The sequence below is a fragment of the Clostridium subterminale genome (genome assembly GCF_039521425.1).
Lineage (GTDB): Bacteria > Bacillota > Clostridia > Clostridiales > Clostridiaceae > Clostridium_J > Clostridium_J subterminale.
The window spans coordinates 57,672-115,342 of sequence record NZ_BAAACI010000008.1; the positions used below are offsets into that span (position 1 = coordinate 57,672).

The window sequence follows — 57,671 nt, forward strand, 5'->3', positions numbered from 1 at the left end:
ACTGTTTTAGGAGTTAAAATACTTTCCTCATTGTGTGGACCTAAGGAGTTATTATTGCTATATACCTGATCTGAGCTAAAATATATCAATTTACTATTAGAATTTTTACATCCCTTTGCTACATTTATGGTTCCTTTAACATTTACGTCATAAGATGACTCTGGATTTCTTTCACAAATTCCAGTATCTGATATTGCAGCAGAATGTATTACATAATCTGGATTATGATTTTCTACAATTTTAATAGTTTTCTCTTCATCAGTTATATCTAATTCATTTCTTCCAAGTGCTACAATATTATACTTATCCCTATAGTATTCTATAAACCTTGAAGCAAAAAATCCCTCTGATCCTGTAATTAATATTTTATCCATTTTTATCCCCCACTCAATCAAAATAACATTCTTATATTAATAATTCTAATTTGATATTTTTCATGATTTTTACACTTATTTTAATATCTTAAACAATTTTTTAATCAATATAAATATTATATCATTTCATTGAAATTCTTTCCAAGCTTATTCCATTTCTTCATGTTTTACTTATAACACTTCTACAATTGCTTTAAAATATATTAATAGTTCCTGAATTTTTTCTTTCAATGTATATAATCTATTTATTAATTCTAAATATATTGTATAATATTACATATATTATATTTATTGAAGGAGTGATATTATGAATGAAATTTCATATAGTAAAAGCGAAAATAATTTTATAAATAAGACCTTATTATATATGGCCATTGGATTAATTATTACCTTCGCTGTAGGTTACTTTATTTCTACTAATGTTTCTATGATGATGTTAATCTATAGTAATTCTGCTTTCATATTTGGTATTATTATTATAGAATTATCTTTAGTAGTTTTGTTAAGCAGAAAAATTAATAAACTATCTGTTCAAGCTGCTTTTGCAATGTTTATAACCTATTCCATAGTAAACGGCCTTACGTTTGGTGCTATATTCACTATCTACAGTCTTGAGTCTATCATAAGTATTTTTGTGGTAGCTTCTGCTATGTTTTTTTGTTGTAGTATGATAGGTATGACCTCCAAAAAGGACTTATCAATGGTAGGTAGAATTGCAATAATGGGGGTTGTTGGAATATTATTTGCTAGCTTATTTAATATTTTTATAGGTTCTGATCAGCTCTCTATGCTAGTTAATTATATTGGTATTGCAGTTTTCTGTGCATTAACCGCCTATGATATGCAAAAGGTTAAATTAATACATGAACAAAATTATGGTTACGATGCTGCTACTACAAATAAGTTTGCTATAATCGCAGCTTTAGAATTATATTTAGATTTCATTAACTTATTTGTATACTTGATACGCCTTTTAGGTAAAAAGAAATAAAATTTAAAGAGTCCAACTTACATTCTAGATGTAAGTTGGACTCTTTAATATTTCTTCTGCCATTGTTTTATCTTCTATCATCATGTGCTGAAAAATCCAATCTTGTATACTATCCTTAATTTTCTTTAATTCCTCACAAGGATTTTCCTTTAATACTGATAGATCAATATTCATAATCACCTTTTTTAACTCCTCATGGGATTTTATATGTTCTTCATAATTAGAGTAATTAGCTTTTTTCATTATTTTCTCTTCTTCATAAAAACTATAAGAAATATAATCTCTAAGCTCACATATTATATCAATAAGAATTTTAGAATCTACTGTAGCACACTTTGTTATCAATAATTGTTCTATGTTACGAGCAATTTTAAAAAGTTCTTTATGCTGTTGATCAATTCTCTCAATATTGGTATTTAAATCATCTTGCCAGTCAAATTTAAAGTCAAACATTCCATATACCTTCTTTTTATTTTATAAATATATAATATTTTATTATAAAAAAAACACTTTATCAACGCAAATAATTTCTTATATAGGAAAAATATGTGATTGAAATTCGTAAAATTTAAAATAAAAACTAGTAATTCCATATTCATTTTTTATTATGCTAATTCTACTTTAATTCCGTTGACCATTTTTGAGAAGACCTAAACTAAAAATGGATATATTTATTATTTTCTTTCATCTTTTCAAACTAACCTTTCATAAAATAAATTACATACTAAGATTTATTTTTTGAAATAAACCCTATGCAATAGACACTTCCAAAGCGCTAAGCTATAGGGTTCATTTTAATCTTAATATTTAACAACTTTACTTTTTACTCTTTAATTAATGTATAAGTATTTAATTCACCTTCAGGGGTACCATTAAAATAGCTAGTTCCATTAATATCATATCTAATTGCATAGGTTATACCACCGCCGCCGTCTTTTATTCCTTTTATTTTAACTTCACCTACTGCTGGAACAATAATTTCCTTTGGTTTATGTCTAATCATAAATGCTTCCCCTAATGGAGCATCGTCTACAAGTACTTGTACATAGTCGCCATCCTCACCGGCGTAATCCCAAACCCAAATTTTAGTATCATTTGCATTAGATTTATGTGTAATAGTATAATCCTGTGCTTGAGCATTTTCATCCTTTGATAAGAGAACAGTTCCTGCTGAAATAGCTGTGGACACTCTATTTTTAAGGGCATTTTTAGCTGATTCTGAAGTATCTATTTTTGATATTCCTTCAGAAATAAGGAAACAGATTCCAAAAGAAATACATATCAATCCAAAAACCTTTAACGGCTTATCTTTTCTTTTTTGCTCAACTTTTTTATTAAATTCATCATTATTTTCTTCAATTACATTTATTTTTTCACATTCACTATCACCTTGAGCCTCACTATACTGATTTTCAGGAATATTTAATTGTTCACTTATATTCTCATTTGTATTCATAAAATCTTTCTTAATCTTATCATTACTTTTTTTAAAACTATTTTGTTTATTACTCATAAATTTACCTCTCATTAATGGTTTTTGCTGGCTTTGTCTTGAAATAAATGCACATTGCTAATCTACAAATAACTACTTGTAATATCATCAAAATAAAAAATACAGTATGACGAGTATCATTTTGTGTTTGATAACCAAAATTTAATATTAGAAGTCCAATACAAAGAATTATTAGATTAACATAGAATATTTTTACAAATGAATATAACCATGGTAATACTCTATACATCTTCCTTAGTGGTGGTACAAGAAGAGATACTCCAGTAAAAAGCCCACACATACCTATAAATAAACCTGCTGTATTTTGACCAGCAAACCCTGAACTTCTAACTGTACTAACATCCGTTAAAAAAAATATTGGCATAAACGTTAGCATTAGTAAAATTAAACACATAGGAAAAATAAAATAAATAGTAGCAATTATATATCCTAGTAAATTTTTTAATTTTTTCATCTCATCACAACCTTTCTATATCAGAATCAATTATTGTAATTAAATCCGCTTTTGTTAAATCCATATCCGTACTTAACCTCATTGCTTGGTTATTCACTGCCTTTTCATACAAGTTACGTACATAGCGTCCATTTCCAAACTGTGCTTCAAGTCTTACTATGTCAAATATATCTTTAAGTTTATCTTTAGCTAACGAATCAATTTCATATCCTTTACTCTTAAACAACATTCCAGATATTTCTATTAGCTCGTCTGTAGAGTAATCTTCAAATTTTATTATATTAGGAAATCTTGATTTTAATCCAGCATTTACATTAAGAAATTCATCCATGTCATCACTATATCCTGCTAATATGATAACTATTCTATCTCTATAATCATCCATTAGTTTTACTAATGTATCTATTGCTTCTTTTCCAAAATCATTAGTTCCACCCTGTGAAAGTGAATAAGCTTCGTCAATGAACAGTACACCGTCCATAGCTTCCATGACTTTTTCCTTAGTTTTTATTGCTGTTTGTCCAACATATCCTGCAACAAGTCCAGACCTATCTGTTTCTATTAACTTATTTGTTTTAATGACACCTATATTATATAAAACATCTGCTACTGTTCTTGCAACCATTGTTTTTCCTGTTCCAGGGTTACCCTTGAATATCATATGCAGCGTCTGCGTATTATCTGCTGCAAGCCCAAGTTTTTTGCGTTCTCTTTGTACTCTAAGTCTTGCATTTAAACTACGTATATACTCCTTAACTTCTTCAAGTCCTATAATTTTAGATAATTCACTTTCTAAATCAAAGTTAACTATTGATTTATCTTTAGGTTGTATATCTTCACTTATAATCATATTCATTTCATTTACAAGTATATCATTCATTGCAATTCTTGCTGATTGCTTTCTCATTATATCTTCAATATAATTCCTTACCATACGTCCATTGCCAGAATGTTCATTAGACTGTTTCTGCAATGAAATAACTTCCTCCTTGAGGAATTCACCAGCTCCATCTCCTAGCCTAAAACCTGTATCTTTAATCATCTTTAAAGCTATTTTAAATAACTCATCTGCTGAATAATCTGGAAAATTTATATTAAGTGGAAATCTAGATTGAAGTCCAGAATTAGTTTTTAAAAACTCTTCCATCTCTTTCTTGTATCCAGCAAGAATAACAATTATTTCTCCTCTATAATCTTCTATGAGTTTAACGAGAGTATCTATTGATTCCTTTCCAAAACCACTGTTATCATTTGCTAATGCATAGGCTTCGTCAATAAATAAGATACCCCCTAAAGCAGATCTAAATACCTCTCCAGTTTTCTTAGCTGTTTGTCCTGCATATTCTGCCACTAATCCACTACGATCAGTTTCTATTAAATGTCCTGATTTTAACAAGCCCATCTCTTTAAACATATCGGCAACAAGTCTTGCTATTGTTGTCTTTCCAGTACCTGGATTCCCGCTAAAAATCATGTTTAAAGCTTGTGATGTATCTACAATCATTCCTGCTTTTCTACGTTTTTCTTGTGCGATTAATAACTTATATTGAGTTCTCACAAACTCTTTAACATTCTCAAGTCCAATAACCTTAGAAAGACTTTCCTCTAAATCAAACTTACCTACTTCTTCAAATTTAAAATCTTCGTAACATAATAAGTCCATTGGTGCGTTAGTATCTACTATTAATCTCTTAGATTGATTAAGTATAGCCTTTTCTATTACATTTCTAGCAAGACGACCATTTCCACTATCATTTTTGCCCTTAATTTGATTTTTTTCAAATAGTTTTATGAGTTGCTCTTTACAATCTTCTGAAACCTTATATCCTTTAGATTTTGCTGTAATAAATGAAATTTCATACATTTCTTCTGGTGTGTAGTCTTCAAAATTAATTAAATTTGGAAAACGTGACTTTAAACCTGAATTAGTTTTTAAAAACTCTTCCATTTCTTCTTTATATCCAGCCAAGATAACGACTAAATCCTCTCTGTTGTCCTCAATTCCTTTAACTAATGTATCTATGGCTTCAAGTCCAAAGGTGTCATGTTTATCTCTACAAAGAGCATAAGCTTCATCAATAAATAAAACTCCTCCCAAAGAAGATTTTATAATATCATTGGTTAATTTAGCTGTCTGTCCAACATATTGACCTACAAGATCAGCTCTAGTAACTTCTCTTAATTGACCTTGCGATAATATTCCAAGGGCTTTTAGATATTTAGCAACTATCCGTGCAATTGTAGTTTTACCTGTTCCAGGATTTCCTGTAAATATCATATGCATTGAAATATTAGTAGCCTTAAACCCAGCATTTTCTCGTAATCTTTGAATTTTCAAATTATCTTCAAGCCCAAAAATATACTGCTTTACAGATTCAATCCCTACTATACCTTCTAATTCTTTTTTAACATCATCAATACCAGATACATTCTTTTGAGGCATAATATCAATTAACTTTATAAACTCATCATCAATTTGCACCATTAATTCACTATTATTAACTGATAAAAATACATTATTATCTTCAATAGTATTTTTTAATTTAAATTCTGCTAATGGCTTATATATATTAGAATCAACAAAATCTCTCATACTACTTATTCCAGATACAACTTTGTAATTTGATATGATTAGTTCAGAAATAGCATCTTCATAGCTTATATTCATTGAAAGATTTTTACTGCATTTTATCTTTAAATCTTCAATTAGTATCAATGATATCTTTCTAAGTTCCTCATAATTAAAATTCTTAGTATGAAGTATGTCTCCTATGCAATTCATAAATTTTGTTCCAAAAATATTCAACATATCATTTTCTGATTTCTCTGATACAAAAATAAAATACTTATTATTTGAACTTATCTCACTTATTGAATTTTGTAAAAGCATTCCATTTGATTCAACAAGATTGTTATTTTGAAATACATATCTTGAACTAAGGGTATATTTACCAGTGGTTGTTAATAATTCTATTGCATCAATAATACTAGAATGACACTTATCACAATTATCAAACATTACAATATCAGATTCGCCATATAAACATTTATATAAGTCAGATAAAAATACTTCATAATCCGAAGTTGTAGCATACAAAGAAAGGTCTATTTTTAAAATATTATTGCTACTAATAATTCTCCTCTGTTTAAGCATATCTGCAATACAAGATATGCTACTATGTTTTCCTGTACTTTTATTTCCAAGAATAATAATAGCATTCTTAGGTTTTAAGTTGTCATATCCTGTTATAAATGGACGCTTAAATGCAGTACAGAGATTATCCAGATAATCTGTTTGTCCTACAATTAAGGTTCCAATTTCTTCTCTAATACTACTAAATACATCTACTATATCATCAGTCTTCACTTTGGAAGTGTCCTTATGTTGATATGTTGCTACATTTCCACTCTGTGATTCATCTAATTTATTAACTGGATTCTGTTTAGTAGTTTTATTCATCTCTCTGAAATTATTTTTAGAATAATTATTACCCTCACTATATACCTGTTCCATATTTTGAATTTTCTTTTCCTTATTACTTTTATTTGGCATTGCTATAAATCCGTGTTCCTTTACAGTTTCAACTATCTGTAACTCTGGAAAAAGAAAACCGATTATATCTTTTCTGTTGAATTTCACTTCTTTATACCCCCATATTTACTTTTTATAGTCTTTAAATATCTAGTTTTAAAATTTTATGCTCTATCTTTTAAAATTTAATTGTATATTTTCACAAAGAGTATACCTTTTCTCAATATTCAAAACATATTGTTGCAGCATACTGCTTTACTAATATACTTTCATAAAATTAACACACTATTTTAATCCTATATAATTATATGTACCACATTAATTATAGTTTCTAAAAATATCCTTTGTCAAATAATTATAAATTAGGTTATCCACCTTACACATACAAAAATATTACATTAAAAAGTGATATTCCTTCAAATTTATTATCTGCAAGAATATCACTCTTTTTATATATGAAATTTCTATATAGTATTACTTTGAAAAGTCTATATTATAAACTAATGAAATACATTTCCGCCAAGTCTCCAAAGGCTGATACCATAGCCTTTTTCCTTTATAACTTGCATCCAAGAGTTTAGTGCGTTTTTATCTGCATACCACACCTCATGTTCAATCCCATCCTCATCAGTGTAGTTGAACACTATGCATTGGCTTTTATTGTCTCTTTCCTCTTTTGCTTTATATTCTTTTACTAAATCTTTAGCTTCCATTTCAGATAAGGAAGTTACCTTTCCATCTGAAGCCCAATTAAATCCACCTGTAGCAATGGCAAAATTTTTACTTCCTGGTACTCTTTCCATCTTATCCATTAATTCTTTTATGAACTGAGGATTAGCTTTTTCTCCCGGTTCACTAAATCCTCCATGAAGGTTGTAACACATCATAACATAGGTAGGCCCCTCTATAAACTCTAGATTATCAAATGGTACATTAGGCTCCAATATAACTCTTAATTTTAGCCTACTCCCATCACATTCATTATATAGATATTTAATAAACAATAGGTAATTATTCCATAATTCCATATCATCCTTAATTTGTTCATAGTCTATTTCTATTCCATTAAAACCATATTTGGATGCCAAATTTATAATATCCTTAACATGTTTACTTCTTAAAGTAGAATCTGTGAGCAATGATTTTAAAAGTTCCTTATCCTTTAGTGATGAAGTTCCATTGCTATTTATTTTATCATTAACAATAGTAAGGTATTTAGTATAATCCTCATCCTTTGTTCTATTATAGTAATCTACTAATTGCTGCGGCATTATCAGTTCATTGTTAGAATCAAAATAAGCTGCAAAGTAGGAAACTTCCTTTAACTGCTTATCTAAAAACTTAACCTCTCCCTGAACATCTAAATCCCAATAAGTAGCCCATGCTGATAAGTTATCTATATTCTCATCAAATATCTTTTTATCCTCAATTACAACTGTTTCTCTATCATCTTCCTCATTGCTATTTCCCAAGGAATTTTTTTCTTTTGAACATCCATATAGAAACATACTTATTATTAAAGTCAAAGTAATAATAATCCAAGTATTCTTTGCTCTTTTATTCATTTGACACCTCTATAATCTATAAATATTTAATAAACCAGTCTATAATATTTTCAGTAAAATTTCTAAGTGAATAAATTATACTATCAATACCCTTTAGTGAACTATCATACAATTCATTATCATTAACATCAGTTATCCTAAATTTTTTAAATACACCATCATATACATCATCTGCAATATTCCTTTGGCTATAACCATATTCTCCCCATGCAGACTCTAAATAAACACTTCCTTGGTTCTCATTAGTTACAACTAAATCTTTAACCACATTAATACCATCAATGTCTAAACTAATTTTATCATTAACTAATGTTATATCAATCTTTTTGCTTCCTTCATCCCTTATATCAAATTTTTCTTCTTTATTTTCACTTAAGTCTAGTGAGAATATGATATTAGAACTACCTTTTGAATTTTCGATAATACTTATTACATTATTCATAATCCGAACGCATATGCTATCACTTTGGTCTTCATTAGAGCGTAAATAAATACCTTGAGAACCTATGATATTTCCATTTAATATTGTTGATATTTTAATATCCTTATAATTATCACTATTTAACAGTTCAAGGGTACCCTTACCTTCTGATAAAGATGTTAATATAATAGTATCATCCTTAAATTCAGCTTTTCCTGATACCTCTTTAAATTTACTTGCTTTTTCTTCATCTCCAACTACAAATTCAATGTCTTGCTTCGTATCATCCAAAATTCTCATTAACAAATGATTAGTTGACCAATAGGACTGTGGTTGAATTCTAGTTAAGTCATAGATTGAATTATCTTTTGAATTTAGCGAGTAACCTTCTCTATTAAAATTCATATTAAATAACTCTTTAATCCATTTTTCATTTATTTCGCTAACCTTATCATTAGTACCAAATTGACCTGTATTAGAATGCATTAAAGCATATAATTTAGGTACCTGCCTAAGTTCTTCAGTATACACTTTAGATAAAGCCTCATAGTCACCATCTATACGTTGTTTCATTTCTTCATAGGACTCTACCGGAATATTATACTCATCTCTAATATAATCCATTAAATAATGATTATAATCTCTCTGGATATTTGAAGCTGATTCTGCAAACTCAACTGAATTTAAATTACCTAAGTAATTTGAATCTTTATCAAATACATTTATGTATTCAAGCCTATATCCATTTGTGCCCAATTCCCAGTAAGAGCTCTCTACTAACTCTAATAAATCCTTAGAACTTAAAAATTTTGAGTCTTCCTTTGCAAACTTATCCGCATATGTTAGCATGGTTGCCTTTAAATTATATTCTTCTATAATTTTCTGAGAAAATATTGCCGTATCTCTTCTTCCATCTTCAAATAGCAAAAATAAAGATTTAGGTGGTAATGCCTTACCTTTTAAATAATAATCCATTACATCCTTTTGCGTAATTGTTACATATCCGTTATCTTTTAATGCTTTAAGATGTTCATCCAATCTTTTAGTACTTATTAAGGTATCACTTCCTGTACGATCCACACCAAAATATGATACTGTAGTGAACCCGCTATCTTGATTATTACTTAGCTTAGATGAATTGTAAGGCTCATATACAGAGAATGAAAATAAAGCTTTTATAATAGCTATTAACAATATAATTAAAATAATTCCTTGTAATATACCTCTTGCTATCTTAATCCTATCTTTCTTTTTAGGAGAAAAAGTATTACTTTTCACTATTTTTCCCTCCTCTTTTCTTAAGCTTACTGGAAGTAGCTCTCTGCTCCCTCTTCTTTTGAGCTTTTATATCGCTAGGAGTCATTCGCGTACCCCATGTAGATTTCCAAAAGGTTACCCATGCAATAGGCATCTGCCACAATAATACTGCCTCATAATAAATGCAAAATACCATACCAAAAACCCATGTTGTACTTTTTCTAAGAAACATTTGAGCAAAACTCATCATTAAAGCCATCATCAATATTCCTACTAAGAAGGTTGTTGGAAATATTTTATGGATAATGGGAACATAAATTAAGTTATATGTAACAACTATTGGAGCTACAATAGGAACTACTACCCCCATATAAAAGAAAACCGCCATAAAGGGCTCTTTTTTCCACATAAATTTACCTGCAATTATTGATTCTCTTAGCCATGAACGTTTCCACCTCATTTGTTGCTTAAGAAATACTTTATACTTATTAGGTACAATAGTAGAACAAATTGCAGCATCTTGATAACTTGTTCGATGACCTTTTAACACAAAATTAGTCATAGCACGGTCATCTCCAAAAGTTGCCTTCTGTCCTAAGAATCTTTGATTTAACCATGCATCCATATTGTCTAGAATTATTTGTTTTTTATAACAAGCTAATGGTCCTGATAAACAGGTGACAGCATCAAAATATGATTCTGCTGCCTTCATAATTCTAAAGGCTATGTAATAACGCACTGATTGCATCTTTGTTAATACATTAGTGTATGTATTTGCCACATCAGTTCTTCCTGATACTCCTCCCATTTTAGGATCTTTAAAGGGCTGAACTAAATTTCTTATAGCAAAGGGATCTAAAAAGCTATCTGAATCAACAAATACAACTAATTCATGTTTAGCTTCTTTAACTCCTCTGCTAAGAGCATCCCTTTTACCTAGATTTTCCTCCTGCACAAAATATTTCAATCTATATTTTGTATCAAATCTCTCTGCCTCATTACTTAATTTATCAATGGTTTCTTTAATTTTTTCTACAGACCTATCATTAGAACAATCATCTACCACTATAACTTCTAATTTATCAATGGGATAATCTTGATTAATGCAGCTTAAAATTGTTCTTTCAATCCATTCCTCTTCATTAAAGCATGGAATAATAATGGTTACACCTGGTGTATAATCAACATCTATGGGCATAGGCTTATATAACATTCCAAATAAATATCTACTAAGCAAAAATACTGCTGCAATTATACTATACAGATATATCCATTTATTAAATCTGAAATATATAATACTCTCCGCACGCATTAATATAATAAATAATGTAATAAATAACAAAAGGAAACTAGAAGTAACAAGTACATATCTGTCTTTTTTTCTACTAGAATACTCTGATAAGGTCTCTGCAAATTCTATTCCACAAATAATTTTTCCTTCTGATGTTATAGAATCCCTAACCTTTTCACCTTTAATTTTAACCTTCATTTCATAACCCTCAGGCATAGATCCAGGTAATATTTTAAATTTTAACTTTATTTCCTTAGCATTACTTATTGTATTTAATTGTACTTCATCTTTTAATTCTAATAAAAGCCCTGTAGTAGAAATATCTAAAGATTTTACTATAAACTTATTATTCCCCTTACTACTTCTACAGGTGACTTCCACATCCGTTTTCATAACATATCTTATTCCAGCATTCCTACTCATTATAAAGGCACTAGGATCTTCTTTATGTTCATCTAATACCTGATATCCTCTACGATCAATATTGTTTCTGATTTCTTCTTTATCAGGAACATTTGACAATAGTCGTCTATCTTTACGGGGATTTAAAAGGACATCGTAGGTTTCATCTTTTTTTATTTTTTTCATATAATCTCTAACCTCATTTGTAAAACTCCTCATAATGTTATAAAAATTATTTTTCTAAATAATCGCTTAGCTTTGCAATTTTATACTTTGTTCCATACACTCCATTCTCATTATTAGTTAAGAAAATATCTAAAGCTTCTGCCGTATAATAACTTTGATTATTCATGTGCATTACTATAATATTTCCTCTACCTTTAATTAAATTTTCTTCTAGTGAATCAACAATTTCTTGTGAAGAACTACTTTCATAATCATGAGTTGAAATATTTCCATTAATAGAATATTTAAATCCACTTTCAAATACCTGTGCTAGTCCTTCCTTTTTTACAAGTAAAGTTGGTGGTCTAAAATATGGTCTTAATGAATTTAAATCGCCTATAACATTAGCCATAACATCATATGATTTAACTAGAGAAATATCCAACTCATTCTTGTTTGCATCTAAAGTTTCATGATTATAATTATGACTTCCAATATCATGACCATTAAATGCAATGGTTCTAAGTAAATTAGGATTAGCATTAGATACATCACTATTAGTATCAATATACTTTGATATTACAAAAAAGCTTCCCTTTACTTCATGTTTATTGAGTACATCTAATATCTCATTAACAATAGGATCTCCTCCCCAATCATCAAATGTAAAGAAAATCACATCTTCACCATTGGTATCAATAGTTCCTGTTTTATCCATCAACATCTGTTCTTCTTCACTTAAATCACTTAAATCTACATATTTATTTCCAATATAATTAGTTTTCATTATAGATAAGGCATCTTCATAAGCTCTTCTCATTAATGAGTTAGTATTATCCCTCTGCATCCTATATCTCCCTAATTGGGAAACTGACTCCATAGTATTTTGTAATTCACTTAAAGTCACAACAGAATAATTCAAGGGCTTTTCAACTAAATTATAGGATTGTGTTGCTTTATTATATTTATTAGCATGTCCATTTTTTACATAATTTTCGGTAATTAATTCAATAATATTTGCTACAGTAGTACTCTCTTCGAATAAATTTGAATCTAGTCTAAAATAAACAATCTCACCTTTTCTTAATGACATATAGGTATTTACATTAAGGTAATCCCTTACAATTTCTTCAGCATTCATGTTTTTGTATTTATGATTAATAGGAGATTTAGAATAAGTAAATAATTCATAACCCTTAATATCATCAATTTTATTAATAACAGATAAAGCTTCTTGAACCTCAGCATCTACGTAGCCATATCCAGGCATATATGCTTTTGTGTCTACACCTATCTTCCTTAATAATTTATCTACTTCATATATTTCTTTACAAATTTCTTCTGTAGATTTGTCTAATAAACTTGAACTAGTAGTTATTCCTCCATTGCCAATTTCATGGCCTTTCTTTAATATGGTAGCAATTCTCTCTGGGTATTTTTCTATTTCATCCTTAGTAACAAAGAAAGTTCCTTTAGCATTTATTTTATCTAAAGATGTTAAAACTGAATTTAATACAGCTTCATCACTTAATCCTCTAAAGGTATAAGATAAAGCTTTATTAGTAGTATAAAACTCTGAAATATTAGGAGCAAGACTACCATTGTTTTTTTCTATTAACTCCTTAAAATTTACTAAATCTAAAGGATTCTTTTCTTCACTATTTCCTTGTGAACTATTATTTTCTTCTTTATAACTTTCATCTATATAAAGCTCATCTTTATTTGATATATTTTCAGGTGATGAAGTTTCACTATTACTTTTCATACCTACTAAGTCATTCACTTGTACAACTGACATTTCCTGCTCATCTATGGCCTTCAATAACCATTCTACAATTTTAACAACAGTTATTTCTTCTTTTTCATCCATAGTAGATTCATCTATACCTGCCTCTTTATCTATAGCTGGCTTTTCATCTTCTTTTTCTGTTTCATATTCAAAATCATCAAGAACACCATTAAGTTTAATAGAAATAATTGTACCATTATCTAATTTATTTACATAATTCTGAACCTGTCCATAATCCTTAAAACTTTGATAGCTAATATAATGATCACTATGAACTACATACTTATTACCGGAAGCATAGGCTGCAGATAGCACTTCATCAGTATATGTAGTAGACTTACATTTTAATAAAATTGGCTTTTCATTAGTTATAGTTTCTAACACCTTATTAGCACGGCAAAAATCAGTGATTAATTCTTTCTGCGATAGCCTTTCCATATGCTTAGTATCTGAAAGAGTTTCACTTCCTATTTCATGACCAGCTTTTTTAATATTTTTTACTGTGGTAGGGTCTTCTCCTGCTTTAACACCGGGTATAAAAAAATTTGCCTTTATATCATACTCATTCAATAGCTCTACTATTTTCCCCATAGTAGTAGCATCACTCATCCCCTCAAAGGATAAAGCTACTATATTAGATGAAGTTTTTGCATTTGTTATAATCTCAGCTTTTTTACTACTACTAAATAAATTTAATGCATTCTTTATTTCTTCTGATGCATCATACTTATTTTTCTCATTTATAATCATATCTTCAGTACCATTATTCTTTATGCAACTCTTATATGTAAAGACAGCTAACCCTATAGTAATGGCTATAACTATTGTGATACTAATCCACTTTTTCTTCATATTTTCTCTTCTCCATTTATTTAAGACTTTATTAATATTTTAACTTTAAGAATAACTCATTTCAATAAACAATAATTATCGATTATTGAAATGATATACAATTATACCACAATATTTTATTTAAAATCAATATATTATAATTCATAATATAAACTAAAAACTGTTGAATATCACATTGATTATTCAACAGTTTTCTTTAAGTTATTCAATTATTTATATATATAATTGAGTATTGATATATCATTATTTAACATTTTCTAAAAACTTAGATTCATTAGCAAGCATAAAAATCTTAATTACTATCCAAGCACATAACATACTTACTTGTATAATTCATATTCTAATATAATAGTAAACCTTGAGAAATATATAAGTGGTAGACCTTTAACTTAAAAAGTCTACCACTGTTTTATTTTAGTATGTCAATTGTATTTGCACTAGCAGCCTTATTGGCAGGAATTATACTAGATACTATACCTATAAATATAGAAATTCCTATAGCTACAGATGCAGTAAATAGACTTGGTATTATTGCCATATGCATAAAATAAGATATAATGTTAGCAATTATTATACCTAGTACATATCCTATTATTCCACCAGTGACAGTAATAACAACTCCTTCTACTAAAAACTCTCTCTTTATATCTTTTCTTCTGGCTCCTATTGATCTCTTGATTCCAATTTCTAAAGTTCTCTCAGAAACAGAAGTATAAACCATGTTCATAACTCCTATTCCCGCAATAAATAATGATATTCCTGCAACTCCAGCAATAAATAAGGTTAATGTATTTAATACTGAACCCATCATTTTTATTATTCCGCTAGTATCCATAACACTATATTTACCTTCAGACTTTTTAGAACCTACATCATTAAGAGTATTTTCTATCTTCTTAGTAGCGTCCTTTACATCTGCTCCATTACCTAATGCTATACTTAACCCTTGAATTACATCACTAGGCGGAAAAAACTTATTATAAGTATTTTCAGGAATTTGAATATCTGGTGAAAAGCTAAAGCTAAATTCCTCTTCTTCATCAGATTCTATAATACCTACAATTTCAAAGTTAATACCCTTTAATGTTGCAATGCCTCCAATTAAATCTTCCTTTTTGTCAAACTTATCTTTAAGTACACTTTCTTTTACTACCATAGTTCTTGTAGAATTTTCATTATCCTTCTCACTTAAATTTCTGCCTATTATTTTAGGAGAATCAGTCTTTTCTACCTTCGAAGCCATACCTTTAATTGTAGCTCCCCTCACCTGTAAATCTACATATTCACCCTGCTCATTGCTTGAATATATATATTCTACAGATTCAACTCCTTGTAGTACCTCTACTGATTTTTTATCATTATTATTAAAACCACTACTCGCCATATTAGCATGCTCCATATCTGATGGCATAAACGCTGCATTTAATATAACTTTTCCTTCATTCTCACCGGTGAAATCTTTTATAGTTTTATTTTTATATCCCTCTCCTAGCGCAACTATAGTAATAACTGCTGCTATTCCTATTATTATACCTACCATTGTTAAAAAAGATCTTTTTCTATTTCTCATAAGATTTCTTAAAGCAGAAAAAATTAGAACACTAAGTTTCATCTAAAATTCTCCTTCCTTAAGCTCACCATCGAAGATAGACATTACTCGATTAGCTTGTCTTGCTACATTAATATCATGGGTAATTAAAATTATAGTAATGCCTTCATTATTAAGCTCCTTAAACATCCCCATTATTTCTTTAGATGTATGACTATCTAACGCTCCTGTAGGCTCATCTGCAATTATTATATCTGGATTATTTATTAATGCTCTAGCAATAGATACCCTTTGTTGCTGTCCTCCTGATAATTCAGTAGGATACTTATTAATCTTACTCTCAAGATTAACTTTTTTTAACAGTTCTACAACTCGTTTCTTTGTTTCCTTAACTCTATGACCCCTATAAAGCATTGGTATCTCAATATTCTCTTTTATAGAAAGTCTTTTTATAAGATTAAAATCTTGAAATACAAATCCTATCTTTTCATTTCTAAATTTACTTAGAGCATCATCTGAAAAAGAACTTATTTCCTTATCTAAAAATGTATAGCTTCCAGCAAATTTTTTATCTAATAAACCTAATATTTTCATAAGAGTTGATTTACCTGAACCTGATGGTCCCATTATTGCTAAGAACTCACCCTTATCTATTTTTAAATTAACATTTTTTAATGCCTGAAGAGTCTCATCTCCAGTAACATAAAACTTATTTATGTCTTTTAATTCAATCATAGTTACTTACTCCCTTCTAATACCTCAGAAGGATTTTTAATCAACCTATCTCCTACTCCTATAGCTCCATCTAATAAATAATAAGTATCATCTTCAAAAATCGTATTTATCTCTATATCTTCATAGGAATCTGCCTTTTCCTTAAGTACATGTATCTTTGAGTCTTCTTCATACACATAATCTTTAGGTATTTCTATTCCTTTATAATTACACCTAACCTCTAGACTAAACCCTATTCTAATATCCTTCTCTGGTTTTATGTAAAAGTTATACCCTGTTGTGGTTCTTTCAGGCCCTTCTATAGGTAGCTCATCGATTTCAGTTATAGTACCTTTCACATATTCTCCACTACTAATAACCTTTAACATTACACTATCATCTACTTTTATATTTTTTACGTCAAATTCAGAAACTTCTGCTTTAACTAAAGGCTCCTTAGATATTATCCTCATATACACTTTAGTAGGATCATCTATACCTTTATTATCTATTTTTACTACTCCATCTATTTCTGCAACTATATCCTTTTCCATTTTTTTCTTCAAAATATCTCTTTCAGTTACTGCTGACTTATTACTTTCCTCATAAGTAGTTATTTCAGTATCTAATCCACTAGATTGACCTTTTAATGCCTCTATTTGTTGAGATATCCCTATCTGTTTACTTTCAAGCCCATCTTTCATTTTCATTAATTCATTATATTTCTCTTGATTAGCTTTTTCCTCTGATGTACTAAGCTTAGATATATCACTCTGAATTTTATTTAACTCACCATTGGTAGTATTTAAATCTGCTTGTAGCTGACTAATACTTGTACTAATTTTATTCTTATCTTTATTGACCCTAGAAGTTTTATCACTATTAGCAGTTATTTGTCTATCATATTGCGCTATTTGATCTTCAACTGCAGTGTTATGATAAGAAAATAGTACATCTCCTACTTTTACCTCTTGTCCATCTTCAACTTTAATATCTTTTAATTCGCCTTGTGACTTATCAACTAGAATTTTTTGTTCATTACTTATAGCACTAACACCATTAAATTTTAGTGTCTCCTGACCTTGAATCTCATAGCTTTCTTCTCTAGTAATTACAGATTCTTCTTTAGGCACTCTAAGTTTTATAATAATAATTACTGCTACCAGTATTATAAATAACGATATTCCCGCAGCAATAAGGATACCCTTTTTCTTTTTAGAAAGATTTAAGTTCGTCTTCAAATTCTTCACTCCTTGTCCTATTTTAAAATAAATGGGGCTTTCGCAAAATACATTACTAATCTTATATAAAATATTGAAGATGCACTTTAATATTATTGTTAGCAAATGCCATTTAGATAAGTAAGAATCTAAATCTTGGATTTAGTTATTCGAACTTAGTTCTTCTAATTTATTAGAAGAACCTCCATGAATATTTTATTACTTAGTATTTATGAATGGTAAAATCGTAAGCAACACAACTTATTTGGATATATACGAGTTGTTGTGTTGTAGATTTTACTTGAATAAATGCTTTAGTAAATCAATATTCAGAAACAGCTGAGCGTTAATAATATAAGTGCTTATTCAATATTTATTTAGATTATCTTATTTTGCGACGCCCCGTTTATCATACATTGATTTTATACATTCATTGAATTTTCTACTTCTTCGTTATATTTTATTTTTTTTAGTAAACTAAATACTATTAAATATGCTATTACAATACCTATTATTCCACCAATTATTGAACCAATTACTACTGGTACCCCCATACTATAATCCATCATAATTAAACTTATTAAAAAGTTAACAGGATAGTAAACTGCTAAGGCATATATAGCAATCTTTTTCCACATGAAAATTCCTATAGTTATAATAATTATTATTATTGCAGATATAATTGAATATACTATCATACCACTGCTAAGCGCAACCTCCGGAACTATTTGAGCCATTGACTTATTGGTGAATGCAGTTATTATTGAACTCACTCCTCCAATAATGTAAATAACTAATACTAATGTGGTCCAAAATCCTCTTGTCTTTTTTTCCATTTTATTATTCCCCCTTATATAATTTATAATAATTACTAATACAATTTTACCATAAATTTAAATTATTTTATATATATTGCTTAAAATTACTTTTTTAAAACCTAAAAATATATTGATCATTATTATATTACTAATTTATATATAATCTCTAAAATAACTATCCCTTTAATAGCTAAATCAACCCTAAATATACTCCATCCCTTCTTTGGCAAATATATAGTAGTATTTCATTATGTCTTCTTTAGGAACATTCCCTTTTATATATTTTGGTATTGTCTTCACGTTTAAATGATTTTGAATTTGGTCATAATAAAATTGAGCAATTACATAATTTTTGATTATTTCATCAGAACCGTCTGTTGAATAGTCATCCATAAGTAAAATTTCTATATTGGGATAATTTTGATTTATAAAAGAATCTACACATTTTGATAAGTATTGCCTACCATTATAATTTGTTATCCTATAGTGATTAATGGTTGCTCAATTCTTGCTTTTTTTTATTTCATATAGACCTATAAATAATGACTTTAGTTTTTCTATTTGATCCTGAAATTCAAAACCACTCTTAATAAAATAACTATATTCTTGTGAATTATATTTACTATCAGTTATCATCTCAACTGCATCATTTATTGTATTCCAAACTAAATACTGAGGATATATTTCTTTTGCACCGACAAAATTATGGATTATGGGTTTTATTCCTTTTACCATAGCTTGCATAATACTGATGTTTTGCGATTCCAAAATACTTGTACATAATATATAATTTTTATCTTCTAGCCACTTATCTAGGTTGTCCTGCCACCCCTCATAAACTACATTATCTTCTAATCGAAATTCTTTTATCATTTGATTAAAATACAAAATATCTCTAGCATCTTGAAATTTACCAGCAATAAATAATTTATATTGGTTATTTTTATCATATATAGCTTTAAAAGTATGAAACAATAGCATAGGTCCTTTCTTATAGTTTATATACCCTACATACGCAATATTAAATCCAGGTTTTCTATCTTGAAAAGTCCATTTAGAAATATCTATACCATTAGGAATTACTATTGTCTTTTCTTTATCTATATTAAAATTATTAATAGTAAAATTCCTTATATGTTCTGCTACAAATATGATTTTATTAACATTTTCCCAGTAAACATTACATGGATAATCTGTAAATGATTCATAACTGTGTATTCTACATATAATTTTCTTTTCATTAGCAATGATAAGTTTACTTCCATAAGATATTAATTCATCACACCACTCAAACCAGCATATATCAGCCCATTTCATCTCTTCATCAATTTGTTTTAAATTTGTTACAACTATTTTTCTAGTTGTATATTCGTGCGCTAATCCATCAATAATATCTTCTAAAAAATTATCTAGCCCCGGCTTTACAAAAAAGACTATATTTTTTTTATTACTTTCCTTAGAATTAACTGTTATACTACTAACATTTTCAACCATATTACTTCTCCTTCACTATTTACATTCAGTAGTTTAAAGATAGCTCCTTATTCTATTGGTAACCTATCCAATAAAACCTCTTATACACTTTACCATTGCTTATGTTAATTAGTAATCATCACGTTTTATATTACTATACCAACAAAAGATTACTAACTATAGTAGAAAACAATAATCTACTCCTTATAAGAACCATAAAAATTTATAGTCTCTACATCTTCTGGATTTTCCTTTGGTACTATTGCGATATTATAGGTTTTATCTACATAAAGAGGGCTACTTCCTGATAAATTGTTATACTCATCAGCAACATAATAATTATCTGTATGCCCAGTGCCCTTTCTTGTCACTCCAATATTTACTATAGCTGCATATTTTGAATTCTCCGCAACAGTTCCTATAACATTCACCTGTCTTAAAGTACCTTCGCCTTGATTACAACAATTGCATCCCTTATAACAATCACATTTTTTACAATTGTTACACTCATCTCCAATGACCACTTTTAAAAATGGAACAAGATATGTGTCCTTACATATTGAAGAACCAAATTGTGTAAGAATACTATTACTTTTATCAAATAGTGCTATACCTGTATTACTTAATTTGTTCTGTAACCATAATACAACAAAATCGGTTAAATCCACTGTTATAGCCACATCTGAAGTTATTGGATGAAAATTTTTTTTAATATTGATATTTACTTCTGGTCGATTATTGAAAGTTGTATAAGTGCTGAAATAATCAAATAGTGGGTATATTGAAAATATTTTCCTACAATCATCATAAAAATTATTTGTCTTAAATAATACAAGTTCTGCATTTAAAATCAATGCATTACTTGGTATGTCAGAAATATCAAAAAACAAATAACTAATATATTTATATATCCCGTCATTGCCTACAGTTATAGTCGGTTTATTTATATTTCCATTAGGAATTTTACTCGTTACCGTAAGACTTTTAGTAGCATAAATTATTATATTGGACAAATCTACCACCTCTTTTCTAATACCTCAATTTAAAGCATGGAGCAATTTATTGCTCCATGCCATTTTAAAATAGTTAGTATAAACACTAGATAGTGTATGACCAAGCTGTTATTACACCAGTAGATTCGTCAACAGTATCTCCGGCTATAAACTTTGGTACAATTGACAAAGTATAAGAAGCATTAACAGCTAGTGATGTTCCACTTGCTGTATTATCATAAGTGATTACTCTATAAAATGATCTATTTCTACCTGCTGAAATGGCATTAGTAACATTAAGTCTAATTGTCAAATAAGCTAGACTATTTCTAGCAACAGTGCCTGTAACTCCAACAGAACGAGGTGTACCAGTTTTTGGAGTATCAAAATCGATTGTTAAAGCCATAAAAATTCATCCCCCAAATTTATTTTCAGGATTTTTATTCCTAATATACTATATGAGCTTGTACATAAGATGTTACTTTTCTTCTTATATTTACAATCTTATTTTTCTAAAGGTAGATGCTATTAATATAGTTATCAATCTTAAATACACATTAGTAGTATAGTAACTATTGGATTAATAGTAAATCAGTCTAAGAACAGTTTATTAAATTACACATATTATATATGGAAGTAAAATTAATATAGTATTTTATTGATTTACTCAAATAATGAATCTATTTTATTATGAAATCTTACGAACTAGGTAGAAGTTTATAGTTAAGTAACTTATTTATTTCAAAGAGGAGAAAATATATTATGAAAAATGAAGTAAGTTTATGTATGATTGTAAAAAATGAAGAAACCTACTTGCCAAACTGTCTTCGTAGTATTAGTGATATTGTTGATGAAATTATTATTGTTGATACAGGATCTACTGATAAAACTGTAGATATAGCTAAAGGCTTTGGGGCTAAGGTTTACTATTTTCCTTGGAACAATAACTTTAGTGAAGCTAGAAATGAATCATTAAAATATGCTACCAAAGATTGGATACTCATATTAGATGCAGATGATGAATTATTCCCTAAGAATCAAGAAAACTTGAAAGATTTATTAAATAGACAGTTAGATGAAAATGCGATTTATTACTTTGAAACATTAAATTATTATGGAAATATTGTTGATGATAATTCAATAACTATAAATTTAAATCCTAGACTATTTAAAAATAACCATGGAACTCACTATGAGGGAGAAATTCATAATCAATTAGTATACTCAGAAAACAAATATAAAGCAATTTATAAATTAATACAAATTAATCATTATGGATATATGACTAAGTCTATAGAGTCTAAGAATAAAAGAAATAGAAATATACCTATTTTAAATGAGCAAATAAAAAAAGATCCAAATGATTACTTTGCTCACTTTAACCTAGGTACCGAATATGCAGCATTAAATGATAATGAAACTGCACTAGAACATTACTATAAATCCTATGAGAAATTTGACCCTTATAACGGATACAGTTATTTACTAATATTTAGGATAGTTTTCTTAAATTATAAAATAAAAGATTATGATACAGCTTTTAAGTTCATAGACATTGGTATTGAGCACTACCCTAAATTCACTGACTTATATTTTTTAAAATCTCTTATTTTCAAAGATATGAATATGCCTATACCTCAGATAAAAGCTCTAGAAAAATGTATCGAATTAGGAGAATCACCATCTGAATTAAAGTGCTTATATGGAATAGGAAGTTTCAAAGCATACTATGAGTTAGGTAATGCTTACTTCACTCTAAAAGATTATGATTCTTCATACAATTATTATATTGAAACACTTAAATCAAAGCCCGATTTTCTTAATCCATTATACCTTATTGGAGATATATTAAAAATTAAAAATACTCCAATGGATAACTTTAAAAAGATTATAGAAGATCTTATTTCTAATTATCCAAAATCTAATCATATTATTGCAGATTTATTTTATAATGAAGGATTCTATAAAATAGCATTGGAGTACGTAGAAAAATGTGAACTATCTGGAACTATTACTGAAGAGTTGGTATTAATTAAAGCTAAATGTCTTGTTATGTCCGGTTCCTTTACTGAGTGCATTAACATGAACAATACAGTTGATGATAATTCTTCTAATTTGCATTTTTCAATGTACAAAGTTATAAGTAGCGTATTAATTAATAATTATAATGAGGCTTTGTCTTTATTGAACAAATTTAAAGAAGATATCTTATCAGGTTACAATAAAAAACTATTGGAAGTATATTTACAGTTTCTAAAATTATTTACCAAAGAATCCACCACTCTTTTATCCGAAGAAGAAAATGAAAGGGAATATCTTGATATCATTCTAGAAATATGTGAAATATTGCTTATAAATGATAAATATGATGAACTTAAAATAGCTGTAAACTTACTAAATTTAATAAATAATAAATTTGTGCTTCTTAATCTAGGAAAACTATATTATAAATATGGATATATTGAGCTTGCAAAAAAAGAAATCATTAGGTCAATAAAAGAATTTGAAGTTTATGATGTTGAGGGTTTACAGATATTAATGTAGCAGTTTAATTTTCCAAACAATTCATGTTCTCAATAAAGTAAATTTCATAATAAAAACTCCTAAATTAATTTCAATTAATTTAGGAGTTTTTATTAATTTGCTGTGTCTACTATGAAATAGACTTTAAAGCCTTTTCTAAATCATTAATTATATCCTCAACATTTTCAAGACCAACAGCTATTCTTATTAATCCATCACTAATACCAGCCACTTCTCTTTCTTCTTTAGTGTATGGTGAATGTGTCATTGATGCTGGATGTTGAATTAAAGTTTCAGCATCCCCAAGACTTACCGCTATTGTACAAAGCTCTGTACTATTTATAACTTTCTTACCTTCTTCAATTCCACCTTTTACCTCAAAAGCAATCACAGCTCCTGGTAAAGACATTTGTTTTTTAGCTAATTCATACTGTGGAAAACTTTCTAAACCTGGATAATATACTTTTTCTACTGCACTATGTTCTTCTAAAAACTTTGCAACTTTCATGGCATTATCACAATGTTTTTCCATTCTTATTTCTAAAGTTTTCATACCTCTAATAATTAAAAATGCATCGAAAGGACTTAAACTAGCACCTGTCATGTCCTTTACACCAAACAATCTCACATTCTTTATAAATTCAGCACTTCCAACTACAAAACCAGAAATTACATCTCCATGGCCGTTTAAAAACTTTGTTCCAGAATGAATTACTACATCAGCTCCAAATTCTAATGGTCTTTGAATATAAGGAGTACAGAAAGTATTATCAACCATCACTATACAATCATTATTCTGATGAGCTATCTTACTTATAGCTTCTATATCTACAACTTCAAGATTTGGATTTGCTGGTGTTTCCAAATAAACTACTTTAGTATTTTCTCTCATTGCTTGACTTACTTCTTCAAGATTTGTTGCATCCACAAAGGTTACCTCAACACCATATCTACTTATTCCATGGTTTAGATAAGCATAGGTACATCCATAAAGAGTTTTTGCTGCTACAACATGATCACCTGCTTTTAAAGCTGTCCAAAATGCTGATGCAACAGCTCCAATTCCTGATGCAGTAGAAATTGCTGCCTCTGCACCTTCTAGCATTGCTAATTTCTCTTCCAATTGAGTATTAGTTGGATTACCAAGTCTTGAGTAAATATATCCTCCCTCTTCAAGGGCAAATCTTCTACCGCCTTGCTCAGCGGAATCGAAAACAAAAGTTGCTGTTTGATGAATAGGAGTAGCCAAAGAACCAAATTGATCCTTTACATGTCCACCATGAATTGCTCTAGTTGCAAACCCCATTGATTTTAAATTATTCCCCATTAATTTATTCCTCCCAATATATAGTTTTATTACAATTAATATATAGCAATTTCAGTGCCAAATTTTAAAAAAACTAAATAATACCTAAATCTATGTTAATATAATTTTAAGTAGGGCTTTAACAACAAGGCAAAGAAAAATTTTTTATTTTCACATATCCCACTACTTAATATTTATACTAAAGCAGTGTAAACATTTCTTTACTTATTAAGTTTTTTTGTAAAATTATTTTTACACTCGTAAAGTTTTTTTTACATATGTGAATACGAAAGAGTACTCTAAATTTTTATATTATATTTATTAATTTTATTCATTATAGTGGTATGAGATACATTGAGTACACTTGCAGCTTTTCTATAACTTTTATATTTCACTATGACTTTTTCAATAATTTCTTTTTCACACTTCTCCATTATATCCTTCAATGGTAACTGTAAATATTCATTTGATTTTTTTTCTATGATATCTTTAGTCTCAAAGTTATAAACATCGCTTCTAAAATTGATAAAAAGGTCCTCTGCAGTTAATATCTCACTCTTACATAAATTCATTGCTCTTTCTATAACGTTTTGTAATTCTCTAACATTTCCAGGCCAATGATACTTCATTAGTTCACTAATAAATTCAATATCAGCCCCCTTTATGTTTTTATTTAATTTGTAATTTAATTTATCTATGAAAAACTGCACAAAAAGTGGAATATCCTCTAATCGTTCCTTCAATGCTGGAATATACATAGGAACTACATTTAATCTATAATACAAATCTTCTCTAAAGGTTTTATCTTTAATCATATCCTCAAGATTTTTATTCGTTGCAGCTATTATTCTTACATCTATGGCTTCTTCTTTATTACTACCAATCTTTCTAATCTTTCCTTCTTGTATCACCCTTAATAACTTTGCTTGGATAAGCATAGGCATTTCTCCTATTTCATCTAAAAATAAAGTGCCCCCCTTAGCTTCTTTAATGATTCCATCTTTTCCACCTATCATTGCACCTGTAAAGCTTCCTGGCTCATATCCAAATAATTCACTCTCTAATAATGTTTCTGGTAATGCTGCACAGTTAATAGCAATAAAATTCTTATTGCTTCTAGGACTTATATCATGAATTGCCTTTGCAAAGACCTCCTTACCTGTACCACTTTCACCTCTTAAAAGCACTGTTGAGTTACTCTTTGCAATAGTCAGAGTCATATTTTTTACCCGTTCTATAGCCTTACTTGTACCAATTATATTTTTGAATTCCCTACACTCTATTGAATCTATTATATCCTTTAGCTTTTTTTCTTTCTGCTCATAATATAATAGCTCCATCTCCTTAATGGAAATTATATCTTTAATATTGCAAATCTCTTTCATCAACCCTTTTTTTTCCTCTTTTCCCATATCCTCAACCTTTACACATACCTTTTGAAAAAACACTTCCATGGAAATTAAATTGATTTTCCTATTATAAATTTTCTCTAATATCTCTACAGTAATCCCCAATCTATCTCTTGTAATTATCTCAAATCTAATCATACAAATACCCCTTTTGTAAAAATATACTATGTTTAAAAGTGGCGTTACAAGACTTCTATTGTAACGCCACTTTTAGCTATACCTTAAACTTATAAACCTTTATTTTATAAGGAAATCATATCTAAGGCAATGTGATATATGTGTAATTTTTCTCTAAATCCAGTCTGCAATTTTTTAAACTCTATTAATCTTTCAATACTAATATCTCACGATATTAGATTAACTCTAAATTATTAATATCTAATTTATATATTACATCTTTTCGTTCCACTATAACATTGATTTTTTTCTTTACTTCTTCATCTTCTATTATCTTTGAAATTAGTTCTTTAGTCGGATTTATAGCATAAGGATTTCCTACAGATTTAAACATAGTTAAATCTCCAGAAGTATCTCCATACGCATAACTTTCACTTAAATCTATATCATATTTCTCTTTTAACTCCATTAAAGCATTTTCTTTACTAATAGAATCCCACATTGGAATAATTTCACCAGTATATTTTCCATGGTCATCAGCTTTATAAATGGTACCTCTAAAATCGTCCATTTCATACTTATCTGCCATCTCTCTTACAAGCTCCATAGGAGATCCTGAAATAGCAATTACAACATGTCCTTGTTCCTTATGCCATTTAATTTTATCCCTTGAAAAGGTATATACTCTATCACCTTTTTGATTAATCACATTCCTAGCTATGTGTTCTATATGTTCTTTACTCAAACCCTTAGTAGCTTCAATATAAACATCAATCATTTTAAGTAAATAGGTATCATAATCACCTTGTCTTATATCCCATTTGGAAAAAGCTGGTCTAACTTCATTATACCATTTATCTTCTTCAACTAATTCATATTTTATTATTTTTTTAAAAACTTCTGTTATTAATCCTTCTCTATAGATAGTACCATCTATATCAAAAAATGCTGCAACCCTTCCCATAAAAAGCCCTCCTTAAATGACATTTCAAATCTACTCTTTGGTTAATAAATTTACTTCTTCAAATAAATATAAGAAGAAGTTTCCATTATAATATTTTATCTACAATACCATATTTATGATTTAAAGTCTAGTATTCATAATAAGGTTTACTAATTTAGACCTTACTAATCCATGAAATAAATCCTTTATTTTCTATTATTATAATCTTTAAATATTTCATACAAGATCTCTATAATAAAAATATGAAAGCTACGGAGATTTTTTATATGTTACTTTATGTATATGAATATTTTATCAATTTTAATTAATTCAATTGTATGAAATACATAAAAATAGAAATGCATAAAATCCTATATTTTCATATTATAAACACTATACATTTCTATTATATAATTTATATGGAAATTTTATTTATTAAAAATCTGTGCTATTTTACATAATAAAATGCACTCTTTTGTCAAGGACATTTTATTATAAATTTATTAGGAATACTTTTAAATTTCATCATCTAGTAACCATTTAATCAAAGAAAATCTCACATGTTTTGATATTTTATTTTCATTTCTTGTTTTAACTTCTTCTGTGTCAGATAAATCCTCAGCACTCTTAATACTAATTTGTTGTTTTAAATTTTCACTTTCTTTCTCTTTTTCATCTAATTTCTTTTCCATTAATATTTTTTCTTTATCCTTTTGTAATAGCATCTGCTCTAAACAACTATTTTTCTTTTTTAATACATCATTATCATACATATATATTTTAATTTTCTCTTTTTCATTATAAAACTTATATTTCAAATTTGATATTTGATTTTTTTCATGCTGCATACCCTCTTTCAATGTTCTTAGTTCTTCATAAGCCTCTTTAAGTTTTAATTCTAATTCTTCTTTTTCTCTTCTAAGTATTTTAACTTTTGAGAAATAACTTTTTAACTCTTCCTTTTTAAATGTAGAATTTTCAACCTTATGCTCTAAGTTTTTATTATTCTCTACTTCAGTATCTATTGAAGCTTCTAAAAGTTCCGGCAAAAACAATTGTTCCTGTCCATTAACATTCACTACATATATCTCATTAATAAAATAATTGTTTTGTTTATCTTCTATATTTTCTTGATAGAATACTTTCACAGGTAATATCTTATCAAAGTGCCTGTACACTTGAGGATTGCTAAAATTTTGTCCATAGTCTTCAGAAAAACATCCATAAAGCTTGTTATCACAAATCCACAAAGCCCATAACACCCTATTATATAATATTAATGTGCAAGAGTTAATCTTTTCATATTGAAACAGTATAGTGTTTTTTTGTAACCCCACTTCTTTATACTGGTAAATCACTCTATTAACATGATCATCTTGAGTAATAAACAGGTAATGCTTTCTATTTTCTTCTACACAAAAAGTAAAATCTATGTATGGTAAGAGAGACATGTGTATAACTTCTTCCTTTCCCCATCTCCCTTCTACAATGTGGAAACTTCTAGAAATTAATTGATATACTCCAGATATCATGGTGTTTAATAGGATTATATTAGATTCACATGCTTGGTAAGTACCATAAGGAAACTTAGAGTAAGATTCTAAGTTAGCAATTATTTGCGGTTGAGTCCATAATGTTCCATTTTCAGCAACTTGATGAACTAATATTTCTGAATAAGTATGTTTATCTACTACGTTATATAGTAAATGAATATCCTTGGAGCAAAAAAAAGCTCTAATGCGTATAGGTGTAATTACATCACACTTCATATGGAGGAGAGTTTTATGCGTCCATTCTTTTCCTTCCAATGTTGATAAAATAAGATCACCACAAATATCCTGACAGAAAACATGAATCTTCCCATTCCCCTCCTCCAAAACATAAAAATATTCAAAACTATCTTTATAAATGCCCATCTTCTCTGACCACTCATGATTCATAAATATTTGATAATATATGCCTTGCTTACTATCATAACAAAACTTTAGTAATCTTCCATCTTTCTGCTTAACCAAAAAACAATCATATTTTTCGTTAGTCATTTTTCCCCTCTCCTCTACAACCTTCACAGTCTCTACAAAATGGAATAAATACTATTTCTTCTACAATTACCTTTGTTGAAATCAAAACACTAACATCAAACTTCAAACTGTTGTTTATGATTACTGGAGTACTTGTTAATTTAGCAAAAGAATTGACTATAAATTCTACTCCCTCTTGTTCTGCATATTCGGGTATATATAATGTCGCTTTTTGTGTTCCCTTAAGTTTTCCTTCAATTATATATTTTTGTTCCCGTTCATCTTTGCATTCTATGTAGTATGGAATATAAAAGTCATACTGTAGTATTGAATATTTTTTTCGACTATCTATAATTTCTCTATTCTTTGTTTCTTTTATGATTTCACACTTTTGGAATACAATTTCTTCTACATTTATAATCTTTTCATCCTTTGAAGATACTTCATTTGAAATCTGAGAAAATATTATTTTTTCTTGATAAGTAGATAGAACTTTTTTTGCCAATATAGTGGTTTCATTTTCTTGTTTCCATTTATCTTCTGAATCCGTGAAAATAAAAGATTCTTTCTCTATTTGAAATTTACTCTGAGTGACCACCCCAATATCGTATGGAATACTATTATTTTGTTCAAAAGTAAAAGTATCTAAAATAACATTTTTAGAAGTATCAATCCTATCAAGTACACCCTTTCCATCAGTACTTCTGCTAGTTGCAAGTAGTGTTCCTTTATCAGGAGATAATCTAAGTTTTTGCAATTTGGGTAGGGTAGTTTTTATTGTTGCTATACGTTCTCTTTTTAATATGTCTATAACTTCAATTCTATGCAACCCACTATTTGCTACATATAAAAGAATCCCGGCCTGATCTAAGGATGTAATATCAGACCCTTTTGGGAAATCTATATATGAAATATCTCCATTTTCAAGATTCAATATAGAGACATTGCCCATATAATTTCCTTTATTAATTCCTTTGTTACATATATAAATATATTTTTCATCTTCTGCAATAAGAATACAGCTAGGCGCAGTCCCAACATCTTTGTATACTTTTATTAATCTGAAATCTGATGTATCATAAACATTTATTTCATTCTGAAAAATGTCCAGTACAAATAATCTTTTCTTATCTTTGTCAAGTTGTAAACTATCTGCAGCCATAAACCCTTTTATGCAAGCAAGCTTTTCACCAGTTCTTAGATTATAAATGCATACTTCCTCAGTATCACAGACATAGATTTTCTGAGCTATGGAATCTACTTTTATATTACCATTATTAGTAATATTCCATGTTCTATTTGAATCATATAAATCCTCAATAAGTGTAACTTTACTATTTCTATCACTAGCTATATACACATTGCTTCTTTCATCAACAATAACATTTAGAGGCCTTGGCCCAACTTCAATCTCTTTTATAATACTATAACTATCCCCATCAATTATAGATACCTTTCCTGTTCCTAAATGTGATATATAATAGATGACTTTCTCTCTTTTATTAAACATAGACTCGCCTTCACTCCCTCCTTTACTAATAAATCATATTGTGTCACTAGTAAATCTTTATCTCCGTATTCCAGGTCTATTATAATATTCAATTTTAACTTTTTCAGCCTATAAGAGTGATTTTAATTATAAATTAATCCAAATAATAATTTAAAGAGTGATCGGTACTAAAACTATATAAAAACTATTTTTGATTCTATTTGAAATTAGTTTCCGAGTTCACTCTTATACTAAAAAATATGCTTTATGCTTGCTTATTATGCAATATAAATATAAAAAACTAACCAAGCAAATATTATTCAACTAATTCATAAGTTTCACTTTTTCCGTCTTTAACAATCTTATACATACTAGTTGGGTAAATATTATTTCTTTGTAATTCTTTCTGTATGGCTTCCATATCTATTTCCTTAAATTTCACTGCTTGAGTACAACTAATATTAATCTTATTAGGAGCAGTAACAAGTTTTACCACTATATTTTTTCGAACTAAACGCTCGTAAATATATAGTGCCCTGTGATGAGAAGTGAAGATCATGATATAATCGTAATCTTCTATTTTCATATTATCACCTCTATTTTGTGACGCCTTAATTTATACAGGCCCTTTACTTTATTGTATGCTTTAAAGCTTTAGAAGTGACTTTATACTCCATTTGTCCTTCTTCTTAGTAATCGTTCCATAATGGATTGATTCTTTTCTAATTCAAGTTCTTCACTCAATCTCCTTTTTTCTTCATTTATGATCTCACCTTGCTGTTTAATTATTACATTTTCTTCTTGACATTCTTTCAATTTATTTTCTACTGCTACTTTAATCTTTCTTTCTTCTAGCAACTGTTGTTTTGTATATTCTAACTCTCTTTGAATATTTGTTGTAAGGAGTTCTTCTTCCAAAAGCTTTTTTTTTGTGCCCTCTAACTCTTTTTGAATGTTCTTCTGCAATTTCAAAAATATATTACAATTCTCATCTGCCTTCCGCTTTTGTTCTAATATTCTAGCAATTTGTTCTTCATATTCATCTATAAATCTTTGATTTTTTTGTAATTGTAGATTTAATGCTGTAATTTTCTTTTCTAAACTTTTCTTTTCTAAATTTAGACTAGATAATTCAAGTTTTAAATTTTCAATTGATTCCCTTTCCTGAAGTGTTACCTCTTTAACTTGATTTCCTTCTTTTTTTAATGAATCTTTCATATTTGTTATAACCTCAATTGGATTAAACAAATACAAATCTAGTCCACTAGTTCCATAAACTTTTTTTGCATTAATAGCACTATCCTTATCTATACAAATAAAACAATTATATCTTTCTACTGTGAGCTCATTACCTCTATCAAAATAAACTGCACTACTCCATTTTTCACCATCAAAGGCCGAATGAAAAATATTACCTTGTTCTAGCCAACAAGAGTACAATTTATTGCCTTTAGTAAATAGTATAGGTTCTTTCAATTCTTTTCTACTTTCATGAACCCTGAATTCTTTTATATTTCCGATAATATCTATAGAAACATGATCAAGAAAATAAATAGCATCTTCTCTAGATTTATTTAGTATATGAATTTCCTGTTGATCCATTGACACTTCAAATCCTATATCCTCTCCTTGAATGCCATAAAGCCTTCTTACAGATGACCATCTGTAATTTTCAAAGTTACAATAGCTTAAAGATATCTCATCACCTTCATCTGAAATAAAAAATGCATAAATATTACCCTTTTTATTTACATGTACTGAATAGTATTCTTTTAAATTAGGTATCAATATAATATCCTGTATTGTAGTAGTTTTAGTTTCTTTTCCATTCCATATACAATGCATTAACACTCCATGGTCACTACCATCATTACCTACTAGTAAATAAAAGATGTGCATCTCATCTCCGATAATTTCAACTTTTAAGTTTTGTATTTTAAATTCTTCACTTTCCACTTGATATAGTAGCTTTCCCAACCATCGCTTATCTTTCATAGTACAGTATCTCAGTTCCCCTTTAGTATTACTGTATACCACATGTATTGTCTCATCTGTACTAACATAAACATCGAATCCTAGAACCTCTACATCAATTATAGTTTCTTTAGTCCATTTTCCTTCTCTGTACATAATTCTATAACATAATTCTTTATTGTCGTTTCGTGAAAACTTCCATATGTTATCTTTATAGTCACAATATATTAAAGGATATACATCATTCATACTCACTCCCCCCTTTATAAAATTATATTTAAATAAAAACTTATTATGCACTTCTATAGAACAAAAATTATATTAACCTGACTTTTTAATATCACCACTTTAATATTCTGACATATGATGTATTGTAAGTATTAAATACATTTATCATAATTTTTCAAGAGGAGGAGAATTTATGTCCATTAACTTCAAGAAATTTGTGCCACGTCCTGGTCTTGTAAATAAACAAGGGCGTTTACCTGATCCTTCAGAATTAGTTTGCATTGAAGTGCCTAAGATTTTTGATCAATGCCTAATTAAAAGATGTCTTGTATACGGTGAAGGTCCAGACACAAATACAACAGATACTCAATTAAGAAGCGATCCGCTTATTGATCCTAAGAGATATATTGGTAGTAGAGACTTCAATGTAGAGCTACTTTCCGTAGATAAGCTTCCACTTAAAGGAAAGCCTGGCTTTAAAAAAGTAGTTCTTAATTATGTGATTTCTTTCTATGCTGATTATATTGATTGCGATGGCGTAAACAAAAGTGAATTATATGAAATTAATAGGACAGATGTAATTGGAAAGTTCTACTGTCCTGATTCCATAGCTCAAATTTCAGCTAGTTTTGTACCTGTTCAACAGGCTGAAGATTTAGATTCTAACATTATAAAACTTGAAATGGTTGCTGAAGCTCTAGACGGTGAATTACTACAAGATTTAAATGGGGATGATGTTCTAGATATTACTTTAGGTTACTACATTGTTGTAAAATGTGAGCTTATTGTACAACTACTCATCCCAGCTTATGACTACTGTCCAGTTCCAAAAGAACCATGTGAAGAAGAACCTGAAGAAGATCCATGTGAGAGATTTGATAGAGCCCCAATTCCTAAGTTCTATCCAGATCAAAACTTAGACCCATTATTCCCGGACTGTGACTGTGACGATAATGAAGCCATATTATCAGAATTACTATAACTGAAGAATAATTAAGGTTTCTATAGCTATATGAATAATGTAACTTCGATAAAATTAGTAATTATGAAAGGTGATAATATTTTTAAGTATATTATTATATTTTTTAATAAATGCCTATCTATCATCACCTTTTTTCTACCAAACTCATATACTATAATGAAAACACCTAACAAATGAGAGAATAACAGAATTATTCATATAATTGATTTTATTAAATTAAAGGGAGGATTTTATTTATGAATTCAATGTCAAAAGATTGTCATAATCCTTGCAAACACGATCATTGCGAAAAAGAATGTAAAAATGACAAACACTGCCCAACTATTATAAAATGTGGTAATCCTAGTTCTACTACACTACCTGCAGCTACTATAGCAGGCACAACCTTTACCATAAGTTCTCTTACTTTAGACACTTCTTGCTTATGTAATCCAACAACTAAGTTAGAATTTGCAAGTAATCTTGTTACTCCAATTGCCTTTACAGGAACTATAAACTTCCAAGTATTTAAACTTTGTAGAGGTCAATTTACACCTGTTCCTGTTGGACCTGCATGGACATTCAGTTTAGTAGCATTACTTGAATCACAAACATTCTCTTTCTTCGTTTGCGATTGCGATTCTTGCTTTGATGAGTGCTGTACCTATACTGTAGTTGCAACTGTTACTAGTCCAGTTACTGTTGGTACACTTAATATCAACAACGCAACACTTGGAGCTATATCAACATGCGGTAGAGGTAACTGTTGCTAAAGATTAGGTATATATGAAAATAATTTAGTTTAGCTAATTTAAAGTTAAGGACATTTAATTATTGTCCTTAACTTTTATTACTATAAGCGGTTTTATTTTGGAAGAATATAGCCATGATAGCAATACCCCATCTATTCCATCTAACATTGGAAATCAAAACTTCTTATACATATAATTTATAACAAAATGACCTATATCTAGTTGATGTAGGTCATTGCATTTATACCTTTAAACCCCTGTCTACTCTTTGTTATCTATTATTTGCTTTGCTACTTCATTTGCTGAAATCATACCACTCTGTAAAGCTCCTTGTTGTGATGCATGTTTTTGCGATATATGCTCTCCTGCAAAAAATACTCTATTTCCCATCTCTGGAATAGTTACAGCATAGGAAAATAGTGTTTTATACTGGGGTTTAGATAGTGCTCCTGCTCCCCATATATACTGTACATCAGACCAAATTAATGACTTATAGTCAATAAGATTTTCATTAATATAATGAGGAGGAAGTTCATGCATTTTTTCTAGATATCTTATAACGTCGTTAACTTGCAATTCTGGGTTTTCATTGCCTAATCTCACCGCTTCCTGACACCAGCTGTAACTAGCAAGCAATGCACCTGGTTCTTCTGGACTTACATCAGGCTTTAGCGTCCATTTCCCATATTTATTATATACTGGTTTCGCATGATCTGATGGATAGTAAACTGAAGTTAGTGGGAGGTCAGTAAAAGATTTTCCACCTACTATTCTTTTGGATGCATTTCCCATCTCCCAAAACCTTTCCTTAATATATAAATATATCTTTTGTGCTGTTTCATAGTTCATTTCATTTATTGCCTGCATCTTTGTCACTGTAAAAAGAGGATTAATCTCAACTCTCCTCAAGCTTGGAAAAGGCATGGCACATATAACATAATCATATTCCTCTAAATTCTCTTTACTTGTTCCACATTCCGTATATTTAAGAAGAATTTTATCCCCTGAAGATGAATTATATATGCCGTCAACTGGAGAACCCACTTTTATATCTACATGACCTAATTTATCTTTATCTATACCTTTATATACATCTTCTATTTCTGTATTATCACAAAGTGCTCCATATATCGAAAGCGGTAAGTTAATCATGCCATCGTTAATACGGTAAGTGCACTCAGAATCAGCAGTATAATATTGCTGTAGGATTTCAGTAAGACTTAGTTTAAAAAACTGCTGACTACCATCCAAATAGCCTAGCATTGATATGGCCTCTTCACTAAACTCTGCATTTTCATATGCTCTTCTATAACTTAGTTTATCTATGTCCTCTATACTCTTTAAGTATTTGGGTTTAGTTTCAACTAACTCCTTTCTTTCTTCTGATGTAAGAGAATCTAGGTATTTTTGATAAAATTTTCTATAAAGTTGCGAACGAGCTTTGCTTCTATCACTGTCTGTCAAGTGAAATCTAGGATATATATTCCTTGATATATATTTCCCTTTAGGATCGTTCACAGCCTTTTCACCTCTTACATAAAACATAGCATTAGTGCTATTATTTACAAATGGGCTTGTGTTAAGCTTAAAAAGATTGATATAATGCCAGGTAGTCTCATGAGATACTGGTATACTCATTGGTCCTAATTCACCATAATATCTATTATTTCTATCAAAATAATAGGTGTATACCCTCCCACCAATTCTCTGGCTTGCTTCAAATAAAGTAATGTTACATCCTATCTTTCTGAGTTCAAAGGCTGCAGCTAGCCCTGCCTCTCCTGCACCAATTATCGCTACCTTAATATCTTTAGCATATCCTATTGGGCAAATGTTTGTTATATCTTTAGGTGGACTCATTAAATCAATTATATTATTTAGATCATCTAATCTATTCTGCATCTTTAGTATATATTCAAGCATCATGTATCTTTCACAATCAGAAGGATTGTCTATTTGATAAAGAGAGTTTGAATTATTACAAGCATTCATAACTTTCACATCCTAATGTTTTTTATTACATATATAATTATATATGTACTGTATTTTCCATTTCACATTATTTTAATCTATAAATCATCTTAATTGCTTCTACTAATTTTTCTATATCCTCAAAAGTATTAAAATATCCCGGACTCACTCTCACCGTACCAGCATACTCTGTACCAATTACACCATGTATTAAAGGTGCACAATGGTAGCCTGTCCGTACAGCAATTCCGTTTTCATTTAATTGTTCACCAACAATCGAAGCATCAATTCCATCTATATTTAAAGATATTACTGCACTTCTTTGTTTTTTAAAATCACTTCCATAGATTTTTACATAAGAAAGTTTTTTCATCTCTTCTAACAAATACCCTGATAATTCTTCTTCACATTTTCGTATATTATCTATCCCAATTCTCTTAATAAATTTTATACCTTCACATAAACCAGCAATGCCTGGTGTATTTAGTGTTCCACTTTCAAATTGATCCGGAATAAAGTCTGGTTGGACCATAAAGTGTGAGTTACTTCCTGTTCCACCTTCTTTAAAATTCCTTAGTCTAATACCCTCTCTTATAAATAATCCCCCTGTTCCTTGAGGCCCAAATAATCCTTTATGCCCGGGAAAAGCTAATAGGTCAATATGATTGTTTTCTACATCAATGGGAATCATTCCGGCACTTTGAGATGCATCTACCATAAATATAATCCCATTTTCCTTTGAAAGCCTTCCAATACTTTCTATATCCTGAATAGTACCTAATACATTAGAAGCATGATTGATAATGATCATTTTGGTGCTTCCCTTAATCTCCTTTTTAATATCCTTGAAATTTACATAACCTGCTTTATCTACACCCACCAGAGTGATTTCAACTCCACCTTCATTTAATGAATGAAGTGGTCTTAAAACAGAATTGTGTTCAATTACAGTACTAATAACATGATCCCCTCTTTTTAAAGCTCCTTTAATTGATATATTTAGGGCTTCTGTAGCATTACTGGTAAAAATCAAATTTAAAGGGCTAGGTATATTAAATAATTCACATATTACTACCCTTGTTTCCATGATTTTCAAAGCTGATTTCACTGACATATCATGAGAGCCTCGCCCTGGATTAGCACAGTAATTTTTCATGCAATTTAGCATTTCTTCATAAACTACCGATGGTTTTGGAAAGGACGTAGCTGCATTATCTAAATAAATCATATAAACCTCCTTTTCTAGTAACAATGCAAATAAATATATGACTTATCATTAAAGTAAGAAATATCTATAATGAAACCTAAAGTCATAAAGCTCTTGCTTATTATATATTATATTCAAAAGGTTAAAGTTTCGTGATTGCTCATAAAAATATAAAGAATGTAATTACTTTTAACAATAAAATATATCAATTATTCACTAACCTATATATAAACATAACAAAATCTCGGCATGAAAAATTCACACTCCGAGACTTTGTAATATTAATATCAGTAATTTAATTATTTATATATCAAAATTAACTAAGCTAATCTATTTATATATGATTATCTTTAGCAACAATTACCTCTACCGCATGTTGATATAGCTCCAAGTGTTGCGTTGTTGATATTAAGTGTACCAACAGTAACTGGACTAGTAACAGTTGCAACTACAGTATAGGTACAGCAATCATCAAAGCAAGAATCACAGTCACAAACAAAGAATGAGAATGTTTTTGATGAAAGTAATGCCACTAAATCAAATGTCCATGCAGGTCCAACAGGAACTGGCGTAACCTGACCTCTACAAAGTTTAAATACTTGGAAGTTTAGAGTTCCTGTAAAGACAACTGGAGCAACAAGATTACTTGCGAATTCTAGCTTAGTTGTTGGGTTACATAAGCAAGAATTATCTAATGTAACGGAACTAACAGTAAAGGTTGTACCAGCTATAGTAGCTACAGGGATTGTAGTTGCGCTAGGAGTACCACATTTTATAATAGTTGCGCAGTGTTTGTCCTTTCTAATTTCCTTTTTACAAGGATCATGTTTACAAGGGTTAAAACAATCTTTTGACATTGAATTCATAAATAGAATCCTCCTTTTAATTAGATAAATTTTAATAAAGTCAATTGTATGAGTAATTTAGTGTAGTAACCTATTTATTAAGTGTTTTTATTATAATATATGAGTTTGTTAGGAAAAAGGTGATAATAGATAGGAAGTTATTGAAAAACATGACAATACACTTAAAACTATCATCACCTTTCATAACTACTGATTTTAGTTAAGTTATATTCCTCATTTACCTGTAAAAACCTTAAGTATTCTTTTTATCATAATAAAGTCTATAATTTTTACTAATCGTACTCTTCATCATTATCGTCACTATCTGGGAATAATGGGTCTAAGTTTTGATCTGGATAGAACTTAGGAATTGGAGCTCTATCAAATCTTTCACATGGATCTTCAGGCTCTTCTTCACATAATTCTTTTGGAACTGGACAGTAGTCATAAGCTGGTATGAGTAATTGTACAATAAGCTCACATTTTACAACAATGTAATAACCCAAAGTAATATCTAGAACATCATCTCCATTTGAATCTTGTAGTAACTCACCATCAAGAGCTTCAGCAACCATTTCAAGTTTTATAATATTAGAATCTAAATCTTCTGCTTGTTGAACAGGTACAAAACTAGCTGAAATTTGAGCTATGGAATCAGGACAGTAGAACTTCCCGATTACATCAGTTCTGTTAATTTCATATAATTCACTTTTAGTAATACCATTGCAATCAATATAATCAGCATAGAAAGAAATCATATAATTAAGAACTATTTTTTTGAATCCCAGTTTCCCTCTAACTGGTATCTTATCTACAGATATTAGCGTTACATCGAAGTCTCTACTTCCAATATATCTCTTAGGATCAATAAGTGGATCACTTCTTAATTCACAATCTGTTGTATTTGTGTCAGGACCTTCACCATATACAAGACACCTTTTAATTAAGCATTGATCAAAAATCTTTGGTACTTCAATACAAACTAATTCTGAAGGATCAGGTAAACGCCCCTGCTTATTTACAAGGCCTGGACGTGGTATAAATTTATTAAAGTTAATGGACATAAATTCTCCTCCTTTTGAAAAACTGTAATAAAAGTTAATCTATTTTATACTTTCAATACATCATATGCTAGAAGAGAAAATTGGTGATAATTAAAACATATGTTATATTACCAAAAATGACCTAAATTAATAATATCTTATAAAAAATTTGCTACCACATAAATTTTATGATGACAAATTGATTATAAATTATATATTTATTTATAAGTGAGTGTTAAATAATTCATCATATACCAATTAACTTTCTCACAAAATCAGTCCTAGGATTTTCTTTTATTTCAGCTGGCGATCCAATTTGTATTATTTTCCCCTTATCCATGACAAGCACTCTAGTTCCGAGCTTTAATGCCTCTTTGATATCATGAGTAATAAATACAATGGTTACATTAAGCTCTTTATAAATACGTAAGATTTCTTCTTGTAATAGCTTTCTAGTTATTTCATCAACTGCACCAAAAGGTTCATCCATAAGTAATATCTCTGGTGATGCAGCTAAAGCTCTTGCAAGACCAACTCTTTGACGCTGTCCCCCTGAAAGTTCACTGGGATAACGTTCTAACATATCTTCACTTAATCCAACAATTTTTATCAACTTTTCAACCTTAGATGCTACCTCAATTTTGTCATCTTTCTTTATTAGATTAGGCACATAAGCTATATTTTTTCTTATATTCATATGTGGAAATAATCCAACACCTTGGATAACATAACCAATCCTTCGTCTCAATCCAATTTGATTCACCTTTGATATATCCTCTCCATTTACGTGGACTTTTCCCCCCTCTGGTGTAAGTAGTCCATTTATTAGTTTTAGCATCGTAGTCTTACCGCAACCTGAGCTACCTATTATAGTTAAAAATTCTCCCTTATTTATCTTTAAATTGAAATTATTTAATATCAGGTTTTTACCATATGCCTTTGAAACACCTTCAAAACATATAACATCTTGCTTTTCCATATATTCTCCCTCTATTATAATTACTTTAATAATCCTTTATTTATTAGGAATTCCTTTGCCACTTCTCTTTCATCAAGGCCATTTTCCTCTACTTTATTATTTAATTCAGCCATTTCTTTATTAGTTAAAATATTTTCCATTTTCATTAAAACTACTTCTAATTCTGGGTGCTTTTTAAGGACCTCTTCACGTACAACAGTTCCACAATAATAAGTTTGGTAGAAATTTTTATCGTCTTTCAGGACTACTATATCTGAACTGGCAAGTTGACCATCTGTTGTGAATATATTCATTACATCAATTTCCTTAGAATTTATAGCTTCATATTTAAGACCAATATCCATATCTAACGCCTTTTTAAACTTTAATCCGTAAGTAGAGCATAATGCATCATATCCATCTTCTCTTTCATAAAAGTCATATTCAGCTCCAAATGTAAGCTCTGGTGAATATTCTGCAAGATCAGAGTAAGTCTTAATATTATACTTTTCTGCAATATCTTTTCTTATTACTAACCCAAAAGTATTATTAAATCCATACAATCCAACCCACTTTAAGTTGTACTGGCTTTCATATTTTTCTGTAAGCTCCTTATATAAGGTTTCATCATCAGGAATTCCCTCTTCTTTTAGTACAAAGCTCCAACCAGTTCCAGTATATTCCGGATAAAGATCGAAATCATCCTTTACAATGGCAGGGTGAATATTACTTGTACCTCCACCTACTCCTTTAGTTATTTCAACCTTCAAATCAGTATTATCTTCAATGAGTAATGCCAACATCTCACCCAAGATAAATTGTTCAGTCATTGGTTTTGTTGCTATCTTAATCGTTTCGTTTTTACTTGAACACCCTTCCATAGAAATTACAAAAATAAATAATACTAAAACAGAAAAATTTTTATAATATTTCTTTAAGTTTTTCATAAATTATAGTAGCCTCCATTTCCTTTTAATAATTTTTTCAATACTTCCGATGATAAAATCAGATACCAATGCTAATAAAGCTATTAATAAACTTCCTGCAATGGTCATTGATGTATTATTGGTAGTTATCCCTCTATAAATAGCTACTCCAAGTCCACCTGCTCCAATAAATGAAGCAATACCCGCAAGAGAAATTGTCATAACTACCATATTTCGAAGTCCAGACAATATTACTGTAGTAGCAAGAGGAAGTTTAACCTTATATAATATTTCAAAAGATGTACTCCCCATTCCTTTTGCAGATTCAATTATGGAAGAGTCTATATTTTCTATTCCTGTATATGTATTTCTAACCATTGGTAAAAGTGCATAAATAGTAAGGGCTATTACTGCTGTGGTATTTCCAATCCCTGAAAAAGGAATTAAAAAACCAAGAAGTGATATAGACGGAATTGTATAAACAAAATTTGTTATACCAAGAATTAGTGGAGATGTCTTTTTATACTCACTAATAAAAACTCCTAATATTAACCCTATTATTGCAGCTATTAATATGGATATTCCTGCAATCTTCAAGTGTTCCATTATTAGCTTTAAGAAAAATTGCCACCTATCAATATATAACTGAAATACTTCTTTAATCATTTCAACCTCCCAAAATTTTTATTTATTATCTTTAATATGAATTTAAATACATTAACAAAAGCTCATTCTTTTTATACATATTCCTCAAAAAAGAAAAAAATTCTCTAAAAAACTTTTAGAAAATTTAAAAATCCCTACATCTCATTTACTACCTAGTGAAATATTTTATTTAATATACTTAACTACATTATGTTATACAGGCTTTTTTAGATAATAATATATAAATAATTGAAACTAAAATTGAAACTGCTAATAATCCCATAAATAACCATGACTTATTTAACTGATATATATATGCTGAAACTATGGGACCAAGGGAATATCCCAATGATTCAGATGCTCCAACAATGCCAAATACAATACCTTTTATCTTTAGGTTATCACCAAATTCTGAAAGCGAACTTTGTAATGCTGCATTTAGGAATGTAGCACCTAAGAAATACATAATTATTATCGCAGTAAAAATAATTATATCTCTTGTAAAAGTTAATCCTAGCAATGTAATATTCATAACGTTGAAAGAAAGAAATAACTGTCTTCTATTTCCTATTTTATCACTTACCCACCCAGCAATAGGTGCTCCTAATCCAAAAACAAGTAAATAAATTGATATTATTGCAGAAGTATATACAGTTGATGTACCTAAAATATCTTGTCCATAAAAGTGAAAAAGGGCTACAATGCATCCATATATAAAATCACCCAAAAATGCAATAGTTCCTAATACTATAATCTTATATTTAAGATTATATCTTTTTATTTCTTCACCTATTACTTTGATTCTACTGCTATTTTTATTTGTATTAAATCTAACTTTACTCTGTGTTAAATTAATTTTACCTATTTGTAAGCCAACGTATATAAATGTAATTAGTATCCCAATTGATGATATATAAAATACCATATTATAATTTCCTAGTTTTGCTACAATACATCCACTGATAGCTGCACCAATTCCACCACCAAGTGTAAAAACTGCAGAGGCTAGTCCTGTACTTTCTCCTCTTTTACTTCTATCTAAGGATCTTGACAATATAGAAAAAGTTGCAGGGGCAGCCATACCAAGTATTGCTCCTTGTATTACATATATACAACTAGCTAATAGATGATTATTAGTTAAAGTATAAGCAAAAGGAACAAAAGTCATTAAAATTAATGCTAGCATTAGCGTTAATTTGTCTCCTATTGTATCAGATACAATTCCAAAAGGCATTTGAGTTAATGTTTTACTTATTCCATATAAAGACATTACAGTCCCAATGGTTAAAGTAGTGATTCCTATAGAGTCAAAGAAAAGTGGTATGGTTGGAATCATGAGACTATAACTAATCCCAAAAATGAATCTATAAATACAAAAGTTACGTAATTCCTTTTTTCTAAAAAAAACATTATTTCCAATATTCATATTTATCTCCTATAACATAGTATTAATAAAATAACCCTTTATAAAATCAGTATTCATTATAATATATTCCGAGAATTAAATATTATTATTTAGTTCCAGTTAAAACAGGACATCTCTATGATAAAATATAATTATAAAACTAAGGAGAATAAAAATGGAAATAAATAATGTAATTAAAGAAAAACTTTCTATATTATCAGAGCCTAAATATCAAAAATTTTCTAGTGGCTTATTACCTGGTATTCACAACATCCTAGGTGTTCGTTTACCTGAACTTCGAAAAATTGCTAAAAAACTTGCAAAAGATGATTGGCAAGGTTATTTGCAAAATGCATCAGATGACAGTTTTGAAGAGATTATGCTTCAAGGGATGACTATTGGTTATGTAAAATCTGAGCTTTCTGATATATTGCCATACATCACAAGCTTTGTTAGTAAAATTGATAATTGGTCCGTATGCGATAGCTTTTGTAGTGGATTAAAACTTCCTAAACAATCTCCAAAGGAAATGTGGGAATACTTGATGCCCTATATTCTAGATACCCATGAGTATCATATACGTTTTGGAGTAGTCATGCTTCTTTTCTATTATATAGATGATAATCATATTGATGAAATATTAAAGCTATTGGATGGCATTAAACATACAGGCTATTACGTTAAAATGTCAGTGGCTTGGGCCATATCTATCTGTTATATAAGGTTTCCAGAGAAAACACTAAAATTTCTTAAAAATAACACTTTGGATGATATGACCTATAACAAAGCTTTACAAAAAATTACTGAATCATTACAAATAGATAAGGATACTAAATGCCTAATAAAAAATATGAAACGAAAATAAACAGAGTTCTTTGCTTCAGAGGGAGTTTTACTCCCTCTGAAGCTTTAAAAATCGTTATCCAGGGACGTAGCAGCTCTTTACTCCCACTTTGAAGAAGATGGGAGCATTAGAGCTGGTAGTCATTGGATAAATCAAAAAAGTGACCTGTAGCAGTTTATAAACTGTCAGAGATCACTTTTAAACAATTCTTTCTTGGTGTTCAGAGTCTACATAATGCATACCTCAGATTCTGCACATCACAAATTTATATATCATTTATATCTTTATTAATTGGTCTTCTCGTAGATAATAGCATTGGTATAAAATACTTTTTCCAAAATTTATTACCATATAGATTTGCTGTTTCAAAATCAACATGAATATATTGGATATTAAATTCCTTGCAATAATCATTCACAATTTTTAATAATTCAATACCTATTTTTTTATTTCTATATCCAGATTTTATATAAACACCAATTTCGTCGATTAAGCCACAATTCTTTACAGACATATTTATAAAGTTATTGTTATCAACAATACTTAGATTAATAAATCCTACTGGAATATCTTCGTGCCATGCAATAAACACATTTCTTTTTAATATTATTTCTTCAATCTCTTCTTTGGGAATTTACTATTATCACAATATAGTTCATATTGTCTAACCCATATCTTTTTCGCCTCACTTATATCTGAGTCTTCCATATTGGTTACTTCTATCTCTCTAATCATTTTTTTATCTCCTTTTCTATTTTGGTATTATTTATATCATTTTGAAACTTCCTTCTATAATCATCTATATGCTGTCCAGCTTTTTCATTTTTTCTCTTTCTCATCTCTCTTGCTACAATACTTTTATTAAGATCATTTGCCATTGCGGCCTCTGAGAAAGAGTACCCTTCCTCTACCATATCTAATGCTCTTTTGAGTTCCGCATTTGTATATTTTCTAATCATTTATAACCTCCACATTATTTTTTTCTTAAAAATGGACATAAAGATACCGTAGACAATCAACCCTTTGTACTTGGCTACTATCTACGGCTACAAAAAACACGACCTTCATGTCGAGTTACTTATCCTTTATAGGCAGTATTATGAAAGGTTAACTACTCCCGCAAAAATGCAACACAAATAATAGATTATGTCTAAGGTTACATTTAAGCCCATTTTAAGTTTTATACTAAAATCACCTTTTTACTTCTATTCATTAAGAACATCTCCTTTCATAAAATAATATAGATGAATAACTATTCACTATTATCATTTTACCTTTTTATCTATATTTTGTAAACACATTCACTCAATTTAAACTATATTCTCTAACCTTAACAATAATAACTTACACATTCTAAAGCTTTACTTCACACTTATTTCATATGTTTCATAATATGTATTATAAAAATCTAATCTAAGAAAATTTGAATTTCCTCCAAGCACAACTAGCATCATCTCACTCATTATTATTGGACATATAAACGGCGCTATCCTTGACACTATAACATTAGCACTAGGCTAAATCTTGATATAATATGTCCTATTGTATTATTTAATTGTGGAGAAATTATTAAAGCTTCATCTAAATATACTACCATACCTACTACTAAATTTTCATAAACACTAAAATATAAAGTAATATATAGAAATAAATGAAGAACACGGAATAATCCCCCTTACGTTTATTTCTAATAGTCGCTTGCATAACCCTCAAACCCGTTAGGGTTCAAGGATTTACAAGCTATATCAAAAAGGATTTCCCCCACCTCACGGCGAATATATTATTATCTAACCCAAAATATACCCAAGGAGGAGTCCTTTATGATTCAGTTAAAAAATCAACTTTTACTCTCTGACATTTATGAAGAGGTCGCAGACTATTTTCAGGAAGATAAACCTAAATTTATAAGAATATTTGAGAAGCACATTAATATGAAATTACTGATACCTCAAACTTTTTATAATGCCTACTATTCTTCAACTGGCCATCCTAGAGAGTATTCTTTATCCTCAATGCTAACCGCATTAATAGTTCAAAAGATACTTGGTATCTCTGAAACTAAACAATTTATTAATATACTTAATTTATCTAGTGAGTTGTTATCTCTTTGTGAATTTTCTACTGTCCCTCATGAATCGCAATTTTCTAGATTTAAATCTACTTTTCTTAACCATATTCATGATTTTTTTAATCATTTAGTTGATCTAACAGAGCCTATTTGTAAAAAACTAAACTCTGATTTATCTAAAATAATAATTGCTGATACTACTGGAATAAAAGCTTACACTAAAGAAAATAATCCCAAATTCTTCGAATCTATCTTAAATATCGGTAAGACAGCTAAAAGGTCTAATCCAGACATAAATCCATACATATTTGCTTGTAGTAAAATGCCTAAGTCAACCTATGCTAACGATGAAATCAAGCTTTCATACATCAATGGTCATTATTGCTACGCATTAAAAGCAACTACATTAGTTAATGGCCTTGGTATCGTTAGACACATTGATTTTAACGACTCTCAAGTCATGGATTTTCAAAATCATGCTACAGCTGAAAGTGCTAAAGATGATTATGATTCAAAAACTTTAATTCCCATAATGAGACATTATTTTTCTATTCACCAGGACTTTAAATATAATTTCTTTCTTGGTGTTGCTGCTTATGATTGTGATGATAATTATAAATATTTAACTAAGGATTGTAGCATAGTTCCAATAATACCTATTAATTCTCGTAACTCTTCTTCTTTGCCACTGCCTAGCGGCTTTACTGATGATGGCACTCCTTTATGTCCGAAGGATCCTAGCCTACCTATGAAGTTTGATGGTATAACTAGAGAAAAGGGGCGTGCTATGAGAATCAAGTGGTTATGTCCAAAATCTAAAAAGATTAATGAAAATAAAACAACAAAATACATTCTCTCCTGCGAAGCACCATGCACAACGTCTCCTTGTGGAAGGATTTATCATCCAACCATCAATAAGGAACTTAGATTGAATTGCCCTATTCCTCGTGATTCAAATGAATGGACAAGACTCTATAAAATTAGAACAATTACAGAAAGAACTAATCACATTCTCAAAAATACACTAGCTATTTCAAAACTAAAAATAAATAAAACCTCTTCACTAAAATCTGAATTACTTTTATCTGGAATAACTCAACTTATTTCAATAATTATCAGCTACAACATGAATATAAAAAACAATATACTTTCTTTAAGAAGATTAGTTTCTTAAAACCTATCTATAATGTTTAAAATTTCCAATTAAATATCCTAAAGATACTTTAGCCTAAATTCTTTTAATAGTTTTGCAATTAGCTATTTATTTCTAACATAAGAGGGGATTACTATTTTATATGAATTTTTGATAAATGTGTGTGCAAATAATTAATATAATTAAATGTTAATATAATTCTCTGTATACATGAGCAATTTCGTCTTTACTCAAGGCCACGTAGTTATTATTTAATAATCTTTGCTGAGTTTCTATGACACTTTCCGTAAAGATATTTATTTCTTCCTCTTTCATACCATATTCTCTTAACTGCTTCTTCTTAATTAATTTACTTAAAATTTCTTCTAACGCAGCATATACATTCATATTCTTTTCTATACCTAAGGTATCTGATAATAGAGAGTTTACATTACCAATCTTACCTGCTGGATTTTTTCTGTTATAGAGTTTAAATATTTCAATAAAAAATTGATAATTTGCTTCTCCATGAGGAACATGATATTTACCACCTAGTGGATAGGATAGCGCATGGACTGCTCCAACTCCAGCATTTCCAAAGGCAATACCTGCATAATTACTAGCTATTAAGAATTCTTCTATAATTTCTTTCCTATGCTCTTCGCCTCTTTCTATGATTTCCTTATATCCTTTTATTATCATCTTTATTGCTTCTATGCTATACATATCAGTATAGATATTAGCTTTGGATGAAACTAATGCTTCCATGGCATGAATAAGCGCATCTATAGAACTATATATAAAAAACTCATAAGGAAGATTTTTAACAAGTTCCGGTATTAACACTGCATAATCAGCGTATAATTCAGGCACTGCTAATCCAATCTTAGTTTGTTTAGACTTTATCTCAGCTATTGATATATTAGTGACCTCACTACCAGTTCCACAAGTAGTTGGAATAATTATAAGCTCTTTTTCCTTAATTGCAGGTACTTTCTTTTCAAACAACTCATTTGTACTTCCAACTTCCTTAAGCGCTAAGATTTTTGAAATATCAATAATACTTCCTCCTCCAACAGCTATAATTCTCTTGAAGTTCTTGCCAGAAATCTTTTTTATCATTCTATCAATTATATCGTCTGAAGGCTCTTTTAGATTATAATCTTCTTGGAATAAATATGAACACTTCATATTTAAATCCTTAAAAAAATTCTCATATAAGAATTTATTAGTAAATATCAAATCTTGTTCATTTACTGAAAATTCATTAATAAACTCTCTAAGAAAAGTAAATTTCATAATTTGTGGTTTTATCTCTAATAACCTCATAAAGTCACCTCTTATTATATTATTTAAATTGGAAAATTTTAAGCCCATATTTCCTCATCTGTAGGTATTTTTATATCTGCGTTGTAAAGTCCTATTCTAGATATATTTATTAAATGTTTATAATCTAAATTTTCTGAAATGCTATTATTTCCCCATGAGCCACAACCAAGGGTAGTAGTCGGCGCAAACCCATTATAAAGACTTCCACCTGCTGATGTTGATGAAGACTGATTCACCACCAATCTGCTCACAGTTAATCTACTACCTGCATACTCTATATGCTCTCTACTATTAGAGTGAATTGCGCAAGAATGTCCTTTCCCTTCTACATCTAGATTACTTTGAGCAATATCTACTGCATCTTTTAAAGTGTCATATTCAAAGGCTACCATTACTGGACACATCTTTTCTTTGCATAATACGTCTTTAAATCCTCTTCCCCTTGCCTTCAAAACTATTACTTTTGTATCACTTGGTATATTCACTTCTGCTAAATTTGCAATGAATTGAACACCTTGCCCAACTATCTTTCCATTTATAACTCCATTTGGGAATATTACCTTAGAAAACTTCTCTATAATTTCTTCATCATCAACATAAAAAGCTCCATTTTTCTTAAACTCTTCAATAATTTCTGTATAATTTTCTCTAGGTGCTATAATACTCTGCTCTCCAGAGCATATTATACCGTTATCAAAGGTTCTTCCTGCTATTATTTTAGGAACTACTTCTTTTATATTTACATCCCTGTCTATAATACACTGTACATTTCCTGCTCCAACACCATATGCAGGCTTTCCACTGCTGTATGCAGCTTTAACCATCCCCATTCCACCTGTAGCTATAACTACATCTGCTTGTTTCATAAGTTCTGTGGTTAAGTCTATAGATGGCTCTTCTATAGTTTGTATTAAATTTGATGGAGCTCCTAACTTTTCTATTGCCTCATTAAAGAGCTCAACTACATATTTAGCACACTTCTTCGCCCTAGGATGTGGCGCTACAATTATTGCATTTCCTCCCTTTAAAGCAAACATAGCATTGCACATAGGTGTTACAATTGGATTAGTACATGGTGTAACTGCACCTACTACTCCCATAGGCTTAGCAATCTTAATAATTTTCTTATCTAATTCTTCTTCTAAAATTCCTATAGATTTTCTACTCTTTAAATTATTCCATATGACCTTTGACTTCCCTATATTTTTTGCTACCTTATGATCATATACTCCCATTCCAGTTTCTTCTATAGCCATTTTTGCTAGCTCTTCTGCTCTATCATAAACCACCTTAGCAATTGCTTTAACTACATTATCAACCTCTTCTTGAGTAAACTTTTCATATTCCTTTTGTGCCAATCTAGCTTTATCTATCAATTCTTTTATATATTTATTACTTTCCATTTTATAATCACCTCTTAATTTAAATTCATTGAATTAACCATTCCAATTCCCTTATCGAATGCTAGTAAGTTTCTTTCGATAGTAGACTTTGGTACATTATCACAAATAGCTTTCTTCATATTTTCGTAATTTATTTCATTTGTTAAAGCTGATAAGATTCCAAGACATAATATATTAATTGCTTGAGGATTTTTTAATACATCTTCTGTATACTTAAAAATATCAAACTTTCTTATATTTTCTTTCCCTACCACATCTATGCTATTATCAGTTATAATCAGCGTATCATCATTAGAATAACCTATAAATTCATCTAATCCCTTTTGAGTTAGTGCTAGTATTACATCCACTCTTTCTACTCTTGGATAACATATATCCTCATCAGAGATGATAATATCTGCTCTACAACATCCTCCACGGGATTCTGGTCCATAGTTTTGAGTTTGAATTACATGTTTTCCTTGTAACACTGCTGCTTCTGCTAAAATAACTCCTGACTTTACAATTCCTTGTCCACCCAAGCCAGTAAATATAATTTCTTTTTTACTCATTATTGTACCTCCGAAAATTAGGACTGATTTATATATTCTTCTACATATTCAGGCCCTTTAATATCTTTAAGTATTCCTATCTCATATCTGTCATCACTCTTAATACTAACTTTATGTTTTAAATTATTTATCATATCAGATGGCTTTTTTAATGAATTTCTTCTTCCAAACTGTACTGGACAAGGTGTCAGTACATCTATTATTGAAAATCCTTTATTATCAAAAGCTTTTTTTATAACCTTTACTAAATGATTATAATGTCCAACAGTACTTCTTGCTATATATGTAGCTCCTGCTGCTTCACTTAACTTACAAATATCAAAGTCCCTACATCTATTTCCTTTTTCGGTAGTAGTGGTTATTGCATCTAATGGAGTCGTTGGAGAACATTGCCCTCCTGTCATACCATATATATTGTTATTAAATACAATAACCTTTAGGTCAATATTTCTTCTACATCCATGAATGAGATGATTTCCACCTATTGCAGTACAGTCTCCATCTCCAGTTATAACAATTACCTCTAGATCTGGATTTGCAAGTTTAATACCTTCTGCATAGGGAATAGCCCTCCCATGAAGGGTATGAATTGTATCAAAGTTCATATATTGGGCAGCTCTTGATGAGCATCCTATACCAGAAACTATACAAATTTTACTTTTATCTATAGTTAAAGAATCAATAGCTTCTACTAAAGCACTTAATATTATTCCATTTCCACATCCTGCACACCAAATATGAGGAAGATGCTCTTTCCTTAAATACTTATCAATTAGTTCTTCTCTCAAATTTCTTCACCCCTTATTGCATCCTCTATTTCTCTTGGCTCGAAAATTTCACCACAATATTTATTAATTCCTATTACTGAACATCTATTTCCGACAATTCTTTGGACTTCATTTATTAATTGCCCAGCATTTAACTCTGGGACAAAGACTTTATCTATATTATTTTTTTCTATAATAGATATAAGTTTTTTCTCTGGAAATGGCCAAATAGTATATGGAACAAATAGTCCTATATCTGTTAAACTTTTATTTAAAACTAGTTCTCCGCATACTCTTGCAGTAGATCCAAAAGTTACAATTAGTTGTTTACATTCCTTTGTATTCATTTCATCATATAAAGCTATTTCATCCTTATTTTTTTCTATTTTTTCTAGCAATCTATTAGTTAGTCTTTGAGCCACTTTATTTGAATTAGATGGATATCCCTCTTCATCATGATTTAAGCCTGTTATATGAAATTTATATCCTTTTCCTATAGGTGCCATAGGAGGAACTAAATCCTCCGTAAATTCATAAGGAAGATATTTTTCTTTTTCCATAGGCTTTTTTCTATTTATAATTTTAAAATCTTCCTTTAAATAAACACTTTCTCTCATATGAGCAATCACTTCGTCTAAAAGTAAAACTACAGGAACTCTATATTTTTCTGCATAATTAAAAGATTCAATAGTTAGTTCATAAGTAGACGCTACACTATCAGGCGCAATAACTATCACAGGATGGTCTCCATGAGTTCCCCATCTACTTTGCATTACATCTCCTTGAGATACAGAAGTTGGAAGTCCAGTGCTTGGCCCACCCCTCATTACATCTACTATGACACAAGGTATCTCTGCCATAGAGGCATAACCTATTACTTCTTGCTTTAAAGAAAATCCAGGTCCACTTGTTGCAGTCATAGCTTTTACTCCTGTTAAAGATGCTCCAACTACAGCTGCAATACCTGCAATCTCATCTTCCATTTGTATGAACCTTCCTGAAACTTTTGGTAGCCTTACAGAACTTAATTCAGCAATTTCACTAGCTGGACTTATTGGATATCCTGCATAAAATTTCATTCCTGCTCTTATGGCCCCCTCAACGCAAGCTTCATTCCCCTGCATTAATACTAAGTTACTCATTTTTCTTCTCTCCTTACATGTATAGCAAAATCGGGACATATATTTTCACATACACCACAGTTAATACAATTATCTTCATTTATTACTACTGCTGTTATTAATTCTTTTCCCAGTACATTTCTTACACAACTATCTATGCATAATTCACAACCCTTACACCAATCCTTATTTATATATATCACTACTATCGCTCCTTTCCTGGGAATTTACTTTAATACTATTTATGGATTCTATAATAAATAAAATAATCAAATTTTTTATTAAATCTCTTTTCCCATTCTTCTATTAGCTTATTTCTAAATTTAGGATGAGCTATGTTAATCAATGCTCTTGCCCTCTCCTTTAGAGTTTTTCCTTTTAATTCGGCTATACCATATTCTGTAACTACATAATGTATATCATTTCTAGAAGTAGTTACTGATGTTCCCTCTGTTAAAACTGGAACAATTCTTGATATAGTTTCCTTAGATGCTGTAGATGGCATAGCAATTATAGACTTTCCACCTTTGGAAATACTGGCACCTCTTACAAAATCCACTTGTCCTCCGACACCACTAAATTGTTTAATTCCAATAGACTCTGCAGCTACTTGGCCCATTAGATCTATTTGTAAGCAAGAATTTATACATACCATATTGTCATTTTTTCCTATGATACAAGGGTCATTGACATAATCAACAGGATGCATTTCTATCATGGGATTATCATTGACAAAATCATAGAGCTTCTTTGTTCCCATTAGAAAAGTAACAATGATTTTGTCTTGATGGAGAGTTTTCCTTTTATTTGTTATTACCCCTCTGTCAACTAAATCTAATACTCCATCAGAAATCATCTCTGAATGAATTCCTAAATCTTTTTTATCCTTTAAGAATAGAAGCACAGCATCTGGTATAGATCCTATCCCTAGTTGAAGAGTTGATCCATCATCAATTAATTCAGCACAGTTTTTACCAATCTCTCTTTCTACATCCCCTATACTAGCTGCTTCTATCTCCATTATTGGATAATTCACCTCTACAATATAGTCAATATCTTTCACATGAATAAATGAGTTTCCTAATGTTCTAGGCATGTTAGGATTTACTTCTGCAATAATAATTTTTGCACATTCTGATGCTGGCTTTGTATAATCAACAGATATTCCAAAACTGCAGAAACCATGTTCATCTGGAGGTGAAACTTGAATTATAGCTACATCCACTTTCAAATACTCTTCTCTAAAAAGCTTTGGCACCTCTGAAAAAAAGCAAGGAGTAAAATCTGCTCTTCCATCAACTATAGCCTTACGAGTAGAAGGACCTGCAAAAAGAGAATTATGTTTGAAACTCAAAATATTCTCTTCTTTTACATAGTTACTCTCTCCCATACCTATCATATGGACAATTTCTATATTGGAATATTTATCACTATTCTCTACTAAAGCACCTATTACTGTCTTAGGTTCTCCAGCTGCATGACCTGTTACAATTCTTGAACCATCTTTTATCTTTTTTACCATTTCTTCAGCGGACACTAATTTTTCTCTATATACAGCTCTCCATTCCATTTTTTTCTCCTTATTAAAACAAATTTATTCTTCTATTCTTGCAATTGCTTTAGCTAACTTCTTTTTATTCTCTAGATTTCCTTGTCTTGAAATCATAATTCTCTGTGCTTGAGGAGATCCCGCTCCATGCATAGATTCTGTTCTATATCCTACTGCAGCACTACCTAAAGTTATATTTTCTATAAGCCTTAATATTCTCATTCTATTTTCTGTAGACACACCTGCTATTCCCTTTAGATACTTTTCAACATACGGACCTATCTTAGGATCTCTAAAATCTCTTTCAGAAGGCATTGTAACCATGAGTCCGCCTGCAATATCCTCAGCCAATCTTGCTATTTCATATGGAAACCTTGTTATATTTTGCTTACAAACATTTGCTAGTAATAAATCTATTTGATAATTTCCAGACTTTGTTTTACAACCTTCACATGAGCAGGCAATACCACAGCTATATAATGTTTCATTTAAATGAATCATTTCAATAAGCTTATCTTTTATGTGAGAAGCTTTATTTGCTCCATTATAGTCTGCTGCTGTTGCTGCTGCACCAATAAGTACATCGCCTACTCCTACCTTACATCCACCATAGCTTTGTCTATGATATCCAGCAAATCTCTCTACTAACATACTAGAGAATTCAGCTTCACCATTTAGAAAGATTCTATCGTTAGGTACAAATACATCGTCAAAGATTGTTAATGTTTCATGGCCTCCAAAGTTTTTGTTTCCTACATCTATATCAGAATATTCTTCTAACTTTCTTGTATCACAAGATTGTCTACCATAGATACTAAATATTCCTTCAGTATCTACAGGAACTGCAAAGGAAATAGCCCAATCTTTATCATCTGAGGTCATAGATATAGTTGGCATCACAAGAATTTCATGAGAATTTATCATTCCTGTTTGATGTGCCTTCGCTCCTCTTACTACTATTCCATCCTCTCTTCGTTCAACTACCCTAAGATATAAATCTGGATCTGCCTGCTTACTTGGAGATAGCCCTCTATCTCCTTTTGGATCTGTCATAGCCCCATCTACAACTAAATCATTATCTTGTACATATATCATATATTTTTTGAACTTTTCATGATAACCTGTACCATATGCTTGGTCTATTTCAAAGGTAGTACTATAAACCGCATTAAAAGCATCCATACCTACGCAACGTTGAAAACAAGAACCAGTTTTTTGACCGCATAAACGTTGCATTTTAACCTTATTTATTAGATCCTCTGCACTTTGATGAATATGACAGAATCTATTTATTTTTTTCCCTGTAAGGTGTGAAACCGTTGTCATAACCTCTTCATATTCTGGATTCTGTGCAAGTTCATAGGTCATAGTTACTGAATTTAAAGATGGTTTAATCATAGGATGTTCCACAGGATTTTCTATTAATTCACCAAATAGATATACCTTTGTTTTTAAAGCTTTTAAGCTATCAATATATTGTTCTTTTGTCTTTAATGTCATAATTGTTTCCCTCCTTTAATTTTTCAATTATATATAAAGCAATTTCTATGCCAAAATTATCTTTTTATTTAAAATTGCTTATCATCTTAAGAAAAGTTAAAAAAATAACAAATTTCAAGATTATTTATTGATTTTTCTACAACAATTATGAGTATTATAATATAAATTTTGCTTTTATTTACTCATCCTATCATATGCAAAATTGCAAAATTGCATTATTGCACTTCTGCATATGAAAACTATCTTAAAATAAGATATTATTATTTATTACTTGCCATAATTCTTTGTCTCTTTCTAACAATAGTAGATGCATCTATGCCTAAAGCCTTAGATGCATTTTTAATATTACCATGCCTGTTTATGGCATCATTTATTATTTCTAGTTCTATTTCTTCTATAATTTCCTTAAGACTATATCCTTTTATTGAGTAATTATTAATACTAATCATATACTCTTGCTCCTGCTTAGCTTTTATTATTTCCTCAGGTAAACTATTCTTTTTTATTTCGTTATCTTCTGCCATAATAATTTGTCTTTCTATTACATTTTTAAGTTCCCTTACATTTCCTGGCCATTCATAATTATATAAATATTCCATAGCCTCCTCACTAAGGTAACACTGAAGATTATACTTTTTATTTAGAGAATCCATAAAGTACTGTATTAACAAGGGCACATCTTCTTTTCTTTCTCTCAATGGCGGTATTTTTATAGGGAACACACTTAATCGATAATATAAATCTGATCTAAACTCTTTAGCCTTTATAAGTTGTTTTAAATCTTTATTAGTAGCGGCAATAATTCTTATATCTACAGATATGGAATTTGTACCTCCAACCTTTTCAAATTTCTTTTCCTGAATTACTCTTAATAGCTTTACCTGAGTTAACAAAGGAAGTTCGCCTACCTCGTCTAAAAATATTGTTCCTCCATCAGCCAGTTGAAATAATCCAATTTTGCCTCCCTTACTTGCACCCGTAAATGCTCCAGCTTCATATCCAAATAGTTCAGATTCTATAAGATTCTCAGGAATAGCTCCACAATTAATTGTGATAAAGGCCTTGTTCCTTCTCGAACTATTAAAATGTATATATTTTGCAATACCCTCTTTTCCAACTCCAGTTTCTCCTAAAATTAATGCAGTAGTATCAACATTTAAGATTTTTGTAGCACTTTTCATTACTTCTAACATAGGTGGTGCTTCAACCTTCATACCACTTATTTCATAAAGTTTGTCCTTTATTTCTTCTACATTGAAAGCTTGCTTTGAGCATGTCTCACTATTATACTTAACCTTCATTTAATCACCAC

50 protein-coding genes (1 of these 50 only partly in view) are annotated in these 57,671 nt (G+C 29.6%); 6 read left to right on the top strand and 44 right to left on the bottom strand.

What is annotated here, in order from left to right; translation table 11 throughout:
• Positions 1–374, bottom strand: the 5' portion of a protein-coding gene (locus tag ABDZ93_RS16815) for an SDR family oxidoreductase (RefSeq protein WP_343827661.1). 481 nt of this gene lie to the left of the window's left edge; only the first 374 of its 855 coding nucleotides appear in the window; the start codon lies at positions 372–374; its stop codon lies off the left edge, out of view.
• Between the two features lie 307 nt (positions 375–681).
• Here ABDZ93_RS16815 and ABDZ93_RS16820 point away from each other — a divergent pair, with 307 nt between their 5' ends.
• The gene (locus tag ABDZ93_RS16820) at positions 682–1,365 is read left to right on the top strand and encodes a Bax inhibitor-1/YccA family protein (protein ID WP_343827662.1); all 684 of its coding nucleotides are present in this window, start codon (positions 682–684) and stop codon (positions 1,363–1,365) included.
• A gap of 24 nt (positions 1,366–1,389) precedes the next feature.
• Here the strand turns inward: ABDZ93_RS16820 and ABDZ93_RS16825 are convergent, their stop codons facing one another.
• The 16 genes from ABDZ93_RS16825 to ABDZ93_RS16900 all read right to left on the bottom strand — a co-directional run bounded on the left by ABDZ93_RS16825 (position 1,390) and on the right by ABDZ93_RS16900 (position 21,778).
• Positions 1,390–1,818, bottom strand: a complete 429-nt coding sequence (locus ABDZ93_RS16825) for a bacteriohemerythrin (RefSeq protein ID WP_343827663.1) — start codon at positions 1,816–1,818, stop codon at positions 1,390–1,392.
• Positions 1,819–2,188: 370 nt separating this feature from the next.
• Positions 2,189–2,878 carry a hypothetical protein gene (locus ABDZ93_RS16830; RefSeq protein ID WP_343827664.1) on the bottom strand — a complete coding sequence of 230 codons (690 nt, stop codon included), beginning with the start codon at positions 2,876–2,878 and terminating at the stop codon, positions 2,189–2,191.
• Between the two features lie 4 nt (positions 2,879–2,882).
• Positions 2,883–3,332 carry a hypothetical protein gene (locus tag ABDZ93_RS16835; RefSeq protein ID WP_343827665.1) on the bottom strand — a complete coding sequence of 150 codons (450 nt, stop codon included), beginning with the start codon at positions 3,330–3,332 and terminating at the stop codon, positions 2,883–2,885.
• 4 nt (positions 3,333–3,336) lie between these two features.
• The gene (locus ABDZ93_RS16840; protein ID WP_343827666.1) at positions 3,337–6,972 is read right to left on the bottom strand and encodes an AAA family ATPase; all 3,636 of its coding nucleotides are present in this window, start codon (positions 6,970–6,972) and stop codon (positions 3,337–3,339) included.
• A gap of 392 nt (positions 6,973–7,364) precedes the next feature.
• A complete protein-coding gene (locus ABDZ93_RS16845; protein ID WP_343827667.1) occupies positions 7,365–8,429 on the bottom strand; it encodes a glycosyl hydrolase family 18 protein in 1,065 nt (354 codons plus the stop codon).
• Positions 8,430–8,445: 16 nt separating this feature from the next.
• Positions 8,446–10,128: a polysaccharide deacetylase family protein gene (locus ABDZ93_RS16850; RefSeq protein ID WP_343827668.1), complete on the bottom strand. Its 1,683-nt coding sequence runs from the start codon at positions 10,126–10,128 to the stop codon at positions 8,446–8,448.
• Positions 10,118–11,986, bottom strand: a complete 1,869-nt coding sequence (locus ABDZ93_RS16855; RefSeq protein WP_343827669.1) for a glycosyltransferase family 2 protein — start codon at positions 11,984–11,986, stop codon at positions 10,118–10,120. The genes ABDZ93_RS16850 and ABDZ93_RS16855 overlap by 11 nt, the downstream gene beginning before the upstream one ends.
• A 46-nt stretch (positions 11,987–12,032) precedes the next feature.
• Complete coding sequence (locus ABDZ93_RS16860) at positions 12,033–14,606, bottom strand: polysaccharide deacetylase family protein (RefSeq protein ID WP_343827670.1); 2,574 nt, start codon at positions 14,604–14,606, stop codon at positions 12,033–12,035.
• 409 nt (positions 14,607–15,015) lie between these two features.
• The gene (locus ABDZ93_RS16865; protein ID WP_343827671.1) at positions 15,016–16,218 is read right to left on the bottom strand and encodes an ABC transporter permease; all 1,203 of its coding nucleotides are present in this window, start codon (positions 16,216–16,218) and stop codon (positions 15,016–15,018) included.
• Complete coding sequence (locus ABDZ93_RS16870; protein ID WP_343827672.1) at positions 16,219–16,890, bottom strand: ABC transporter ATP-binding protein; 672 nt, start codon at positions 16,888–16,890, stop codon at positions 16,219–16,221.
• Between the two features lie 2 nt (positions 16,891–16,892).
• A complete protein-coding gene (locus ABDZ93_RS16875) occupies positions 16,893–18,110 on the bottom strand; it encodes an HlyD family secretion protein (RefSeq protein WP_343827673.1) in 1,218 nt (405 codons plus the stop codon).
• 401 nt (positions 18,111–18,511) lie between these two features.
• The gene (locus ABDZ93_RS16880) at positions 18,512–18,925 is read right to left on the bottom strand and encodes a hypothetical protein (protein WP_343827674.1); all 414 of its coding nucleotides are present in this window, start codon (positions 18,923–18,925) and stop codon (positions 18,512–18,514) included.
• Positions 18,926–19,108: 183 nt separating this feature from the next.
• On the bottom strand, positions 19,109–19,402 hold the full coding sequence (locus ABDZ93_RS16885) for a glycosyltransferase family A protein (protein ID WP_343827902.1): 294 nt from the start codon (positions 19,400–19,402) through the stop codon (positions 19,109–19,111).
• Positions 19,403–19,408: 6 nt separating this feature from the next.
• Positions 19,409–20,401, bottom strand: a complete 993-nt coding sequence (locus ABDZ93_RS16890; protein ID WP_343827675.1) for a glycosyltransferase — start codon at positions 20,399–20,401, stop codon at positions 19,409–19,411.
• A gap of 176 nt (positions 20,402–20,577) precedes the next feature.
• Entirely contained in the window at positions 20,578–21,393 is an 816-nt protein-coding gene (locus tag ABDZ93_RS16895) for a DNRLRE domain-containing protein (protein WP_343827676.1), read from the bottom strand.
• An 85-nt stretch (positions 21,394–21,478) separates the two neighbouring features.
• Positions 21,479–21,778: a hypothetical protein gene (locus tag ABDZ93_RS16900; protein WP_343827677.1), complete on the bottom strand. Its 300-nt coding sequence runs from the start codon at positions 21,776–21,778 to the stop codon at positions 21,479–21,481.
• A gap of 356 nt (positions 21,779–22,134) precedes the next feature.
• Here ABDZ93_RS16900 and ABDZ93_RS16905 point away from each other — a divergent pair, with 356 nt between their 5' ends.
• Positions 22,135–23,916, top strand: coding sequence for a tetratricopeptide repeat-containing glycosyltransferase family 2 protein (locus ABDZ93_RS16905; protein ID WP_343827678.1), 1,782 nt, complete (start codon positions 22,135–22,137; stop codon positions 23,914–23,916).
• A 109-nt stretch (positions 23,917–24,025) separates the two neighbouring features.
• On the opposite strand, the gene megL is transcribed toward ABDZ93_RS16905, so the two are convergent.
• From megL to ABDZ93_RS16940, 7 genes are all read right to left on the bottom strand, one after another.
• On the bottom strand, positions 24,026–25,222 hold the full coding sequence (gene megL / locus ABDZ93_RS16910) for a methionine gamma-lyase (RefSeq protein ID WP_343827679.1): 1,197 nt from the start codon (positions 25,220–25,222) through the stop codon (positions 24,026–24,028).
• Between the two features lie 278 nt (positions 25,223–25,500).
• Positions 25,501–26,748, bottom strand: a complete 1,248-nt coding sequence (locus ABDZ93_RS16915; RefSeq protein WP_343827680.1) for a sigma 54-interacting transcriptional regulator — start codon at positions 26,746–26,748, stop codon at positions 25,501–25,503.
• Between the two features lie 214 nt (positions 26,749–26,962).
• On the bottom strand, positions 26,963–27,691 hold the full coding sequence (locus ABDZ93_RS16920; RefSeq protein ID WP_343827681.1) for an HAD-IB family hydrolase: 729 nt from the start codon (positions 27,689–27,691) through the stop codon (positions 26,963–26,965).
• Between the two features lie 494 nt (positions 27,692–28,185).
• Complete coding sequence (locus tag ABDZ93_RS16925; RefSeq protein ID WP_343827682.1) at positions 28,186–29,712, bottom strand: hypothetical protein; 1,527 nt, start codon at positions 29,710–29,712, stop codon at positions 28,186–28,188.
• Entirely contained in the window at positions 29,705–31,201 is a 1,497-nt protein-coding gene (locus ABDZ93_RS16930; protein WP_343827683.1) for a YncE family protein, read from the bottom strand. The genes ABDZ93_RS16925 and ABDZ93_RS16930 overlap by 8 nt, the downstream gene beginning before the upstream one ends.
• 295 nt (positions 31,202–31,496) lie before the next feature.
• A complete protein-coding gene (locus tag ABDZ93_RS16935; RefSeq protein WP_343827684.1) occupies positions 31,497–31,766 on the bottom strand; it encodes a putative Se/S carrier protein in 270 nt (89 codons plus the stop codon).
• An 80-nt stretch (positions 31,767–31,846) separates the two neighbouring features.
• A complete protein-coding gene (locus ABDZ93_RS16940) occupies positions 31,847–33,403 on the bottom strand; it encodes a hypothetical protein (RefSeq protein ID WP_343827686.1) in 1,557 nt (518 codons plus the stop codon).
• A 172-nt stretch (positions 33,404–33,575) separates the two neighbouring features.
• On the opposite strand from ABDZ93_RS16940, the gene ABDZ93_RS16945 reads away from it, so the two are divergent.
• Together ABDZ93_RS16945 and ABDZ93_RS16950 are read left to right on the top strand one after the other, a co-directional pair.
• Positions 33,576–34,364 (top strand): hypothetical protein, encoded by a 789-nt coding sequence (locus tag ABDZ93_RS16945; protein WP_343827687.1) that lies wholly within the window; start codon positions 33,576–33,578, stop codon positions 34,362–34,364.
• 236 nt (positions 34,365–34,600) lie between these two features.
• Positions 34,601–35,116 (top strand): DUF4489 domain-containing protein, encoded by a 516-nt coding sequence (locus tag ABDZ93_RS16950; protein ID WP_343827688.1) that lies wholly within the window; start codon positions 34,601–34,603, stop codon positions 35,114–35,116.
• Positions 35,117–35,356: 240 nt separating this feature from the next.
• Here the strand turns inward: ABDZ93_RS16950 and ABDZ93_RS16955 are convergent, their stop codons facing one another.
• The 8 genes from ABDZ93_RS16955 to ABDZ93_RS16990 all read right to left on the bottom strand — a co-directional run bounded on the left by ABDZ93_RS16955 (position 35,357) and on the right by ABDZ93_RS16990 (position 44,116).
• Positions 35,357–37,087 (bottom strand): flavin monoamine oxidase family protein, encoded by a 1,731-nt coding sequence (locus ABDZ93_RS16955; protein WP_343827689.1) that lies wholly within the window; start codon positions 37,085–37,087, stop codon positions 35,357–35,359.
• Positions 37,088–37,154: 67 nt separating this feature from the next.
• Entirely contained in the window at positions 37,155–38,294 is a 1,140-nt protein-coding gene (locus ABDZ93_RS16960; RefSeq protein WP_343827690.1) for an aminotransferase class V-fold PLP-dependent enzyme, read from the bottom strand.
• Positions 38,295–38,623: 329 nt separating this feature from the next.
• Positions 38,624–39,139, bottom strand: a complete 516-nt coding sequence (locus tag ABDZ93_RS16965; protein ID WP_343827691.1) for a DUF4489 domain-containing protein — start codon at positions 39,137–39,139, stop codon at positions 38,624–38,626.
• Positions 39,140–39,411: 272 nt separating this feature from the next.
• Complete coding sequence (locus ABDZ93_RS16970; RefSeq protein WP_343827693.1) at positions 39,412–40,182, bottom strand: hypothetical protein; 771 nt, start codon at positions 40,180–40,182, stop codon at positions 39,412–39,414.
• Positions 40,183–40,408: 226 nt separating this feature from the next.
• Positions 40,409–41,140 carry an ATP-binding cassette domain-containing protein gene (locus tag ABDZ93_RS16975; RefSeq protein WP_343827694.1) on the bottom strand — a complete coding sequence of 244 codons (732 nt, stop codon included), beginning with the start codon at positions 41,138–41,140 and terminating at the stop codon, positions 40,409–40,411.
• Positions 41,141–41,160: 20 nt separating this feature from the next.
• Positions 41,161–42,066, bottom strand: coding sequence for a glycine betaine ABC transporter substrate-binding protein (locus tag ABDZ93_RS16980; RefSeq protein WP_343827695.1), 906 nt, complete (start codon positions 42,064–42,066; stop codon positions 41,161–41,163).
• Positions 42,067–42,069: 3 nt separating this feature from the next.
• Entirely contained in the window at positions 42,070–42,711 is a 642-nt protein-coding gene (locus ABDZ93_RS16985; protein WP_343827696.1) for an ABC transporter permease, read from the bottom strand.
• 187 nt (positions 42,712–42,898) lie between these two features.
• Complete coding sequence (locus ABDZ93_RS16990) at positions 42,899–44,116, bottom strand: MFS transporter (RefSeq protein WP_343827697.1); 1,218 nt, start codon at positions 44,114–44,116, stop codon at positions 42,899–42,901.
• A 160-nt stretch (positions 44,117–44,276) separates the two neighbouring features.
• Between ABDZ93_RS16990 and ABDZ93_RS16995 the strand changes: the two genes are divergently transcribed.
• Positions 44,277–44,960, top strand: coding sequence for a DNA alkylation repair protein (locus ABDZ93_RS16995; protein ID WP_343827903.1), 684 nt, complete (start codon positions 44,277–44,279; stop codon positions 44,958–44,960).
• Positions 44,961–45,204: 244 nt separating this feature from the next.
• On the opposite strand, the gene ABDZ93_RS17000 is transcribed toward ABDZ93_RS16995, so the two are convergent.
• Genes ABDZ93_RS17000 through ABDZ93_RS17010 form a run of 3 tightly spaced genes read right to left on the bottom strand, consistent with a single transcriptional unit; the run spans position 45,205 to position 45,898 of the window.
• Complete coding sequence (locus ABDZ93_RS17000; RefSeq protein ID WP_343827698.1) at positions 45,205–45,531, bottom strand: GNAT family N-acetyltransferase; 327 nt, start codon at positions 45,529–45,531, stop codon at positions 45,205–45,207.
• A gap of 14 nt (positions 45,532–45,545) precedes the next feature.
• Positions 45,546–45,674, bottom strand: coding sequence for a hypothetical protein (locus tag ABDZ93_RS17005; protein ID WP_343827699.1), 129 nt, complete (start codon positions 45,672–45,674; stop codon positions 45,546–45,548).
• Positions 45,671–45,898, bottom strand: a complete 228-nt coding sequence (locus tag ABDZ93_RS17010; RefSeq protein ID WP_343827700.1) for a hypothetical protein — start codon at positions 45,896–45,898, stop codon at positions 45,671–45,673. Before ABDZ93_RS17010 ends, ABDZ93_RS17005 begins: the two co-directional genes overlap by 4 nt.
• Positions 45,899–46,759: 861 nt before the next feature.
• Between ABDZ93_RS17010 and ABDZ93_RS17015 the strand changes: the two genes are divergently transcribed.
• Positions 46,760–48,181, top strand: a complete 1,422-nt coding sequence (locus tag ABDZ93_RS17015) for a transposase (protein WP_343827701.1) — start codon at positions 46,760–46,762, stop codon at positions 48,179–48,181.
• 168 nt (positions 48,182–48,349) lie between these two features.
• Here ABDZ93_RS17015 and ABDZ93_RS17020 read toward each other — a convergent pair whose 3' ends face one another.
• The 9 genes from ABDZ93_RS17020 to ABDZ93_RS17060 form a co-directional block, all read right to left on the bottom strand.
• A complete protein-coding gene (locus tag ABDZ93_RS17020) occupies positions 48,350–49,468 on the bottom strand; it encodes a 4-hydroxybutyrate dehydrogenase (protein WP_343827702.1) in 1,119 nt (372 codons plus the stop codon).
• A gap of 38 nt (positions 49,469–49,506) precedes the next feature.
• Entirely contained in the window at positions 49,507–50,871 is a 1,365-nt protein-coding gene (locus ABDZ93_RS17025) for an aldehyde dehydrogenase family protein (RefSeq protein WP_343827703.1), read from the bottom strand.
• A gap of 14 nt (positions 50,872–50,885) precedes the next feature.
• Positions 50,886–51,422, bottom strand: coding sequence for a 2-oxoacid:acceptor oxidoreductase family protein (locus tag ABDZ93_RS17030; protein ID WP_343827704.1), 537 nt, complete (start codon positions 51,420–51,422; stop codon positions 50,886–50,888).
• A gap of 17 nt (positions 51,423–51,439) precedes the next feature.
• Positions 51,440–52,210: a thiamine pyrophosphate-dependent enzyme gene (locus ABDZ93_RS17035; protein WP_343827705.1), complete on the bottom strand. Its 771-nt coding sequence runs from the start codon at positions 52,208–52,210 to the stop codon at positions 51,440–51,442.
• Entirely contained in the window at positions 52,207–53,331 is a 1,125-nt protein-coding gene (locus ABDZ93_RS17040) for a 2-oxoacid:acceptor oxidoreductase subunit alpha (protein WP_343827706.1), read from the bottom strand. The genes ABDZ93_RS17035 and ABDZ93_RS17040 overlap by 4 nt, the downstream gene beginning before the upstream one ends.
• A complete protein-coding gene (locus ABDZ93_RS17045; protein WP_343827707.1) occupies positions 53,328–53,513 on the bottom strand; it encodes a 4Fe-4S dicluster domain-containing protein in 186 nt (61 codons plus the stop codon). The genes ABDZ93_RS17040 and ABDZ93_RS17045 overlap by 4 nt, the downstream gene beginning before the upstream one ends.
• Positions 53,514–53,548: 35 nt before the next feature.
• The gene (locus tag ABDZ93_RS17050; RefSeq protein WP_343827708.1) at positions 53,549–54,880 is read right to left on the bottom strand and encodes an acetyl-CoA hydrolase/transferase family protein; all 1,332 of its coding nucleotides are present in this window, start codon (positions 54,878–54,880) and stop codon (positions 53,549–53,551) included.
• Between the two features lie 24 nt (positions 54,881–54,904).
• On the bottom strand, positions 54,905–56,359 hold the full coding sequence (locus ABDZ93_RS17055; RefSeq protein WP_343827709.1) for a 4-hydroxyphenylacetate 3-hydroxylase family protein: 1,455 nt from the start codon (positions 56,357–56,359) through the stop codon (positions 54,905–54,907).
• A 260-nt stretch (positions 56,360–56,619) separates the two neighbouring features.
• The gene (locus tag ABDZ93_RS17060) at positions 56,620–57,660 is read right to left on the bottom strand and encodes a sigma-54 interaction domain-containing protein (RefSeq protein WP_343827710.1); all 1,041 of its coding nucleotides are present in this window, start codon (positions 57,658–57,660) and stop codon (positions 56,620–56,622) included.
• Positions 57,661–57,671 lie beyond the last annotated feature (11 nt).

Excerpts from the sequence above, each read along its gene's own strand:
- ABDZ93_RS17010 (WP_343827700.1), bottom strand. The coding sequence starts at position 45,898 with ATGATTAGAAAATATACAAATGCGGAACTCAAAAGAGCATTAGATATG.
- ABDZ93_RS17050 (WP_343827708.1), bottom strand. The coding sequence starts at position 54,880 with ATGGAATGGAGAGCTGTATATAGAGAAAAATTAGTGTCCGCTGAAGAA.
- ABDZ93_RS17040 (WP_343827706.1), bottom strand. The coding sequence starts at position 53,331 with ATGAGTAACTTAGTATTAATGCAGGGGAATGAAGCTTGCGTTGAGGGG.
- ABDZ93_RS16905 (WP_343827678.1), top strand. The coding sequence starts at position 22,135 with ATGAAAAATGAAGTAAGTTTATGTATGATTGTAAAAAATGAAGAAACC.
- ABDZ93_RS16870 (WP_343827672.1), bottom strand. The coding sequence starts at position 16,890 with ATGATTGAATTAAAAGACATAAATAAGTTTTATGTTACTGGAGATGAG.
- ABDZ93_RS17060 (WP_343827710.1), bottom strand. The coding sequence starts at position 57,660 with ATGAAGGTTAAGTATAATAGTGAGACATGCTCAAAGCAAGCTTTCAAT.
- ABDZ93_RS16830 (WP_343827664.1), bottom strand. The coding sequence starts at position 2,878 with ATGAGTAATAAACAAAATAGTTTTAAAAAAAGTAATGATAAGATTAAG.
- ABDZ93_RS16900 (WP_343827677.1), bottom strand. The coding sequence starts at position 21,778 with ATGGCTTTAACAATCGATTTTGATACTCCAAAAACTGGTACACCTCGT.
- ABDZ93_RS16890 (WP_343827675.1), bottom strand. The coding sequence starts at position 20,401 with ATGGTTGAAAATGTTAGTAGTATAACAGTTAATTCTAAGGAAAGTAAT.
- ABDZ93_RS16950 (WP_343827688.1), top strand. The coding sequence starts at position 34,601 with ATGAATTCAATGTCAAAAGATTGTCATAATCCTTGCAAACACGATCAT.
- ABDZ93_RS17055 (WP_343827709.1), bottom strand. The coding sequence starts at position 56,359 with ATGACATTAAAGACAAAAGAACAATATATTGATAGCTTAAAAGCTTTA.
- ABDZ93_RS17005 (WP_343827699.1), bottom strand. The coding sequence starts at position 45,674 with ATGATTAGAGAGATAGAAGTAACCAATATGGAAGACTCAGATATAAGT.
- ABDZ93_RS16970 (WP_343827693.1), bottom strand. The coding sequence starts at position 40,182 with ATGTCCATTAACTTTAATAAATTTATACCACGTCCAGGCCTTGTAAAT.
- ABDZ93_RS16925 (WP_343827682.1), bottom strand. The coding sequence starts at position 29,712 with ATGACTAACGAAAAATATGATTGTTTTTTGGTTAAGCAGAAAGATGGA.
- ABDZ93_RS16915 (WP_343827680.1), bottom strand. The coding sequence starts at position 26,748 with ATGATTAGATTTGAGATAATTACAAGAGATAGATTGGGGATTACTGTA.
- ABDZ93_RS16960 (WP_343827690.1), bottom strand. The coding sequence starts at position 38,294 with ATGATTTATTTAGATAATGCAGCTACGTCCTTTCCAAAACCATCGGTA.
- ABDZ93_RS16945 (WP_343827687.1), top strand. The coding sequence starts at position 33,576 with ATGTCCATTAACTTCAAGAAATTTGTGCCACGTCCTGGTCTTGTAAAT.
- ABDZ93_RS16880 (WP_343827674.1), bottom strand. The coding sequence starts at position 18,925 with ATGGAAAAAAAGACAAGAGGATTTTGGACCACATTAGTATTAGTTATT.
- ABDZ93_RS16940 (WP_343827686.1), bottom strand. The coding sequence starts at position 33,403 with ATGAATGATGTATATCCTTTAATATATTGTGACTATAAAGATAACATA.
- ABDZ93_RS17025 (WP_343827703.1), bottom strand. The coding sequence starts at position 50,871 with ATGGAAAGTAATAAATATATAAAAGAATTGATAGATAAAGCTAGATTG.
- ABDZ93_RS16865 (WP_343827671.1), bottom strand. The coding sequence starts at position 16,218 with ATGAAACTTAGTGTTCTAATTTTTTCTGCTTTAAGAAATCTTATGAGA.
- ABDZ93_RS16820 (WP_343827662.1), top strand. The coding sequence starts at position 682 with ATGAATGAAATTTCATATAGTAAAAGCGAAAATAATTTTATAAATAAG.
- ABDZ93_RS16935 (WP_343827684.1), bottom strand. The coding sequence starts at position 31,766 with ATGAAAATAGAAGATTACGATTATATCATGATCTTCACTTCTCATCAC.
- ABDZ93_RS16845 (WP_343827667.1), bottom strand. The coding sequence starts at position 8,429 with ATGAATAAAAGAGCAAAGAATACTTGGATTATTATTACTTTGACTTTA.
- ABDZ93_RS16975 (WP_343827694.1), bottom strand. The coding sequence starts at position 41,140 with ATGGAAAAGCAAGATGTTATATGTTTTGAAGGTGTTTCAAAGGCATAT.
- ABDZ93_RS16835 (WP_343827665.1), bottom strand. The coding sequence starts at position 3,332 with ATGAAAAAATTAAAAAATTTACTAGGATATATAATTGCTACTATTTAT.
- ABDZ93_RS16855 (WP_343827669.1), bottom strand. The coding sequence starts at position 11,986 with ATGAAAAAAATAAAAAAAGATGAAACCTACGATGTCCTTTTAAATCCC.
- ABDZ93_RS16955 (WP_343827689.1), bottom strand. The coding sequence starts at position 37,087 with ATGAATGCTTGTAATAATTCAAACTCTCTTTATCAAATAGACAATCCT.
- ABDZ93_RS17015 (WP_343827701.1), top strand. The coding sequence starts at position 46,760 with ATGATTCAGTTAAAAAATCAACTTTTACTCTCTGACATTTATGAAGAG.
- ABDZ93_RS16985 (WP_343827696.1), bottom strand. The coding sequence starts at position 42,711 with ATGATTAAAGAAGTATTTCAGTTATATATTGATAGGTGGCAATTTTTC.
- ABDZ93_RS16930 (WP_343827683.1), bottom strand. The coding sequence starts at position 31,201 with ATGTTTAATAAAAGAGAGAAAGTCATCTATTATATATCACATTTAGGA.
- ABDZ93_RS16990 (WP_343827697.1), bottom strand. The coding sequence starts at position 44,116 with ATGAATATTGGAAATAATGTTTTTTTTAGAAAAAAGGAATTACGTAAC.
- megL (WP_343827679.1), bottom strand. The coding sequence starts at position 25,222 with ATGGGGAATAATTTAAAATCAATGGGGTTTGCAACTAGAGCAATTCAT.
- ABDZ93_RS16965 (WP_343827691.1), bottom strand. The coding sequence starts at position 39,139 with ATGAATTCAATGTCAAAAGATTGTTTTAACCCTTGTAAACATGATCCT.
- ABDZ93_RS16980 (WP_343827695.1), bottom strand. The coding sequence starts at position 42,066 with ATGAAAAACTTAAAGAAATATTATAAAAATTTTTCTGTTTTAGTATTA.
- ABDZ93_RS17030 (WP_343827704.1), bottom strand. The coding sequence starts at position 51,422 with ATGAGTAAAAAAGAAATTATATTTACTGGCTTGGGTGGACAAGGAATT.
- ABDZ93_RS16860 (WP_343827670.1), bottom strand. The coding sequence starts at position 14,606 with ATGAAGAAAAAGTGGATTAGTATCACAATAGTTATAGCCATTACTATA.
- ABDZ93_RS16920 (WP_343827681.1), bottom strand. The coding sequence starts at position 27,691 with ATGGGAAGGGTTGCAGCATTTTTTGATATAGATGGTACTATCTATAGA.
- ABDZ93_RS17020 (WP_343827702.1), bottom strand. The coding sequence starts at position 49,468 with ATGAGGTTATTAGAGATAAAACCACAAATTATGAAATTTACTTTTCTT.
- ABDZ93_RS16825 (WP_343827663.1), bottom strand. The coding sequence starts at position 1,818 with ATGTTTGACTTTAAATTTGACTGGCAAGATGATTTAAATACCAATATT.